Annotated in this window: 61 protein-coding genes (1 of these 61 running past the window's edge); 28 read left to right on the forward strand and 33 right to left on the reverse strand. The window is 68.0% G+C overall.

Going from position 1 to position 54378, the window contains the following annotated elements; genetic code table 11:
- The first annotated feature begins 98 nt into the window (after positions 1 to 98).
- Positions 99 to 650 (forward strand): murein hydrolase activator EnvC family protein, encoded by a 552-nt coding sequence (locus tag ACI3KT_RS04080; RefSeq protein WP_404902706.1) that lies wholly within the window; start codon positions 99 to 101, stop codon positions 648 to 650.
- Between the two features lie 92 nt (positions 651 to 742).
- Here the strand turns inward: ACI3KT_RS04080 and ACI3KT_RS04085 are convergent, their stop codons facing one another.
- Positions 743 to 1645, reverse strand: coding sequence for a tyrosine recombinase XerC (locus ACI3KT_RS04085; protein WP_404902707.1), 903 nt, complete (start codon positions 1643 to 1645; stop codon positions 743 to 745).
- Between the two features lie 76 nt (positions 1646 to 1721).
- Positions 1722 to 2483, reverse strand: coding sequence for a DNA-processing protein DprA (locus tag ACI3KT_RS04090; protein ID WP_404902709.1), 762 nt, complete (start codon positions 2481 to 2483; stop codon positions 1722 to 1724).
- Positions 2484 to 2633: 150 nt separating this feature from the next.
- Between ACI3KT_RS04090 and ACI3KT_RS04095 the strand changes: the two genes are divergently transcribed.
- The 3 genes from ACI3KT_RS04095 to ACI3KT_RS04105 all read left to right on the forward strand — a co-directional run bounded on the left by ACI3KT_RS04095 (position 2634) and on the right by ACI3KT_RS04105 (position 6680).
- Positions 2634 to 3752: a tyrosine-type recombinase/integrase gene (locus tag ACI3KT_RS04095; protein ID WP_230113526.1), complete on the forward strand. Its 1119-nt coding sequence runs from the start codon at positions 2634 to 2636 to the stop codon at positions 3750 to 3752.
- Complete coding sequence (locus tag ACI3KT_RS04100) at positions 3749 to 4105, forward strand: helix-turn-helix transcriptional regulator (RefSeq protein ID WP_230113527.1); 357 nt, start codon at positions 3749 to 3751, stop codon at positions 4103 to 4105. Before ACI3KT_RS04095 ends, ACI3KT_RS04100 begins: the two co-directional genes overlap by 4 nt.
- A gap of 277 nt (positions 4106 to 4382) precedes the next feature.
- Positions 4383 to 6680 carry a hypothetical protein gene (locus tag ACI3KT_RS04105; protein WP_404902711.1) on the forward strand — a complete coding sequence of 766 codons (2298 nt, stop codon included), beginning with the start codon at positions 4383 to 4385 and terminating at the stop codon, positions 6678 to 6680.
- Between the two features lie 212 nt (positions 6681 to 6892).
- Here ACI3KT_RS04105 and ACI3KT_RS04110 read toward each other — a convergent pair whose 3' ends face one another.
- Positions 6893 to 7282 carry a heavy metal-responsive transcriptional regulator gene (locus ACI3KT_RS04110; protein ID WP_230113529.1) on the reverse strand — a complete coding sequence of 130 codons (390 nt, stop codon included), beginning with the start codon at positions 7280 to 7282 and terminating at the stop codon, positions 6893 to 6895.
- Between the two features lie 109 nt (positions 7283 to 7391).
- On the opposite strand from ACI3KT_RS04110, the gene merA reads away from it, so the two are divergent.
- Genes merA through ACI3KT_RS04135 form a run of 5 tightly spaced genes read left to right on the forward strand, consistent with a single transcriptional unit; the run spans position 7392 to position 11307 of the window.
- Positions 7392 to 8816 carry a mercury(II) reductase gene (gene merA, locus ACI3KT_RS04115; protein ID WP_230113530.1) on the forward strand — a complete coding sequence of 475 codons (1425 nt, stop codon included), beginning with the start codon at positions 7392 to 7394 and terminating at the stop codon, positions 8814 to 8816.
- A 45-nt stretch (positions 8817 to 8861) separates the two neighbouring features.
- Positions 8862 to 9524, forward strand: a complete 663-nt coding sequence (gene merB, locus ACI3KT_RS04120; protein WP_230113531.1) for an organomercurial lyase MerB — start codon at positions 8862 to 8864, stop codon at positions 9522 to 9524.
- Positions 9525 to 9553: 29 nt separating this feature from the next.
- Complete coding sequence (locus ACI3KT_RS04125) at positions 9554 to 9856, forward strand: hypothetical protein (RefSeq protein ID WP_230113532.1); 303 nt, start codon at positions 9554 to 9556, stop codon at positions 9854 to 9856.
- Positions 9853 to 10380 (forward strand): TlpA family protein disulfide reductase, encoded by a 528-nt coding sequence (locus tag ACI3KT_RS04130; RefSeq protein ID WP_404902712.1) that lies wholly within the window; start codon positions 9853 to 9855, stop codon positions 10378 to 10380. Before ACI3KT_RS04125 ends, ACI3KT_RS04130 begins: the two co-directional genes overlap by 4 nt.
- 3 nt (positions 10381 to 10383) lie before the next feature.
- Complete coding sequence (locus tag ACI3KT_RS04135) at positions 10384 to 11307, forward strand: cytochrome c biogenesis CcdA family protein (protein ID WP_404902714.1); 924 nt, start codon at positions 10384 to 10386, stop codon at positions 11305 to 11307.
- Positions 11308 to 11609: 302 nt separating this feature from the next.
- Here ACI3KT_RS04135 and ACI3KT_RS04140 read toward each other — a convergent pair whose 3' ends face one another.
- The 8 genes from ACI3KT_RS04140 to ACI3KT_RS04175 form a co-directional block, all read right to left on the reverse strand.
- Positions 11610 to 12050 (reverse strand): hypothetical protein, encoded by a 441-nt coding sequence (locus ACI3KT_RS04140; protein WP_404902715.1) that lies wholly within the window; start codon positions 12048 to 12050, stop codon positions 11610 to 11612.
- Entirely contained in the window at positions 12047 to 13576 is a 1530-nt protein-coding gene (locus ACI3KT_RS04145; RefSeq protein WP_404902717.1) for a YifB family Mg chelatase-like AAA ATPase, read from the reverse strand. The genes ACI3KT_RS04140 and ACI3KT_RS04145 overlap by 4 nt, the downstream gene beginning before the upstream one ends.
- Positions 13573 to 13935 carry a YraN family protein gene (locus ACI3KT_RS04150; RefSeq protein ID WP_404902718.1) on the reverse strand — a complete coding sequence of 121 codons (363 nt, stop codon included), beginning with the start codon at positions 13933 to 13935 and terminating at the stop codon, positions 13573 to 13575. The genes ACI3KT_RS04145 and ACI3KT_RS04150 overlap by 4 nt, the downstream gene beginning before the upstream one ends.
- Positions 13936 to 14035: 100 nt before the next feature.
- A complete protein-coding gene (locus ACI3KT_RS04155) occupies positions 14036 to 14362 on the reverse strand; it encodes a DUF2469 family protein (RefSeq protein WP_130496829.1) in 327 nt (108 codons plus the stop codon).
- Between the two features lie 50 nt (positions 14363 to 14412).
- The gene (locus ACI3KT_RS04160; RefSeq protein WP_404902719.1) at positions 14413 to 15072 is read right to left on the reverse strand and encodes a ribonuclease HII; all 660 of its coding nucleotides are present in this window, start codon (positions 15070 to 15072) and stop codon (positions 14413 to 14415) included.
- A complete protein-coding gene (gene lepB, locus ACI3KT_RS04165) occupies positions 15069 to 15803 on the reverse strand; it encodes a signal peptidase I (protein WP_404902721.1) in 735 nt (244 codons plus the stop codon). Before lepB ends, ACI3KT_RS04160 begins: the two co-directional genes overlap by 4 nt.
- Before the next feature lie 116 nt (positions 15804 to 15919).
- Positions 15920 to 16267: a 50S ribosomal protein L19 gene (rplS, locus tag ACI3KT_RS04170; protein WP_045259246.1), complete on the reverse strand. Its 348-nt coding sequence runs from the start codon at positions 16265 to 16267 to the stop codon at positions 15920 to 15922.
- A gap of 167 nt (positions 16268 to 16434) precedes the next feature.
- On the reverse strand, positions 16435 to 16923 hold the full coding sequence (locus ACI3KT_RS04175; protein ID WP_307296600.1) for an MFS transporter permease: 489 nt from the start codon (positions 16921 to 16923) through the stop codon (positions 16435 to 16437).
- A 110-nt stretch (positions 16924 to 17033) separates the two neighbouring features.
- Here ACI3KT_RS04175 and map point away from each other — a divergent pair, with 110 nt between their 5' ends.
- Positions 17034 to 17816, forward strand: coding sequence for a type I methionyl aminopeptidase (gene map, locus ACI3KT_RS04180; protein WP_404902723.1), 783 nt, complete (start codon positions 17034 to 17036; stop codon positions 17814 to 17816).
- Positions 17817 to 17845: 29 nt separating this feature from the next.
- On the opposite strand, the gene ACI3KT_RS04185 is transcribed toward map, so the two are convergent.
- Positions 17846 to 18583: a class I SAM-dependent methyltransferase gene (locus tag ACI3KT_RS04185; protein WP_404902724.1), complete on the reverse strand. Its 738-nt coding sequence runs from the start codon at positions 18581 to 18583 to the stop codon at positions 17846 to 17848.
- 43 nt (positions 18584 to 18626) lie between these two features.
- Between ACI3KT_RS04185 and ACI3KT_RS04190 the strand changes: the two genes are divergently transcribed.
- A complete protein-coding gene (locus ACI3KT_RS04190) occupies positions 18627 to 19220 on the forward strand; it encodes a histidine phosphatase family protein (protein WP_292908961.1) in 594 nt (197 codons plus the stop codon).
- A gap of 9 nt (positions 19221 to 19229) precedes the next feature.
- On the opposite strand, the gene trmD is transcribed toward ACI3KT_RS04190, so the two are convergent.
- From trmD to rpsP, 4 genes are read right to left on the reverse strand one after another with little or no spacing between them, the layout of a single operon-like run.
- Entirely contained in the window at positions 19230 to 19937 is a 708-nt protein-coding gene (gene trmD, locus ACI3KT_RS04195) for a tRNA (guanosine(37)-N1)-methyltransferase TrmD (protein WP_292908963.1), read from the reverse strand.
- A gap of 9 nt (positions 19938 to 19946) precedes the next feature.
- Positions 19947 to 20534: a ribosome maturation factor RimM gene (gene rimM / locus ACI3KT_RS04200; RefSeq protein ID WP_292908965.1), complete on the reverse strand. Its 588-nt coding sequence runs from the start codon at positions 20532 to 20534 to the stop codon at positions 19947 to 19949.
- Position 20535: 1 nt separating this feature from the next.
- Positions 20536 to 20766: an RNA-binding protein gene (locus ACI3KT_RS04205; RefSeq protein WP_217183775.1), complete on the reverse strand. Its 231-nt coding sequence runs from the start codon at positions 20764 to 20766 to the stop codon at positions 20536 to 20538.
- Between the two features lie 6 nt (positions 20767 to 20772).
- Positions 20773 to 21210: a 30S ribosomal protein S16 gene (gene rpsP / locus ACI3KT_RS04210; RefSeq protein ID WP_292908973.1), complete on the reverse strand. Its 438-nt coding sequence runs from the start codon at positions 21208 to 21210 to the stop codon at positions 20773 to 20775.
- Between the two features lie 208 nt (positions 21211 to 21418).
- Here rpsP and ACI3KT_RS04215 point away from each other — a divergent pair, with 208 nt between their 5' ends.
- On the forward strand, positions 21419 to 22570 hold the full coding sequence (locus ACI3KT_RS04215) for a glutamate--cysteine ligase (RefSeq protein WP_404902725.1): 1152 nt from the start codon (positions 21419 to 21421) through the stop codon (positions 22568 to 22570).
- Positions 22571 to 22574: 4 nt separating this feature from the next.
- Here the strand turns inward: ACI3KT_RS04215 and ACI3KT_RS04220 are convergent, their stop codons facing one another.
- The gene (locus ACI3KT_RS04220) at positions 22575 to 23549 is read right to left on the reverse strand and encodes a sugar-binding transcriptional regulator (RefSeq protein ID WP_404902727.1); all 975 of its coding nucleotides are present in this window, start codon (positions 23547 to 23549) and stop codon (positions 22575 to 22577) included.
- Positions 23550 to 23648: 99 nt separating this feature from the next.
- On the opposite strand from ACI3KT_RS04220, the gene ACI3KT_RS04225 reads away from it, so the two are divergent.
- The 3 genes from ACI3KT_RS04225 (at position 23649) to glpK (ending at position 27744) form a co-directional block, all read left to right on the forward strand.
- Positions 23649 to 25358 carry a glycerol-3-phosphate dehydrogenase/oxidase gene (locus ACI3KT_RS04225; RefSeq protein WP_307296585.1) on the forward strand — a complete coding sequence of 570 codons (1710 nt, stop codon included), beginning with the start codon at positions 23649 to 23651 and terminating at the stop codon, positions 25356 to 25358.
- 93 nt (positions 25359 to 25451) lie between these two features.
- Positions 25452 to 26204 (forward strand): MIP/aquaporin family protein, encoded by a 753-nt coding sequence (locus tag ACI3KT_RS04230; protein ID WP_307296583.1) that lies wholly within the window; start codon positions 25452 to 25454, stop codon positions 26202 to 26204.
- A gap of 25 nt (positions 26205 to 26229) precedes the next feature.
- The gene (gene glpK, locus ACI3KT_RS04235; RefSeq protein ID WP_307296580.1) at positions 26230 to 27744 is read left to right on the forward strand and encodes a glycerol kinase GlpK; all 1515 of its coding nucleotides are present in this window, start codon (positions 26230 to 26232) and stop codon (positions 27742 to 27744) included.
- A gap of 50 nt (positions 27745 to 27794) precedes the next feature.
- On the opposite strand, the gene ACI3KT_RS04240 is transcribed toward glpK, so the two are convergent.
- Entirely contained in the window at positions 27795 to 28679 is an 885-nt protein-coding gene (locus ACI3KT_RS04240) for a LysR family transcriptional regulator (protein WP_404902728.1), read from the reverse strand.
- A 78-nt stretch (positions 28680 to 28757) separates the two neighbouring features.
- On the opposite strand from ACI3KT_RS04240, the gene ACI3KT_RS04245 reads away from it, so the two are divergent.
- Complete coding sequence (locus ACI3KT_RS04245) at positions 28758 to 29669, forward strand: EamA family transporter (RefSeq protein ID WP_404902730.1); 912 nt, start codon at positions 28758 to 28760, stop codon at positions 29667 to 29669.
- A 6-nt stretch (positions 29670 to 29675) separates the two neighbouring features.
- Here ACI3KT_RS04245 and ffh read toward each other — a convergent pair whose 3' ends face one another.
- The 4 genes from ffh to ACI3KT_RS04265 all read right to left on the reverse strand — a co-directional run bounded on the left by ffh (position 29676) and on the right by ACI3KT_RS04265 (position 33058).
- Positions 29676 to 31229 carry a signal recognition particle protein gene (gene ffh / locus ACI3KT_RS04250; RefSeq protein WP_404902732.1) on the reverse strand — a complete coding sequence of 518 codons (1554 nt, stop codon included), beginning with the start codon at positions 31227 to 31229 and terminating at the stop codon, positions 29676 to 29678.
- Positions 31230 to 31241: 12 nt separating this feature from the next.
- A complete protein-coding gene (locus ACI3KT_RS04255) occupies positions 31242 to 31742 on the reverse strand; it encodes an RNA polymerase sigma factor (RefSeq protein ID WP_404902734.1) in 501 nt (166 codons plus the stop codon).
- Entirely contained in the window at positions 31739 to 32410 is a 672-nt protein-coding gene (locus tag ACI3KT_RS04260) for a hypothetical protein (protein WP_404902736.1), read from the reverse strand. Before ACI3KT_RS04260 ends, ACI3KT_RS04255 begins: the two co-directional genes overlap by 4 nt.
- A 63-nt stretch (positions 32411 to 32473) precedes the next feature.
- Positions 32474 to 33058, reverse strand: a complete 585-nt coding sequence (locus tag ACI3KT_RS04265; RefSeq protein ID WP_292910053.1) for a TetR/AcrR family transcriptional regulator — start codon at positions 33056 to 33058, stop codon at positions 32474 to 32476.
- Positions 33059 to 33147: 89 nt separating this feature from the next.
- On the opposite strand from ACI3KT_RS04265, the gene lipB reads away from it, so the two are divergent.
- Both lipB and lipA read left to right on the forward strand, forming a co-directional pair.
- Positions 33148 to 33801, forward strand: coding sequence for a lipoyl(octanoyl) transferase LipB (lipB, locus tag ACI3KT_RS04270; RefSeq protein ID WP_292910055.1), 654 nt, complete (start codon positions 33148 to 33150; stop codon positions 33799 to 33801).
- Positions 33798 to 34787 (forward strand): lipoyl synthase, encoded by a 990-nt coding sequence (lipA, locus tag ACI3KT_RS04275; RefSeq protein WP_292910057.1) that lies wholly within the window; start codon positions 33798 to 33800, stop codon positions 34785 to 34787. Before lipB ends, lipA begins: the two co-directional genes overlap by 4 nt.
- Before the next feature lie 42 nt (positions 34788 to 34829).
- On the opposite strand, the gene ACI3KT_RS04280 is transcribed toward lipA, so the two are convergent.
- Positions 34830 to 35330 carry a DUF2004 domain-containing protein gene (locus ACI3KT_RS04280; protein ID WP_292910059.1) on the reverse strand — a complete coding sequence of 167 codons (501 nt, stop codon included), beginning with the start codon at positions 35328 to 35330 and terminating at the stop codon, positions 34830 to 34832.
- Between the two features lie 44 nt (positions 35331 to 35374).
- A complete protein-coding gene (ftsY, locus tag ACI3KT_RS04285; RefSeq protein ID WP_292910061.1) occupies positions 35375 to 36247 on the reverse strand; it encodes a signal recognition particle-docking protein FtsY in 873 nt (290 codons plus the stop codon).
- 28 nt (positions 36248 to 36275) lie between these two features.
- Here ftsY and ACI3KT_RS04290 point away from each other — a divergent pair, with 28 nt between their 5' ends.
- Positions 36276 to 36953 (forward strand): hypothetical protein, encoded by a 678-nt coding sequence (locus ACI3KT_RS04290; protein WP_404902737.1) that lies wholly within the window; start codon positions 36276 to 36278, stop codon positions 36951 to 36953.
- Between the two features lies 1 nt (position 36954).
- Here the strand turns inward: ACI3KT_RS04290 and smc are convergent, their stop codons facing one another.
- Positions 36955 to 40500: a chromosome segregation protein SMC gene (smc, locus tag ACI3KT_RS04295; protein WP_404902739.1), complete on the reverse strand. Its 3546-nt coding sequence runs from the start codon at positions 40498 to 40500 to the stop codon at positions 36955 to 36957.
- A gap of 519 nt (positions 40501 to 41019) precedes the next feature.
- Here smc and ACI3KT_RS04300 point away from each other — a divergent pair.
- The 6 genes from ACI3KT_RS04300 (at position 41020) to ACI3KT_RS04325 (ending at position 46536) form a co-directional block, all read left to right on the forward strand.
- Positions 41020 to 41298, forward strand: coding sequence for a hypothetical protein (locus ACI3KT_RS04300; protein WP_404902741.1), 279 nt, complete (start codon positions 41020 to 41022; stop codon positions 41296 to 41298).
- A gap of 15 nt (positions 41299 to 41313) precedes the next feature.
- A complete protein-coding gene (locus ACI3KT_RS04305; protein ID WP_404902743.1) occupies positions 41314 to 42399 on the forward strand; it encodes a GNAT family N-acetyltransferase in 1086 nt (361 codons plus the stop codon).
- Complete coding sequence (locus tag ACI3KT_RS04310; protein WP_404902744.1) at positions 42396 to 43466, forward strand: GNAT family N-acetyltransferase; 1071 nt, start codon at positions 42396 to 42398, stop codon at positions 43464 to 43466. Before ACI3KT_RS04305 ends, ACI3KT_RS04310 begins: the two co-directional genes overlap by 4 nt.
- Before the next feature lie 76 nt (positions 43467 to 43542).
- Entirely contained in the window at positions 43543 to 44238 is a 696-nt protein-coding gene (locus ACI3KT_RS04315) for an ABC transporter ATP-binding protein (RefSeq protein ID WP_404902745.1), read from the forward strand.
- The gene (locus tag ACI3KT_RS04320; protein WP_404902747.1) at positions 44235 to 45557 is read left to right on the forward strand and encodes a permease; all 1323 of its coding nucleotides are present in this window, start codon (positions 44235 to 44237) and stop codon (positions 45555 to 45557) included. The genes ACI3KT_RS04315 and ACI3KT_RS04320 overlap by 4 nt, the downstream gene beginning before the upstream one ends.
- Before the next feature lie 40 nt (positions 45558 to 45597).
- The gene (locus tag ACI3KT_RS04325) at positions 45598 to 46536 is read left to right on the forward strand and encodes a Dyp-type peroxidase (RefSeq protein WP_404902749.1); all 939 of its coding nucleotides are present in this window, start codon (positions 45598 to 45600) and stop codon (positions 46534 to 46536) included.
- A gap of 120 nt (positions 46537 to 46656) precedes the next feature.
- Here ACI3KT_RS04325 and ACI3KT_RS04330 read toward each other — a convergent pair whose 3' ends face one another.
- On the reverse strand, positions 46657 to 47097 hold the full coding sequence (locus ACI3KT_RS04330; RefSeq protein ID WP_404902751.1) for a cupin domain-containing protein: 441 nt from the start codon (positions 47095 to 47097) through the stop codon (positions 46657 to 46659).
- A gap of 140 nt (positions 47098 to 47237) precedes the next feature.
- On the opposite strand from ACI3KT_RS04330, the gene ACI3KT_RS04335 reads away from it, so the two are divergent.
- The gene (locus ACI3KT_RS04335) at positions 47238 to 47576 is read left to right on the forward strand and encodes a carboxymuconolactone decarboxylase family protein (RefSeq protein WP_404902752.1); all 339 of its coding nucleotides are present in this window, start codon (positions 47238 to 47240) and stop codon (positions 47574 to 47576) included.
- 86 nt (positions 47577 to 47662) lie between these two features.
- Entirely contained in the window at positions 47663 to 48043 is a 381-nt protein-coding gene (locus ACI3KT_RS04340) for a RidA family protein (protein WP_404902753.1), read from the forward strand.
- A 27-nt stretch (positions 48044 to 48070) separates the two neighbouring features.
- Here ACI3KT_RS04340 and mutM read toward each other — a convergent pair whose 3' ends face one another.
- Genes mutM through ACI3KT_RS04370 form a run of 6 tightly spaced genes read right to left on the reverse strand, consistent with a single transcriptional unit; the run spans position 48071 to position 53156 of the window.
- Positions 48071 to 48934: a bifunctional DNA-formamidopyrimidine glycosylase/DNA-(apurinic or apyrimidinic site) lyase gene (mutM, locus tag ACI3KT_RS04345; protein ID WP_404902755.1), complete on the reverse strand. Its 864-nt coding sequence runs from the start codon at positions 48932 to 48934 to the stop codon at positions 48071 to 48073.
- The gene (gene rnc / locus ACI3KT_RS04350; protein WP_292910087.1) at positions 48927 to 49619 is read right to left on the reverse strand and encodes a ribonuclease III; all 693 of its coding nucleotides are present in this window, start codon (positions 49617 to 49619) and stop codon (positions 48927 to 48929) included. Before rnc ends, mutM begins: the two co-directional genes overlap by 8 nt.
- Positions 49620 to 49626: 7 nt before the next feature.
- Positions 49627 to 49836, reverse strand: a complete 210-nt coding sequence (rpmF, locus tag ACI3KT_RS04355) for a 50S ribosomal protein L32 (protein ID WP_029263535.1) — start codon at positions 49834 to 49836, stop codon at positions 49627 to 49629.
- Positions 49837 to 49838: 2 nt separating this feature from the next.
- Positions 49839 to 50387, reverse strand: coding sequence for a DUF177 domain-containing protein (locus ACI3KT_RS04360; RefSeq protein ID WP_292910089.1), 549 nt, complete (start codon positions 50385 to 50387; stop codon positions 49839 to 49841).
- A gap of 51 nt (positions 50388 to 50438) precedes the next feature.
- A complete protein-coding gene (coaD, locus tag ACI3KT_RS04365; protein WP_292910091.1) occupies positions 50439 to 50936 on the reverse strand; it encodes a pantetheine-phosphate adenylyltransferase in 498 nt (165 codons plus the stop codon).
- 51 nt (positions 50937 to 50987) lie between these two features.
- Positions 50988 to 53156 (reverse strand): ATP-dependent DNA helicase RecG, encoded by a 2169-nt coding sequence (locus tag ACI3KT_RS04370; protein ID WP_292910093.1) that lies wholly within the window; start codon positions 53154 to 53156, stop codon positions 50988 to 50990.
- 51 nt (positions 53157 to 53207) lie between these two features.
- On the opposite strand from ACI3KT_RS04370, the gene rsmD reads away from it, so the two are divergent.
- Positions 53208 to 53792: a 16S rRNA (guanine(966)-N(2))-methyltransferase RsmD gene (gene rsmD, locus ACI3KT_RS04375; protein ID WP_404902756.1), complete on the forward strand. Its 585-nt coding sequence runs from the start codon at positions 53208 to 53210 to the stop codon at positions 53790 to 53792.
- Here the strand turns inward: rsmD and thiL are convergent.
- On the reverse strand, positions 53762 to 54378 hold the 3' portion of the coding sequence (gene thiL / locus ACI3KT_RS04380; RefSeq protein ID WP_404902758.1) for a thiamine-phosphate kinase. Its footprint extends 379 nt past the window's final position; only the last 617 of its 996 coding nucleotides appear in the window; its start codon lies beyond the right edge, outside the window; it ends in the stop codon at positions 53762 to 53764. The two genes, rsmD and thiL, sit on opposite strands and share 31 nt — an antisense overlap.

Raw genomic sequence — 54378 nt, forward strand, 5'->3', positions numbered from 1 at the left:
CTGCACAGAGTACGGACTCTGCCGAGTTCTCCCCTGTCTCGGTCGTTCAGGAGCGGGAACGCGCGCGCCGAGTCGGCGGGACGAGAAGGATGACGAGCATGCGACCACCCCCGTGCCTCGGTATCCTCATCGCCCTCGCTCTCTTGCTTCCCCTTGCGGGGTCGTCCTCTGCCGCGGCCTCGACGGCGTCAGCCGCAACGCATGCCGACACCGCGTCGCGCGAAGACGAGACGGGCGACTGGCTATGGCCCGTCGACGGGCCGCACACGGTTGTCGCCGCGTATCGCGCACCGGCGCACGAGTACGGCGCCGGTCACAGAGGCATCGACATAGCGGCCGGTGTCGGTGATCCCGTACGTGCACCCGCAGATGGCGTGGTCGCCTTTCGAGGCACTGTGGTCGATCGTCCGCTGATCACGATCGACCACGAAGGCGGATACGTGACGACCTTCGAGCCGCTGCTCTCGGAGCTGTCGCCGGGCGACGCGGTGACAGCCGGTGACGTGATCGGCACGGTCGACGTCGGCGGGCACTCCGCGCCCGGCACTCTCCACGTGGGCGTGCGTCTCCACGGTGTCTACATCAATCCGCTGCTGCTGTTCGGGGACGTTCCGCGGGCGGTGCTGCTCCCCTGCTGCGGGCCCATCTGAGCAGCAGGGTGCAGACACTGCGGCCGGCTCGCCCTCTCGCCCAAGCGGCTGCGTGCTGCTTGCCCCTGGGCCCGACAGGCTGCGGGGCGTGCTCAGGCTCGTGGATGGGCGAGGCGATAGGTCGCAGTGAGACGCTCGGCCGACACATGCGTGTAGATCTGCGTGGTGCCGAGGCTCGCGTGGCCGAGGATCTCCTGCACGGCGCGCAGATCGGCTCCGCCGTCGAGCAGGTGCGTGGCGGCGGTGTGTCTGAGGGCATGCGGGCCGACCGTGTCCGCGCCGACGAACGGGCCCAGCGCGTCGGCGACCACCGTGTAGACCGTGCGCGGCCCGATGCGTCCGCCCCGCGCCCCGAGGAACACCGCCGCCGGAACGATATCTGCTCTGGCCGCGAACACTGGCCTGCCCCGGGTCAGAAAGGCGCCGACCGCGGTGCGTGCCGGAATCCCGAACGGGACGACACGCTCTTTCGATCCCTTACCGAGCACTCGTGCGGTGCCACGGTCGAGGTCGAGGTCGTCGAGGTCGAGCCCGCATAGCTCCGACACCCGAATGCCTGCGCCGTAGAGAAGCTCGAGGATGGCGTGGTCGCGCAGAGCGACAGGATCGCCTCCGGCCGCCGCATCGCGCCGGGCGTCGAGCAGCGCGGTCATGGCGTCGTGGGACGCGACGGTGGGCAGAGTGCGTCCGCGCTTTGGGGCGATCAGCCGCAGACTCGGATCGTGTGGGATCAAGCCTTCATCCTGTGCCCAGTTGAAGAAGGACCGGGCCGCCGCGGCGCGGCGCGCGAGCGTCGACCGGGCGTCGCCCCGTTGCGTCGCCCGCCACAGCCAGTCGCGCAGCGCCTCGAGATCGACATCCTGCACGTCACGGTGACCGATGCTGTCGCCCAGGTCGCGGAGATCGGCACGGTATGCCCGCACGGTGGCCGGCGACAGGCGCCGCACATGCTGCAGGTGCTCGGCGAACGCCTGAGCCGCGACGAAGAACTCCATCTCCACAGCTTGCCTCGCCGCGTGCCCCCGGATCGGCAGCCTCGCCGCGGCATCGCCGAGCGGTGCGCCGTCGGGCTCACGCAGCGCCCACGCTCCGACGCCACCCGACGCCGGAGCGCGCGACGGCTCCCTCGAGCTCGAGAAGTCCGAGCAGAGCCTCGACTCTCGTCACCGACAGACCGCTGCGGCGCGCGAGTTCCTGAGCCGGAACCGCCGTACGCGTGCTCAAGGCGTCGCGCAGCCGGACCTGCTCGGGGTCGGCGGTGGCATCGCCCTGCGGCATCCCGACGATCGTCTCCCAGAGCTCCCGGATCTCGGCCGTCGTCGTGACGCACCGGGCGTCGTAATCGCGCAGCAGGCGATGGCAGCCGGACGATGTGGCGGACGTCACCGGACCAGGGACAGCGCCGAGCGGGCGACCCAACGAGGCGGCGTGTCCGGCGGTGTTGATCGATCCGCTGCGCCACCCCGCTTCGACGACGACAGTGGCCTGCCCGAGAGCGGCGATCAGCCGGTTGCGGCTGAGGAACCGCCACTTCGTCGGGGCGGTGCCGCACGGCACCTCGCTCACGACGGCACCCTTGACTGCGATCTCGCGGAGCAGGCTCTGATGCCCCTGCGGATATGCGCGGTCCACACCTCCGGCGAGGAGCGCGACGGTGGCTCCGCCGACGCCGAGCGCCGCGCGATGCGCGGCGCCGTCGATGCCGTAAGCGCCACCCGAGATCACGACCGCGCCGCTCCCGGCGAGATCGCCGGCGAACTCTGCGGCGAGCAGATCGCCATAACCGCTCGACGCCCGCGCGCCGACGATCGCGACGTTCCCGCGGTATTGCATCTGATGCAGGATCCGCGTCGTCGTCTGTGTCGGAAACACTATCGTCCCGTTCAATCCACCGCGCAACATTCCGCAGGACGACTTGCGTCCACCCGACGACTTCGCGTTTAATGCATGATTAGAGCGTTATACGGATGGATTGGGTCGTCGATGGGTCGGATTCCGCACGGTGCGTCGTCGCTCTATCTCGCGAGCGGGGTGTCGTTCCTCAACGCCCAAGAAGCTGTCTTCGATGCGATGCTCGAGGGCTGGCGGATGCAGCAGATCGGGGGCCGCCACCTCAAAGAGGACTCGGTTGCTCGCGCGCAAGGCGTGGTGCGGAGATTCGAGGCCTACGCCGGGAAGAAGCCGTGGGAATGGTCGGCGGGCGATTTCGACGAGTGGATGACGCTGCTGGTGTCGCAGAGGCAGGTGGAGGCGTCGACGATTCGGTCGTATCAGGGTGCGGTCCGCACGTTCTGCGACTACATCTGCTCACCGCACTACGGCTGGGTTGCCGAGTGCATGGACCGCTTCGGGACGCATCCGGTTCAGGTCTGTCATGAATGGAACACGCTCGCTCATCTGCAGGACTACGAGGGCAAGCCCGGCCGACGCCCGCTGACCAGGTCTGAGTTGCAGCGTCTCTTGGACCATGCGGATGCGGAGGTGTCGCGGTTGCTGGATGAGCACCGCAAGGGTGCTTTGCCGGCGTTCCGCGATGCGACGCTCTTCAAGGTTGTCTACGCCTGGGGCATGCGTGCGAGCGAGGCGGTCGGGCTGGACATCACCGATTTCTACAGGAACCCGAAAGCCCCGCAGTTCGGGGAGTTCGGGGTGATGCAGATCCGTCATGGGAAGTCCTCGCGCGGCGGGCCACCGAAGCGGCGCGCTGTCGTGACGTTGTTCGATTGGGCGGTCGACGCGCTCCAGGAGTATGTCGAACAGGTGCGCCCGCTGATGGTCCGGGATGGCTCGACGGCGCTCTGGCTCTCGGAACGCGGCACGAGGCTCCGCGCTCGAGAGCTCTCGTCGCGGTTCGCCGCCTACCGGACGGTGCTGGGTTTGGACGAGGTGCTGACGCCGCACGCGTTGCGTCATTCCTACGTGACGCATCTGATCGAATCGGGCGTCGATCCCACGTTCGTGCAACGTCAGGTCGGGCATCTGCACCAGTCGACGACGGCGCTTTACACGGGGGTGAGCGCGGACTACATGAACACGATGATGGGCCAGGCGATTGAACGGACACGGTTGCGGCCGAGTGATGAGGAAGGAGCAGGGCGATGAGACTGATCGGGTTTGAGTGGCGGCTGCGGGAGGTGATGGCGGCGGCGGGGATGTTCTCCACGACGAAGCTGGTTCCTCTGCTGGAAGAGCGCGGCGTCTACTTGTCGACGAGCCAGGTCTACCGGCTCGCGGCGGAGAAGCCGGAGCGGATGAACATGCAGGCTCTGGTCGCGCTGCTGGACATCTTTGACTGCACGTTCGAAGAGCTCGCGCCCCGTGTCGTTCTCGGCGGCGCGGTCGCGGCAACGGGCACCGCCGATGTTGCGCCGGAGCAGGGCGACTCGGCGACGAACCGTCTCCGGGAGTCCGGTTTGAAGCCGCGCAGGGCCCGGATTCTTCCGCCGGATGCTTGACCCGGTCTTCGCCGCGCTGACCGCACAGATCGCAGCCGTCGAACGCACGATCCCCTACGAGCGGATCTTGGAGGTCGTCGTCGGGTCGTTCCGGCAGTTACCTGTCGCTCGCCGGACTCTTGACCTCGTGACTGCGTCACCGGGGCTGCTCACGGCCGCGGACCCGCGGACTCCGCCGGCGCTCGCGAGCCTGCTGTTTCGACTTCACGAGGCGGGAGCGCACACCATTCAGCCGCCGGGGTGCGCCCAGTGCGGAGAGCAGCGGAAGCTCCTGCAGGTGACATCCACGGGGAGGATCTGCGCGCGCTGCGTTCGCCGGCTCGCTGCCAGGACCGGACGTTGCGATCGTTGCGGTCAGACGCGCAGCCTGCAGGCCGGGCACGGCGAGACTGAGTACTGCAAGCGGTGCTGGGTCGACATGAAGGCTGACGCGGCCGACCGGATCATTGAAGAGGTGCGCCTGCATCGCCGCGTCGCGACCGCGATCATCCGGCACGCGCTCGAGCAGATGGCGTCGGCTGGCCGAGACCGCCGCGTCCGACTCATGATCGAGTTGCGGGCTCATGGCCTGGACTGGTTCGCGGATCCCGCGGTCGGATCGGTTCTGTTCGGCACCTTCTACGATCTGCTGCACCAGCAGGGCGCACGGCTCCCGGAGCGCCGCTGCGGAGGTTGCGGGACCACGCGCACACTCACCGAACGCGTCGACGGGCGGGTGAGCTGCCGGCGCTGTTACCGGATTGCACACCACAGCCGCTGCGACAGCTGCGGTGACGTCACCAACTTGGAGCGGCTGCTCTCGGATGGTCGCCGGATCTGCCAACGTTGCACGAACAAGCTCCCCGACGAGAACGCCGTCTGCGTGCGCTGCGGGAACCATCGCCTGATCGCCTACCGGAGCCCTGACGGCCCGCTCTGTTCGACCTGTCGGGCCTCCTCCCAGCTGGACACCTGCACGGTCTGCGGGGAGATCACAGCCTGCTTGTTCCATGGCAGCGAGAAAGCGATCTGCAAGCCCTGCAGTGACGAGGCGAGCGTCGACATCTGCACGATCTGCGGGAACGAGCGGCAATGCCGCTGGCCCGGCACCGCACGCGCAGCCTGCGAACAGTGCTCCAACCCGCGCGAGCCCTGCGTGAGCTGCGGGGAGGTCCGACTGCGCCACCGACGCGCCGAAGACGGCTCCGGATACCTCTGCTTTGCCTGCGTCGCACCGATCATCGAGACCTGCACGAGCTGCGGCGACGACCGGATCGTGAACGGTCGGATCGGGGGTCGCCCGTTCTGCCCGCTCTGCTATCCCCGCCAACCGGAGTCCTTCCGCCCCTGCACCAGCTGCGGGACTGTCACAAGGTTGATCGCGAAGCTCTGCCCACGCTGCCGCGCCGACCAGATGATCCGCGAGATGATCCCCGACGACCTCGCGGCGTCCGACACTCGCATCGCCCACCTGCGAGAGCGATGGTTCCAGGGCGCGCCGTCGAAGATCATCCACGCCTTCGAGCGCGGCACCGTCGCCTGCACCCTGATCACCCGGGTGCTCACAGACCCGACCCTGCGCACCCACGCCTACCTCGACCAGGCCGGCTCCGAATACCAGACTCGAGCAGTGCGGTCCGTGCTCATCGACCACGAGATGCTTCCGCCCCGAGACGAACTGCTCGCCCGGTTCGAGCTTTGGCTCCCCAATGCGCTGGCGGAGATCCCCGACCCAGGCGAGCGACGCACCGTCACCCAATACGCGCGCTGGCGGCACCTTCGCGCGCTACGACGGAACACGATGCCCTCCCGCTCCGGGCAGTTGTCATGGCGGCGGATCGAGATCATGGGGATCATCGAACTCCTGGGCTGGATCCACTCCCGAGGAGGCTCTCTCGCATCCCTGACCCAGGCGGACGTCGACGAATGGCTCACCGGCGGCACCCGTCCGTTCCTTCACCACTTCCTGAAATGGGCCGGACGAGACGGCACGTCCCGACGACTCGTCGCCCCCAGGCCGCCGTCAGGAAGACTGAATCCGCAGGCGATGAGCGACGACGAACGCTGGCGGCTGTTCGCCGACGTCACCTCCGACGCCTCCATCGATCCGCACACGAAGTTCGCCGCGGGGCTGATGCTGATGTTCGGCATCCGGGCAGCGAAGATCGTCCAGCTGCGCGCCGAGGACGTCACCGTGACCGAGGAGACCGTGCTTGTCCGTCTCGGGGCGGAACCTCTCGTGCTTCCCGCTGAGCTCGCGCCGGCTGCGGTCGGAGCAGCCAGTAACCGCACCGCGCCCCGGATGTTCGTGGAGAGTATCGAGCAGGAGTGGGTCTATCCAGGAGCCCGCGCCGGCCACCACATGGCCCCGGACACGCTCAATGCGCGGCTCCGCGCCGTCGGCATCCCGCCGCGGCTGGCGCGCACCAGCGCGTTGATCGCTCTTGCGCAGGAACTCCCACCCGTCGTGCTCAGCCGGCTGACCGGACTGGACATCACCTCGGCGATCGCGTGGTCCAACGCGATCGGCGCGAACAGCAACGCCTACGCCGCCGCGGTCCTCGAACGGATCGGCATGCCCATCCCGATCCTCTGACGGTGAAGCGAACACCCCTACTGGCCGGCTACGCGGATCCGAGGACGGCGGCGACCTAACCCAACGCCTCCGACATGAGCCGGTCTGGCTCTGCCCAACACACGGACCCATCGATTGCCCCGAAGACCCTCTCGCGGACCCCCAATAGCGCCACAGCGAATAGTGCGGGTACTAATCGCCCGGCGATGGCCTTTCGCCTGCGGGGAGAAAAACTACAGGTATCGGCAGACCTGGTCCGGGCTGCATGTGTCGGGGTCCGGGTGCGCGGCGTCGTGCCTGAGGTCGGCGATGGTGTCGTGCAAGGCGGTGAGTTGGGCGATCTGCTGCTCGATCTCGCTCAGGCGCGCGTCGAGGAGGTCGCGCACGTGCGCGCAGGGCGCGTGTCCGCTGTCGCGGATGTCGAGGATCTGGCGGATCTGAGCGAGGGTGAGGCCTGCGGCCTGGCCACGGTGAACGAAGTCGATCCGGGCGACGGCGTCGGGCGCGTAGTCGCGGTACCCGGACGGCGTCCGGTCGGCCGTGGGCAGCAGGCCCTGCTCCTCGTAGAACCGGAGGGTCTTCGCGGTGGTGCCCGCGCGTTCGGCGAGTTCTCCGATGCGCATCGCGACCTCCGATCATTCGGCAGGGGCCACGCTTGACCTTCCCCTGCACTGGAAGGTCCAGTATGGCTGAAACGGAACAGAAGTCCAAGCATTGACAGGAGCAGCAGCGATGCCCACGAAGTACGACCTCGCCATCATCGGATCCGGCGGCGGAGCGTTCGCCGCCGCGATTCGCGCGACCATGCTCGGGAAGTCGGTGGTGATGATCGAGCGCGGAACGCTCGGGGGCACCTGCGTGAACACCGGCTGCGTGCCGTCGAAGGCCCTCATCGCCGCCGCCGATGCACGGCACGTCGCCTCCGACGCCGCCGAACGGTTCCCGGGGATCGCGACGTCGGCGGGGCCGGTGGACATGACCGCGCTGATCGCCGGGAAGCAGGCGCTGGTCGAGACGATGCGGAGCGAGAAGTACGCCGACGTCGCCGATTCATACGGGTGGCACGTCCGGCGGGGAGACGCCGGGTTCGCGGGCACCCCGGACGCGCCGGTGTTGGAGGTCACCGCCGCAGACGGAGCGGTCGAGACGATCGAGGCCGAGCACTACTTGGTCGCCACCGGTGCGCGGCCGTGGGCCCCGCCGATCGACGGCCTGGACGAGGCCGGGTACCTGACCTCGACCACGGCGATGGACCTGACCGAGGTCCCCGAGTCGATGCTGGTGCTCGGCGGCGGCTACGTCGCTCTGGAGCAGGCGCAGCTGTTCGCCCGCCTCGGCTCCCAGGTCACCGTGCTGGTGCGGTCCCGGCTCGCGTCGAAGGAGGAGCCGGAGGTGTCCCGGACACTGCAGGAGGTGTTCGCCGACGAGGGCATCCGCGTGGTCCGCCGCGCGGTGCCGACCCGGGTGTCCCGGGACGCGGCGACCGGGCAGGTCGTGGTGACCGCGGACGTGTCCGGCGGCGCGCAGGCGTTCCGCGCCGACCAGGTGCTCGTCGCCCTCGGACGCCGTCCCGTCACCGACGGTTTGAACCTCGATGCGGTCGGGGTGAAGACCGGGGACTCCGGCCAGGTGGTCGTCTCCGACCGGCTGCAGTCGTCCAATCCACGGGTCTGGGCCGCGGGCGACGTGACCGGGCACCCGGAGTTCGTCTACGTCGCCGCCCACCACGGCACCCTCGTCGCCGAGAACGCGTTCGCCGACGCCGACCGGTCCGTCGACTACGCCCGTCTGCCGCGGGTGACGTTCACCGGACCGGCGATCGGCGCGGTCGGGATGACCGAGAAGGAGGTCATCGCCGCGGGGATCCGCTGCGACTGCCGCGTGCTGCCCCTGCAGTATGTGCCCCGCGCCGTGGTGAACCGCGACACCCGCGGGTTCATCAAGATCGTCGTGAACGCCGACACGACTCAGATCCTCGGCCTCACCGCCGTCGCCAAGGACGCCGGGGAACTCGCCGCCGCAGGCGTCCACGTGCTCGGCAAGACCATTGCCGAAGTCGCTGACGCGTGGGCCCCCTATCTGACCATGGCCGAGGGCATCCGGATTACCGCGAAGTCCTTCACCACCGACCCGTCACTGCTGTCGTGCTGCGCATGAACGGCAACGCACATCGTCCCGCAAACAGAACCGGAGAAACCCGCAATGTCTGACCTCAGCGCGCAACTGCCCGAGCGACTCGGCCGGACCGAGGAAACCGGGCTCGACCCCAATCTGCTGATCCCGCTGCTTCGCCTGCTCGTTGACGGCGACCCCGTTACGGTCGGGCAGCTCGCCGCGGCCGCCGGCCGCACCCCCGATGAGGTGCGGCACGGGCTGGCCGCGGTGCCGGACACCGAGTACGACGACCAGGGCCGGCTCGTCGGCCAGGGCCTCACGCTGCGCCCCACACCGCACCGGTTCACCGTCGACGGCGAAGAGCTCTACACCTGGTGCGCCCTGGACACCCTCATCTTCCCGACCCTCCTCGACCGCACGGCCCGCGTGGAGTCCATCTCCCCGGCCAGCGGCGAGACGATCCACGTCACCATCGACCCGGCCACCGGGGTCACCGCCGTCACGCCTTCGACCGCCGTGGTGTCGCTGGTGAACCCGGATCAGATCACCTCGATCCGCTCGAACTTCTGCAATCAGGTGCACTACTTCACCTCCATCAACGACGCCACCGGGTGGCTTACTGAGCATCCCGGTGCCGAGGTGGTCCCGGTGGCCGAGGCCCACCGGATCGGGCAGGAGCTCACAACGAGCATGCTCGACCGGGTGCGGGTCAATGCCCCGGTGGCCGATGACTGCCACCGCTGCTGCTGAGGCACGACACGGATGAAATCGAGAACGCCATGACCTCCAACCACGACGACCGGTCGCGGGGTGGCGGCGGCCTGCTTCTGGGTGCCGGTGCGGTACTCCTCGTGGTCCTCTGCTGCGCGCTGCCCGTCCTCATCGCCGGCGGAGTGCTCGCCAGCATCGGCGGGCTCCTTATCGGCAACCCCTGGGTGATCGGCGTGGGCATCGCGCTCGTCCTGCTCGTGGCTCTCACCGTCGCCCGCCGTCGAACCCGCCGCGGCTTCACCGATTCCGATTGCTGCCCTCCGACCGATTCCACCCACCACGCCGACACGGAAGACGAACAGAAACGATGACGACCTCCCGCACCCACCGCGCGACCCTCTCCTTCGCGAGCCTCCTGCTCGCAAGCTCGCTGACCTTGACCGCCTGTGGAAGCAGCGACGAGGGTCCCGTCTCTGCAGACGCTGGCACTGTCGTAACAGTGGCCAGCATCGACGGTCAGCAGATCAGCCTGCCGGCCGCAGGGAAACCCGCAGCCGTGTTCTTCTTCTCCGTCGGCTGCGGCGAATGCGTCGGCGGAGTCGGATCCCTCGGCCAGGCAGCCATCGATGCAGAGGAGGCCGGCATCGATGCCCAGTTCCTCGCCGTCGACATGGATCCGCGCGAGCCCAGGGAGACCATCGAGAGCTTCATGGAATACGTCGACGCCGAGCATGTCCCCGCCGCCATCGACGAGGGCGCAGCACTGTCTCAGCGGTTCGAGGTCGTCGCGCTGTCCACGCTGATCGTGGTCGACGCGGATGGCAAGGTGACCTTCCGCGCCACCGACCCCGACGCCGACACGATCGTCGCCGAACTCGACAAAGCCGGAGCCTGAGCGATGGGAGGACTCCTCGCCCTCGCCTTCGCGGCCGGTATGATCGCCCCCGTCAATCCCTGCGGCTTCGCGCTGCTCCCGGCATGGATCACCCACACGCTCGGCGACGCCGCCTCCGCCCCGGTCCCGGTGCGCCTCCTGCACGCCCTGCGAGCTGGCCTCGCTCTGACGATCGGGTTCGCGGGCACGCTCGCCCTCGCCGGCGTCGTGGTCAGCGCCGGCGCACGGGGCCTGATCCAGGCCGCCCCAGCGCTCGGCCTCGCCGTCGGGATCGTGCTGGTACTGCTCGGAGGGGCGATGCTGGCGGGACGATCGATCTCCCTCCGACTGCCCGGCATCCCCGGCCGGGTGACCGAACGGCTGCCCGGCACGGCGCGCATGGTCGTATTCGGTGTCGGCTACGCCGCGGCGTCGCTCTCGTGCACCTTCGGCGTGCTCCTTGCGGTCATCGCTCAGGCCCAGGCGACTGCTAGCTTCGCCAGCCTGCTCCTCGTGTTCGGCGTATACGCCGCGGGCTCCGCCACCGTGCTGCTGCTCGTCGCCGTGGTCGCCGCGGCAGCCGGGTCCGCGCTCTCGCGGCGCGTCACGGCAATGGCCCGACTCGGCCCCAAGGTCACCGCTGCCGTCCTCGTCCTCACTGGTGTCTACCTGGCGTGGTACTGGTACCCCGCCGCCACCGGCGATACCCCCGCATCCGGTCGCGCCGACGTCCTCACCGCCGTCGCCGCGACGATATCGGGCTGGCTCCAAGATCGCACCGATGTCATCGCCGGGCTGTCCATCACCGTGGTGCTCGTCGTGGTGCTGATCGGAATCCTTCATCGAAACCGTCAGAGCTCCGCACGGAAGACCCAGGACAACTGCTGCGGCCCGCCGCCGACGCACTCTCTCGGCGACCAGCCGAGCGCGCCGACCAAACAGCATTGAACTGCTCAACACATCAATGCAAGACGGCGTCAACGACCGGAATCACGAAACCGGGACACCGAACCCGCTCCGCCTGATCATCAGACACGGACGACACTGTCGAACCTCACCAGCGATCGCGACAATTCGCGGCGCAGGGGTCGACGGGATCCTCGGTAACCCTGGGTGATCGGCCACCGGCACCGCGCGTGGCACTCTCTGTGCTGGTCGCAGCCCAGCTGAGGCACCCACGCCGGACCGCATGGATAGACAGTGCTGCCCGGCCCATGGACCCCCAATAGCGCCACAGCGAATAACGCGTGCTACCAATACCTGGGTTCAGCGCTGAGCAGCCCGGCATCTCCCCTGACCCACAGCATGGTCGGGGCATGAACGTCGAGGTCGTCCATCGCCGCCGGCCACAGGGCATCGCCAGGCAGCACGAGCCGCGCCCGTACGGCCTCCGCACCGTGGAGCGCGTCGAGAACGGCATGCGGCGATGCGCGGGGCCGCCAGCGCTCGATCGCCTCCTGCAGCGCTCGTGGAGGCGTCACCGGCGGCACGAGCACGGCATCGGCATCTGTCGCCACGCGCAGCGCTTCGACCGGTCCGAGTTCAGCGATCAGCGCACCGGCGACACCATCTCCGGGCTCGGCGAGCACGTTCCACGCGACTCTGGCCAGCACCTCGTCGACGTCGCGTTCCGGGCACGTCGCCCGCGCCGCATCCTTCGCTTCGGAATCCTGCAGCAGTCGCGCGATCATGCGCTGCGTCCCTTCTTCAGATACAGGGCTCGCCCCACCTGGTCCCGCCCCGGATGGTCGACGCCGGCGAGATCGGCCATGGTCCAGGCCAGTCGAAGGACCCTGTCGTACCCGCGCAGCGTGAGAGCCCCGCGCTCCAGTGCCCGGTCGAGGGGGCTCCTCGCCTCTGCGCTCACGCGGCGCGCGCCCTGCCTCAGCCAGGTCCCCGGCACGTCTCCGTTCAACCGCCACGGAGTGCCGCGCAGCCGATGAGCCGCTCGCTCTCTCGCTGCGAGCACCCGTTCCCGCGCCTGAGCAGTGGACGTCTCGGATCGCTCGGCCGATGTCGCGCGCGCCGCCGCGACGCGCGCGACTTGCAACTCGATGTCTATGCGGTCTCGCAGCGGCCCGGAGAGCCTGTCGGCGTATCGGCGAATCGCCAGGGAGGGGCAGACGCACTCCGCGCCGCGTACTCCGTAGTTGCCGCACGGACAGGGGTTCGTCGCCAGGATGAGCTGGAAGCGCGCGGGGAACCGCGCGATGAAGCCTGACCTGTGCACCTCGATCGCCCCCGACTCGAGCGGCTGCCGGAGCGCGTCCAGAGCGACGCGCGAGAACTCCGCCGCCTCGTCGAGGAAAAGCACTCCCCTGTGCGCGCGCACGATGGCGCCGGGACGCACGACCCGCGATCCGCCGCCCACCAGCGCTGCGACCGAAGCGCTGTGATGAGGAGCCTCGAGCGGAGAGATCCGGTCGAGGCTGTCGACCGGATCGCCGACGAGAGAGCGGATCGAGGCGACTTCGAGCGCCTCGTCGTCTGTGAGCGGAGGGAGTATCCCCGGAAGGCGACGGGCGAGCATCGTCTTGCCGGCCCCCGGTGGTCCGCTGAGCAGCAGGTGATGCCCGCCCGCTGCAGCCACGACGAGCGCGTCGATGGCGTCCTCCTGGCCGACGACGTCCGCGAGATCGAGAACCGACGGCGGCTCCGCGACGTGGGCGGCGCCCGCGACCGGTTCCACCTGCGGGACCGCGACCTCGGCACCGTGCCACGCCGCGACTTCGGCGAGCGACACGGCCGCTCGCACCTCGATGCCAGGCACGAGCCGCGCTTCAGCCGCGTTCGCGAACGGCACGACCACCCGCTCGAAGCCGGCGCGCGCGGCCGCGAACACGGCGGGCAGCACACCTGTCACCGGACGCACACGGCCGTCCAGACCGAGCTCTCCGATGTGCACGGTGCGGGAGATCGACTCGCGGCGCAGAGAACCACCCGCCGCGAGCGTCGACACCGCGATGCTCAGATCGAAACCGGAACCCTGCTTCGGCAGACTGGCCGGCGACAGGTTCACCGTCAGCCGGCGTCGGGGCAGATCCAGGCCCGCGTTCTTACAGGCGTTGTGCACCCGCTGAACGGCCTCTCCCAGCGCCTTGTCGGGCAAGCCGATGATCTTGAACTCGGGCGTCTGATTCGACAGATCGGCCTCGACCTCCACGAGATGGCCGTCGACCCCTGTGAGAGCGACTGCCCAGGTCCGCGCGGTCTTCACGAAAGGTCCTGCAGATGCTCGAGCGTGCCGGCATCCGGGTCCGCTCCGATGATGCCGATCGCGTCGAGCCTGACTCTGCGTCCGTACGCCCGTTCAGGGTGAGCCTCGATCCAGGCGTGAGCGAGCTGCCACAGGCGTCTGCGCTTGCGGACGTCGACCGCCTCGAAGGGGTGGCCGAAAGCGGCCGATCGTCGCGTCTTGACCTCGACCACGCACAAGGCGCCATCGACCGCGGCGATGATGTCGAGCTCGCCTTGCGCGCACCGCCAATTGCGGTCGAGGATCTCGTATCCGCTCTCGATCAGATGGCGGACCGCCCGGTCTTCACCGGCTCTGCCGAGGATGTCTTTCGCTGCCATGACGACATGGTCGCGAAGATCTCGTTACGCTCGACGCGGTCTGCTCGCGGAACGACGCGGGAATGTGGATATCCCGTCGAACGAGAACGGTGGTGCAGAGTTATTCGCCGTCGAGCGACAGCTCCTGAGGAAGCTCGAACTCGCGGCGCTGCAGCTCCTCGACGTTCACGTCTTTGAAGGTCAGGACCCGCACAGCCTTCACGAAGCGGTCGGCGCGATAGATGTCCCACACCCAGACGTCGGTCATCGAGATCTCGAAATAGAAGTCGTGCTCGGTGTCACGCCGCACGACGTTGACCTCGTTCGCCAGATAGAACCGACGCTCGGTCTCGACGACGTAGGCGAACTGGCCGACCACGTCCCGGTACTCGCGGAACAGCGCCAGCTCGAGTTCGCGGTCGTAGTCGTCGAATGCTTCCTCATCCATGATGAGTCCATCCTAGAGTCGCACGCGGCGGCGGGCCGCACCTCGCCCGCTCAGAACAGGGTGGGAGCGTCGGTGATCGCCCATGATGCACGGTGGTACGGCGAGAGACCGAGCGTGCGGATCGCGTCGCGATGCTCCGTGCTGGCATAGCCCTTGTTGCGGCTCCACTGATAGTTGGGGTAGGTGTCGTGCAGTTCCGTCATGTACGTGTCGCGCGCGACCTTGGCGATGACGGATGCCGCTGATACCGACGCGCAGTCGCGATCCGCCTTCACCTGGGAGCGCACTCGCAGCGGGACCGGATGCACGCGCGACACGTAGTCGTGGTTGCCGTCGAGCAGCACGAGCGCACTCTCGACCGCGAAGCCCTGTTCGACCACGCTCTGCACCGCGCGGGAGGCAGCAAGACCGAGCGCGCGCATGATGCCGACCTCATCGATCTCGGCGGCACTCGCCCAGCCGACACCGGATGCCGACACCCACGCGGCCGCGCGGGTCGCGACGTCGGGACGGCGCTTCTCCGTGACGAGCTTCGAATCACGAAGACCCTCCGGCACCCGTCTGCGGGCTCCCGCGGCGTCCATCACCGCTGCACCGACCGCGACCGGTCCTGCCAGAGCTCCCCTGCCGACCTCGTCGAGAGCGATGATCAGCTCGCACTCGGAGAGCAGCTTGCGCTCGAGTGTGAGCTTCGGGGCGATCACCGTCATTCGGGATCCGGAACGCCGTTGAACGAGTCGTGGTGCGCGTCGATCGTGCCGAACCGGCTCAACGGCCAGGTCGTCAGGAAGGCCTTGCCGACGACGTTCGCCATCGGCACGAAGCCTCCGCTCGGGAGCTCCTGGTGCTCTCGCGAGTCCCGAGAACGGTCGCGGTTGTCGCCGAGCAGCCAGAGGGAGCCGCTGGGAACCGTCACGTCGAACGGCTCGTTCGATGCCGCCGTGTCGCCCTGAGGAAGGTTGAGATACGAGAGTTCGTCCACCGGCGTGCCGTTGATCGTGATCTGCCCCAGAGCGTTGCAGCACACGACGTGGTCGCCGGGGAGACCGATGATCCGCTTCACCAGATGGTCCTGGGAGTCGGTCGCGGAGATTCCCACGAGCGTCAGCACCCAGTCGATCGCCTGCACGAGAGGCGGCTGCGGCGGCGTCGTGGGCTGCGCGTCGAGCCAGCCGCCCGGGTCCTTGAACACGACGACGTCGCCGCGTTCGTAGCCCGCCCAGCGCGGGGTGAGCTCGTCGACGAGGATCCTGTCGTTGACCATGAGCGTCTGCTCCATGGATGCGGACGGGATGTAGAACGAGCGGACGACGAAGGTCTTCACGACGAACGACACGAGAGCTGCGATCACGACGATCACCAGCACGTCGCGGAGGAAGACGACGAGTCCGCGCCTCTTCTTCACCGGTGGCGTGGGTGCGGACGCGGATTCAGTCGTCATCGGTTTCCTTCACAGACTCGGCCGTTCGAGCACGGCCCTACCAAGGTTCGCACAGGTGGGGGAAAACACAGCACCCCGGGACATCGTGTCCCGGGGTGCTGTGGAGATGCTGCGACTCAGCGGTCGCGCTTCTCCTTGATCTTCGCCTTCTTGCCGCGGAGGTTGCGGAGGTAGTAGAGCTTCGCGCGACGCACGTCACCGCGGGTGACGACCTCGATGTGGTCGATCACCGGGGAGTGCACCGGGAAGGTGCGCTCGACGCCGACCTGGAAGCTGATCTTGCGAACGGTGAACGTCTCGCGAACGCCGTCGCCCTGGCGGCCGATGACGACGCCCTTGAAGACCTGGATACGAGAGCGGGTGCCCTCGGTGATGTTCACGTGGACGTTGACGGTGTCACCGGCGTTGAAGTCGGGGATGTCCGAACGGAGGGAAGCCGCATCGACGGCGTCGAGGATCTGCATGATCGTCTCTCTCTGCACTCGCCTCAGGTCGGTTGCATGTTTTCATAGGAACAAGAACAGGTGTGCGTCGTACGGAGCAGATGCTTCCGCGGGTTCCCCTGAGGCAGAACCGGTCACGGCACAAACATCCATTCTGCCACGGAACGCCGCGGTGACCAAAACGGGGCTCAGTCGCGCGGATCGCTCTCACGCACGACGATGACCTCTGGTTCGCGCTCGGTCGTGGCGGACGACGGCTGGCCGGGGACGGTCGACCAGGAGATCGTCTCGCGGATGCGGATGCCGGCGCCCTTGGCCTCGTTCCACAACTGCCACAGCTGCAGCCAGATCAGGCCGATGCCGACGACGATCGCGCCGGCGAGCAGCCATCCGAAGGCCCCGTCGATGAAGCATCCGACAGCGATGGTCAGACCGTGCCACAGCGTGAATCCCGCGACGTCCCACCACGACACCGCGCGTTCGGCACGTACGGACGCACGTGACCGCGTCAGCAGCGTGAGCAGCAACTGGCCCAGGAACACCGAGGGCACAGCGATGAACAGCACCCACAGCATGCCCCAGCCGGCGTGGAACACGATCCCGCCGAGCACCAGCCAGAGCGGCAGCACGAAGGCCGCCGGCAGCAGCCACCGGAAGAACGCCTCACGCAACCTCATGCCAAGAATCGTACGTCGCCCTGACGTCGCGAGCCGGCGTGTTCGCTGTGAGCGCGCGAACGCCGGGCATCGCCGCATCAGGGAGAATGGACGGGACGAGAGGACTGACGATGATCGAACTGCGCACCCCTGCTGAGATCGACGAGATGCGCGCCGCCGGCCGCTTCGTCGCCGAGACCCTGGCGACGCTGCGAGACGAGACGAAGGTCGGCATGAACCTGCTCGCCATCGACCGCCGGGCGCATGACATGATCCGCAAGGCGGGCGCGGAGTCCTGCTACATCGACTATCACCCGTCGTTCGGCGCGAGCCCGTTCGGCAAGGTCATCTGCACCTCCGTGAACGACGCCGTCCTGCACGGTCTCCCCCACGACTACGCGCTGCGAGACGGCGATCTCGTCTCACTCGACTTCGCCGTCTCGGTCGATGGCTGGGTCGCCGACTCCGCGGTGTCCTTCGTCGTCGGCACCCCGCGCGACGAGGACCTCCGGCTGATCGAGACCACCGAGCGAGCGCTCGACGCCGCGATCACCGCGGCTGTCGTCGGCAATCGCATCGGCGACATCTCCGCTGCGATCGCGGCGGTCTCTCATGGCGAGGGCTACTCGATCAACACCGATTTCGGCGGCCACGGCGTCGGACGCATCATGCACGGCGACCCGCACGTGCCCAACGACGGCCGTGCCGGTCGCGGTTTCCCGCTGCGCGCCGGTCTCGTGTTCGCACTCGAGCCTTGGCTCCTCGCCACGACCGATGAGCTCGTCACCGACCCGGATGGCTGGACGCTGCGCAGCGTCGACGGCTCGCGAGGAGCGCACTCCGAGCATACCGTCGCAGTCACCGACGAGGGTCCGATCGTCCTGACCGACCGCTCGTTCCTCGGAGTCGACTGACGCCACGCCCGCCGTGGCAGCAGAAGCTCTCAGCTTCGTCGATACAGGAACAGATCGGTGACGAGCGGCAGATCGAACGCTGCACGCTCGGCCGTCTGCGGGTCACGGTCGAGGATGCGCTCGATCGCCTGGGTCATCTCCGTTCGCGTGACGTCGTCCGCGACGAGGAACGTGCTCACCGTCGACCACCGGCCGAGATAGTCGGCGCGAGTGATGCGCTCGCTCCAGCGCAGCTCGGCGCGCTCCACGAACGCGAACCCGGGAAGGTCCTCGGCGGCGCTGGCGGACGTGCCGTCGACGTCGGCAACGGCTGGATGCGCGATCTGATGCGCGGCGCGATCCCACGCGCATGCGGGGTCCGCATGATTCCAGAGGAGGCCGAGCATTCCGCCCGGGATGAGGATCCTGGCGATCTCAGCGCACGCCGGTTCACGATCGAACCAGTGGAACGCCTGTGCGACCGACACCGCATCGACCGAGGAATCAGGAACTGGGATGCTCTCGGCAGTCCCCTCGAACGCCTCGACGTCGGGGAACTTCGAACGAAGAACGTCGAGCATCGGAGCTGCGGGTTCGACGGCGATGACCCGATCCGCGCGCCCGAGCAGCTGTTCGGTGAACTTGCCGGTCCCCGCGCCGAGGTCGAGTGCGACGCCGACCGGTTCCGGGATCAGCATCCGAGCCGCGGCTGCGGGGAACCCCGGTCGGAAACGGTCGTAGTCCGCTCCCGTGCGCTCGAACGACTTCGCCAGCGTCTCATCGACCATGCCTCGACGCTACCAGCGCGCATCCGTGTGCCATATTGAGTGCATGATCCCGCAGGACCGTCACGTGCCGGAGCGCCTCTTCCTGGCGCGGCACGGACAGACCAGCTGGAATCTCGAGCATCGGCTGCAGGGGCAGCTGGACTCACCTCTCACGCCCGAGGGCCTCCGTCAGGCGAAGGTCATCGCCGAGCACCTCGCGGGCTCCGACATCACGGTGGTCTGCACGAGCCCGCTCGGGCGGGCGCTGCGCACAGCGGCGATCATCTCCGAGCGTCTCGATGTCGAACTGATCGAGGTCGAGGACCTCGCCGAGGTGCACCACGGCGAGATGGCCGGCCTGACCTGGGAGGAGATCGACGTCAGATACCCGGAAGCACGGGCCGACCGAGCGGCGAACCGCTACGGATGGGGGTTCCCCGGCGGCGAGAGCTACGCCCAGGCTCGTGCACGCGCGCGCCGAGCCCTGTCCGTCTGCGGCTGGGCCGCGAGCGGGGTGCCGCTTCTCGTCAGCCACGAGATGATCGGACGGATGCTGCGCGCGGAGCTGCGCGGACTCGACGCCAGCAGCGCGCTGGCGCTCCGGCATCCGCACGACGTCGTCTTCGAGATCGAGAACGGGATCGAGCGGATCCGTTGAATTCGGAGCTCAGACGGGGTTCGGCTCGCTGTCGTCCGGAAGCAGGTCGGGGCGCCGCGTCCTCGTGCGATGGATCTGCTGCTCTCGGCGCCAGGTCGCAATGGCTCCGTGGTTGCCGCTGAGCAGCACATCGGGTACAGCACGCTCACGCCAGACGGAGGGCTTCGTGTACGAGGGGTACTCGAGGAGGCCGTCTTCGTGAGACTCCTCGACGAGGCTCTCCGGGTTTCCGACGACGCCGGGGATCAGTCGGCCGATCGCCTCGATCATCGCCATCGTGGCGACCTCTCCCCCGTTCAGCACGTAGTCGCCGAGGCTCATCAGGCGCACTTCGCCGATCGTCGAGGCGTACTCGAACACGCGCTCGTCGATGCCCTCGTACCGTCCGCAGCCGAAGATGAGGTGCTCGCGGGTAGCGAGGTCGCGGGCCTTCGCCTGTGTGAACACCTCGCCGGCGGGCGACGGGAAGATGATGGTCGGGCGCTCGGACCCTGCGCCCAGCTCATCGAGGGCCAGTCCCCAGGGCTCGGGCTTCATCACCATGCCGGCGCCACCGCCGTACGGCGTGTCGTCGACCGTGCGGTGCCTATCGTGCGTCCAGTCGCGGAGATCACGAACGGTCAGATCGAGGATGCCTGAGTCGCGGGCCTTCCCGAGAAGGGAGAGTGTCAGACCGTCGAAGTACGACGGGAAGATCGAGAGGACGTCGATGCGCACGGCGCGACCTCACTCATCCGTTTCGGCGACGGCATCCTCTTCGACAGCATCCGGAAGCTCTTCGAAGAGACCGGCGGGCGGAGTGACGATGACTCGGCCTCCGGCCACGTCCACCGTCGGCACGATCGCCTCGACGAACGGAACCATGATCTCGCGCTCTCCGGCCTTGACGATCAGAAGGTCCTGGGCGGGGAAGTGCTCGACACGCGAGACACGTCCGACGACGACATCATCGCGTACGACGTCGAGTCCGACCAGCTGCTGGTCGAACCACGCGTTCTCCTCGACCTCGGACGTGTCCTGGTCGATCCAGAGGATCGCCCGTACCAGACCCTCGGCGTCGCTGCGGTCATCGACGTCATCGAAGAAGACGACCGGATTCCCGTTCATGACGCGGTACTCGCGCACGGTGACGGTCTTGCCGTGCCACGGAGATGCCTCCGGCACCTGCAACGTGAACTCGGCACCCGGCGTGAAGCGCCGCTCGGGATTGTCGGTGTACAGCTCGAGCTTCAGCGCGCCTTTGAGGCCATGGGCCTTGACGAGGCGCCCGACGCGCAGCTGGTTCTTGCCCTGGTTCCTGTCCTTCTGCACCACGTCAGTCGTCCGCGACGTCGACGCGCACGCGACGACCATCTGCCAGGGCGGCGATGAGCGTGCGCAATGCCTTGGCGGTGCGGCCGCCGCGCCCGATCACGCGTCCACGGTCGTCGGGGTGCACGCGCACCTCGAGCAGGTCGCCTCGCGGCGACGTGGACGCATTGATGCGCACATCCTCCGGGTGATCGACGATCCCCTTGACGATGTGTTCGAGCGCGGCGGCGAGCACGACGGATTACTCCGCGTCTGCGGCGGGAGCCTCAGCGGCCTCCGCGTCGGCCTCGACAGCGGCGGGAGCCTCCGCAGCGGGAGCCTCCTTCTTCTCCGCCTTCGGCTTCACGACGGACTTCTTGGCCGCGTCGATCTCGAAGGGGGCCTTGGGCTCGGCGACCTTGAGGGTGGACTTCGCGTCCTTGTCGCCCTTGAACTTGCCCCAGTCGCCCGTGATCTTGAGCAGAGCGGCGACCTGCTCGGTCGGCTGAGCGCCGACCGACAGCCAGTACTGCGCCCGCTCGGAGTCGACCTCGATGAACGAAGGCTCCTCGGTGGGGTGGTACTTGCCGATCTCCTCGATCACACGACCATCGCGCTTGGTGCGCGAGTCGGCGACGACGATGCGGTAGTAAGGCGCGCGGATCTTGCCCAGGCGCTTGAGACGAATCTTGACAGCCACGATTCTCCTGAATTGTGTGGAAGGAAACGAACCGATCGCCTGGAGAGTGGGGTGCACACCCGGCGGAAGCTCTGAAAGGGAGGATGAGTGCTGGATAGAGGGTCGAGCACGTCGTCCAAACCTCTATTCTGCCAGATGCGGGGCCTGCGCGCGAAACGTGGCGACACGGTGGGGTCGTGTCGCACTGGCTGCGTGCCAGACTGTGCTCGTGAAGCTCGAATTCGCTCCGTCCGCCCGCTCCACCGTCGGGCTGGAATGGGAGATCATGCTCGCCGACCCTGCGAGCGGAGACCTGGTGGGACGCGCTCCTGAGCTGCTCACCGCGCTCGAGGCCGAAAGCGCAGACGAACGTCACACCGTGACCGGCGAGCTTCTCACGAACACGATCGAGGTGACCAGCGGAATCGGCTCCTCCGTCGCGCACGCGATCGACGACATCGCCAAGGCCATCTCCGCCGTGCGCGCTGCGACGGACCCTGCGGGCATCGAGCTGCTCTCCGCAGGAAGTCATCCTTTCGCTCAGTGGTACGAGCAGCAGGTCACCGACAAGACGCGTTACCACAAGCTCATCGAGCGCACCCAGTGGTGGGGACGCAACATGATGATCTGGGGCATCCACGTGCACGTCGGCGTGGAGGACCACCGCAAGGTCTTCCCCATCATCAACGCGCTCGCAGGCTTCCTGCCGCATCTGCAGTCCCTCGCTGCGTCGAGCCCGTTCTGGGCCGGCGAGCGGACAGGCTACGCGTCGAACCGCGCTCTGGTCTTCCAGCAGCTGCCCACGGCGGGACTCCCCTGGCCTCTGCACGACTGGTCGCAGTTCGAGTCCTTTCTCGATGACATGGTCCGCACCGGTGTGATGGCCGACGCCTCCGAGGTTCGATGGGACATCCGTCCCGCACCGCGTTGGGGCACGATCGAGGTGCGAGCCTGCGACGGCATGTCGACTCTGCCGGAGCTGGCCGCCGTGGCGTCGTTGATCCAGGTGCTCGTGGAGCACTTCTCCCGACAGCTCGACGAGGGGCGCCCTCTACCCGAGCTTCAGGCGTGGTACCACCGCGAGAACAAGTGGCGCGCGGCCAGATACGGTCTCGACGCGCGCGTGATCGTCGACTCGCTCGGCGGTCAGCGCAGCGTGCGCGATCACCTCTCCGACACTCTGGAGGAGCTCGCGCCGATTGCGCTCGATCTCGGCTGCGACCGGGAGTTCGCCAGCGTGTCGCGGATCCTCGACGACGGTGCGAGCTATGCGCGCCAGCTGTCGGTGGCGGATGCCGCAGCCGGCGATCTGTCCGCGGTGGTTCAGCATCTGATCCGGGAGTTCCGCTCGGGCCCTGAGGCCTCGACGCACGAGACGTGACGCGTCAGTCGTCGACCAGACGCCTCGCGAGGCCTTCGTCGAGCACGACGTCGGTGACCAGGTCGGCGGCGATGGCCGACCGCAGGCTGATCAGCTTCGGGATCCCGGACACCACGCACACGCGCCGCGGAACGCGCCGCAGCCGGTCGAGTCCTGGGCCCGTGGCCCGGGCGTTCACGCGGATGTCCCTCCACGACCCGTCCGCCCGGAAGAACACGGTCGCGACATCGCCGATCGCGTTGTCCTCGCGAAGGCTCCGGTAGTCATCGCGGCTGAGATAGCCGCCGACGTACACCCGGCTGGGAACTTCCGCGGCCGGAGATCCGAGACTGAACACGGCGATGTCCATCTTCGCCTGAAGATCGAGCACGCGCCGAGTGCTGCGTTCACGCCACATCGCCTCCCGCGTATGCGGATCGTCGAAGAACGCCGGTACGGGGAACTGCTGCACCTGCGCGCCGAAGGCGCTGCCGAAGCGCTGCAGGATGTCGCTCGAATACTCGACGCCGCTGGTCTGCGTGTTGCCGGCGCCGTTGAGCTGCACGAATGTGGTGTTGTGGGTCTCCTTCTGCGTGAGCCCGCGGCTCACCGCACTGATCGTCGATCCCCACGCGACGCCGACGATCATGTTGGAGTCCACGAACTGCGAGAGCAGGCGACCCGCGGTGAGGGCGACGCGCTCCAGACGCTCCACCTCGCTGACGATCTCGGGCATCGGGACGACGTGCGCCGCGACGTGATGACGATCGCGGATGCGCTGCTCCAGCATTCCGAGCCGCTCCAGCGGTGAGTTGATCCGGATGTCGACCAGTCCGCTCTCCCTGGCGAAGCTGAGCAGCCGCGACACGGACGATCGCGACGTCCCGAGCTCCTGCGCGATCACCTCCATCGTCTTGTCCTGCATGTAGTAGAGCTGCGCCGCGGTGAGCGCCGCGACCAGCTTCGAGTCGCGGGATTGCGCCTCCGTCTTCGCCATCATGACCTCCTGGAGTTCGATCCTTGCACATATGTGCAGTGGGCTTGCGCGCTGTGCCCGGCTGGGTAAATGCTGGGGGCAAGAAGAGAAGAAGGGTCGAGGATGATCGAGTCGACACACTCATCAGCGGAGCGCGACGAGGTTCGCGCAGTCCGCGAAGCCGGACGCACGAGCGTCCTTGTCATCGGGGCCGGGATCAACGGCATCTCGACGTTCCGCGACCTGGCGCTCCAGGGCGTCGACGTCGTGCTCGTGGAACGCGGCGACTTCGCCTCCGGCGCGTCGTCGGCGTCGAGCCACATGATCCACGGCGGCATCCGCTACCTCGAGAACGGCGAGTTCCGGCTCGTTCGCGAATCGGTCGAGGAACGCAACGGCCTTCTGAAGATCGCTCCGCACTACGTCAAGCCGCTGCAGACCACGATCCCGATCTACTCGACGTTCTCGGGCATCCTGTCCGCTCCCCTGCGCTTCCTGACGCACAAGAGCGGCAAGCCCCAGGAGCGCGGCGCATTCCTCATCAAGGTCGGCCTGACGATCTACGACACGTTCTCGCGCGACGGCGGTATGGTTCCGCGTCATCGGTTCCTCGGACGAAAGAAGTCCCTCGCCGAGCTGCCGGCGCTCGACCCGAACATCAAGTACACGGCGACTTACTACGACGCCTCGATGCACGACCCCGAGCGCCTCGCGCTGGACGTGCTGCAAGACGGTCGCGCTGCGCACCCGGGTGCCATCGCGCTCAACTACGTCGAGGCCATCGGCCGCGACGGCGACAAGGTTCTGCTGCGCGACCGCGAGAGCGGCACCGAGTTCGCCGTCGCCTCCGACGTGGTCGTGAACGCCTCCGGCCCGTGGACGGACCTCACCAACGACGCACTCGGCGAGATCACACGCTTCATGGGAGGCACCAAGGGCTCGCACATCGTGCTCGACCACCCGGAACTCCTCGAAGCCACCCGCGGCCGCGAGATCTTCTTCGAGCACTCCGACGGCCGCATCGTGCTGATCTACCCCCTCAAGGGCCGGGTGCTCGTCGGCACGACCGACATCGACGCCGACCCGCGCGAGGTCCCCGTCTGCACGGACGAGGAGGTCGACTACTTCTTCGAACTCATCCACCACGTGTTCCCGCAGATCGCTGTGTCGCGCGATCAGATCGTCTACAACTTCTCGGGCATCCGTCCGCTTCCGCGCCACGAGGACACAGCTCCCGGCTTCGTCTCCCGTGACTACCGCATCGAGGTCGACGACAAGGGCGCCGTGCCGCTCGTCAGCCTCGTCGGCGGCAAATGGACGACGTTCCGCGCACTGGGCGAATCGCTCTCCGATGTGGTCCTCGGCCTCATCCGGCGCACCCGCACGGTCTCCACGGCCGGTCGCGCGATCGGCGGCGGCCGTGACTTCCCCCGCACCGAGAAGGCCCGCCGCATCTGGATCCAGGAGAACCTGGCCGGCGCGGGCGATCGCGCAGACTCCCTGCTCTCCCGTTACGGCACGCGTGCCGCGCAGGTCTGGGAGTACATCGAACAGGGTGCCGATACGCCGCTGGCAGGCGGCGACCTCTCGACGCGCGAGCTCGAGTGGATGGTGCAGAACGAACTCGTGGCCCGACTGGAGGATGTGATCCTGCGTCGCACGAGCATCGCCTTCACAGGCAACGCGAGCGCCGAGGTGCTCGACGAGATCGGCGACGCTCTCGCTCCGCTGCTCGGCTGGGACCGCGATCGCCACGACGCCGAGATCGAGCAAACGCGGAACCTGTTGAACGAACGACACGGCCTGAACATCTCGTCCCGCGCTCGCGGCTGACGACTCCGAACGTCGCCCTCCTCTGCGACGTGAACTCCCTCGAAACGCGGCAGGGCTGAGGGGTCCTGCCGCTCAAGAAAGGTCAATGAAGACATGACTGATGTGAATCTCGGTCTCTACTTCCTGTCTGAGCTCGTCGGAACGGCGATGCTCATCATCCTGGGATGTGGAGTCGTCGCCAACGTCGCGCTCACGAAGAACAAGGGCTTCGGCGGAGGCTTCCTGATGGTGAACTGGGGATGGGGCCTCGCGGTGTTCGCGGGTGTTCTCGTCTCGGCTTACTCGGGCGCCATCCTGAACCCCGCCGTCGGCATCGGCCTCCTGATCGCCGGCAAGATCGACTTCGCCATGTTCGCCACCGCCGCAGGCGCCGAACTGCTCGGTGCGATCCTCGGTGCGATCATCGTGTGGCTCGGCTACAAGCAGCACTTCGATGAGGAGCCCGAGGCGGCGAACAAGCTCGGCGTGTTCTCGACCGGTCCTGCTATCCGGTCCTACGGCTGGAACCTCGTGACCGAGGTCATCGGCACCTTCGTGCTGGTCTTCGGCATCTTCGCCTTCGCCGACTACGGTGACATCGAGGTGGGAACGCCTGGAGGCCTCGGCCCGCTCACGGCACTCCCGGTCGCCCTCCTCGTGGTCGGCATCGGCGCTTCGCTCGGTGGCCCCACCGGCTACGCGATCAACCCCGCCCGCGACCTCGGTCCGCGCATCGCCCACGCCATCCTCCCGATCAAGGGCAAGGGATCCAGCGACTGGTCGTACGCGTGGGTTCCGGTCGTCGGTCCCCTCATCGGTGGAGCGATCGCCGCTCTCGCGGCCCCCGTCCTGCTCCACCTCGCCTGACCCCTGAATTCAAAGGAGAACAACCATGGCTGACTACATCATCGCCATCGACCAGGGAACCACCTCCAGCCGCGCGATCATCTTCGACAAGAAGGGCAGCATCGTCGCAACGGGCCAGAAGGAGCACGAGCAGATCCTGCCGCAGGCCGGCTGGGTCGAGCACGACGCGGCCGAGATCTGGCGCAACGTCCAGGAGGTCATCGGACTCGCGCTGAGCCGCGCCGACCTCACCCGTCACGACATCGCCGCGGTCGGAATCACGAACCAGCGCGAGACCGCCGTCGTGTGGGACAAGACCACTGGTGAACCCGTCTACAACGCGATCGTGTGGCAGGACACCCGCACGCAGGGCATCGTCGACCGCCTTGCCGCCGACGGCGGTGTCGAGCGGTTCAAGCAGGTCGTCGGGCTTCCCCTCGCCACCTACTTCTCCGGCACGAAGATCGCGTGGATCCTCGAGAACGTCGACGGCGCACGCGAGAAGGCCGAGGCCGGGAACCTGCTGTTCGGCACCACCGACTGCTGGGTCCTCTGGAACCTCACCGGCGGTGTCGACGGAGGCGTGCACGCGACCGATGTGACCAATGCATCGCGGACCATGTTCATGGACCTCGAGACGCTCGAGTGGCGCGACGACATCCTCGAGGCGTTCGGGGTGCCGCGCTCGATGATGCCTGAGATCCGCTCCTCGTCCGAGGTCTACGGCGCAGCGGAGGACTCCTCGCTGCTGCGCGAGACGCCGATCGCCGGCATCCTCGGCGACCAGCAGGCGGCGACGTTCGGCCAGGCGGCGTTCAACACCGGCGAGAGCAAGAACACCTACGGCACGGGCTGCTTCCTCATCTTCAACACAGGCGAGGAGATCGTCCACTCGAAGAACGGGCTGCTTACGACCGTCGGCTACAAGCTCGGCGACGGACCGACCCACTACGCGCTCGAAGGTTCGATCGCGGTGACGGGTTCGCTCATCCAGTGGCTGCGCGACCAGCTCGGCATCATCAGCTCCGCCCCCGAGGTCGAGGAGCTGGCGAAGCAGGTCGAGGACAACGGCGGCGTCTACATCGTCCCGGCGTTCTCGGGTCTGTTCGCTCCGTACTGGCGCCCCGACGCACGTGGTGCGATCGTCGGCCTCACCCGCTACGCGAACAAGAACCACATCGCTCGTGCCGCGCTCGAGGCCGTCGCCTTCCAGACCCGCGACGTCCTCGACGCGGTGAATGCGGATGCCGGTGTGGACCTCACCGAGCTCAAGGTCGACGGCGGCATGGTCGCGAACGACGCCCTGATGCAGTTTCAGGCCGACGTCCTCGGCGTTCCTGTGGTCCGACCGGTGGTCGCCGAGACGACTGCTCTGGGAGCCGCCTACGCCGCGGGCCTCGCGGTCGGTTTCTGGAACGGCCTCGACGACCTGTCCGCGAACTGGCAGGAGGACAAGCGCTGGGAGCCGTCGATGGAGGCCGCCGAGCGCGATCGTCAGCTGCGTCTGTGGCGCAAGGCCGTCTCCAAGTCGATGGACTGGGTCGACGACGACGTGAAGTGATCGCAGATCGCTGAGAGGGCGGGTCCGGAGAGTTCTCCGGACCCGCCCTCTCACGTTCCCGCCAGCACTCCGTCGAGTTCGTTCAGGAATGCCTTGGCCACGTTGCGCGGCGACCGCTCGTGCCATGCCGCGTACTCCACACGGTACGGTCCGTCGACGACCGCGATCGACACCACATCCGCCTGCGACCGGGCCACGACCCCCGGCGCCAGCAGAGTCACGGCGAGCCCTGCGCCGACGAGACCCAGGATCAGCTCTGCCGACTCGGCCTCGAAGGCGACGTCGCGCCCGACACCCGCATGGCCGAACGCGATGTCGCTCTGAGCCCGGCCAGACGTCCCCGCCGGGAAGTCTGCGAACACCTCACCCGCGAGATCGGACAGCTCGAGACGGCGGCGCTCCGCCAGACGGTGCGCACGAGGGACCGCGGCGACCAGTTGCTCCCGCGCCAGCATCCGCTGCGAGACCCCGGTCGCGCTGCTGTCCTCTCGCAGCCCCAGAAGAGCGACGTCGAGTTCACCGTTGCGCACCGAAGCCGTTAACGCGTCGCTGTTGCCGACGGTGAGTTCCACGCGCACGGACGGATGCTGCGCTCTGAAGCGCGCGATGAGTGATGGAACGTCGATGGCCGCGACGGTCGGGATCACCCCGAGGCGCAGCGTGCCGATCACCTGACCACCGGCTGCCGCAGCATCTTCTCTCGCCGCCTCCGCCGCCGCCAGGGCGATGAGCGCCTGCGCGACGAACGCCTCGCCTGCTTCGGTGAGGCGCACGCTTCTGCTGGTACGTGCGAACAGCCGCTCGCCGATCTCCCGCTCGAGAGCAGCGATCTGGTGGCTCAGCGCCGACTGGGTCACGAAGCAGCGCTCGGCCGCGCGGGTGAAGCTCGATGTCTCGGCGACCTCGACCACATATCGCATCTGCTGAAGATCCATCTGTTCATGATTTCACTTCATGGATCCCGTGACAACTATGCCTTGGACTCATGGTGCGGAAACGAGCACGCTGGAACCATGAATCGACTGGCCACTGTGTTCCTCACCGCCATCGCCCCGATGGCATGGGGCACCACCTATCTCGTCACCACTGAGCTGCTTCCCGCGGGGCACCCGCTGCTTGCCGGACTGCTCCGCGCGCTGCCTGCAGGGCTCATCGCGATCGCCATCGGCCGGTCGCTCCCCCGCGGCTCCTGGTGGATCAAAGCACTCGTGCTCGGCATCCTGAACATCGGCGCGTTCTTCCCCCTGCTCTTCCTCGCCGCTGAGCGCCTTCCCGGTGGCGTCGCCGCTGCCGTCGCCGGCGTGCAGCCGCTCATCATCCTGATGCTGGGCACGCTCGTGCTGCACGAACGGATTCGCCCCCTGACCGCGACGGCCGCCGTGGTCGGCGCCGGGGGCGTGGCCCTCGTCGTGCTGGGGCCGGCCGCGCAGCTCGACGTCCTCGGCATCCTCGCCGCGCTGGGCGGCGTGACGGCTACGGCATTCGGCATGATCCTCACGAAGCGATGGGGCCGCCCCGTCGGCGTCGGCCCTGTGGCCTACGCAGGTTGGCAGCTCACGGCCGGCGGATTGTTCCTGCTCCCGCTCACCCTCCTGTTGGAAGGAGCACCGCCCGAGATCGACGGCGCGGCGGCCGCGGGCTACCTGTGGCTGGGCACGGTGGGCGGACTCCTCGCCTACACGCTGTGGTTCCGCGGCATCCAGCAGCTCCCCGTGATCGCCCCCGGGCTGCTCGCGCTGCTCTCCCCTGTCGTCGCGACGATTCTCGGCGCGGCTGTTGCCGGCGAGACGTTCGCTCCCGTCCAGGTGGTCGGCTTGCTGCTGGTGCTCGGCGCCCTCGTCGCGGGTCAGCTCGTCACTCGCCCGAAGGGGGTCGTCCCGCCCGTGACGGGCCCCGCCGAGGCCGCCGCGACGATCCGTCGCTGAGCGGTCTCAGCTCTTTCCGAAGAGCTTCTGGATCTCGGCGAGATCGGCTTCGGACGGCGCCTTCTGGCCGCCGAGGCCGAAGCCGGAGCCCGTGGGTGTCGACGGAGCAGCGAGGCCGGCGTTCTCGGCTGCCCGCTTCGCCGGGTTGCCCGACCGCGAGACGCTCTTCGACTTGCCCTTCTTACCTCGCTTCGACGAGGCGCCGGGGCGTCCCATCCCGGGCACGGGGCCCATTCCAGGAAGATTCGGCGTGCCGCCGCGCGCCACCGTCTTCATCATCTTCGCGGCCTGCTCGAAGCGCTGCACGAGCTGGTTCACGTCGGTGACGGTCATGCCGGAACCACGGGCGATCCGCAGCCGACGAGAGCCGTTGAGAACCTTCGGGTTGCGCCGCTCGCCTGGGGTCATGGAGCGGATGATCGCCTCGGTGCGATCGATCTCCTTCTCGTCGAAGTCCTCGAGCTGCTGCTTCATCTGTCCCATGCCCGGGAGCATGCCGAGCATCTTCTTCATCGAGCCCATCTTCTTCATCTGCTGAAGCTGGTCGAGGAAGTCTTCGAGGGTGAAGGCCTCGGTTGCGAGCTTCTCGGCCATCTTCATGGCCTCCTCCTCGTCGAAGGCCTGCTGGGCCTGCTCGATGAGGGTGAGGATGTCGCCGAGGTCGAGGATGCGGCTCGCCATGCGATCCGGGTGGAACGGCTCGAGGTCCTCGAGACGCTCGCCCGTTGAAGCGAAGATGATCGGGCGTCCGGTGATCGACGCGACCGACAGCGCGGCGCCACCGCGCGCATCGCCATCGAGCTTCGACAGGACGACACCGGTGAAGTCGACGCCCTCCTGGAAGGCCTTCGCCGTGTTCACGGCATCTTGACCGATCATGGCGTCGATGACGAACAGGACCTCGTCTGGCTCGACGGCCTTGCGGATGTCGGCGGCCTGCTTCATGAGCTCGGCGTCGACACCGAGGCGACCCGCGGTGTCGATGATGACCACGTCGTGCTGGTGACGGCGCGCGTGCTCGACGCCGTCGCGCGAGACCTTCACCGGGTCGCCGATGCCGTTGCCCGGCTCGGGCGCGTACACGGTGGCGCCGGCCTGCTCGGCGACGACCTGCAGCTGGTTCACGGCGTTGGGGCGCTGCAGGTCGGCGGCGACGAGCAGCGGCGTGTGCCCTTCTCCCTCGAGCTGCTTGGCCAGCTTGCCGGCGAAGGTCGTCTTGCCGGAGCCCTGGAGACCCGCGAGCATGATCACGGTCGGCGCAGTCTTCGCGAACTGCAGACGGCGCTGCTCGCCGCCGAGGATCGCGACCAGTTCCTCATTGACGATCTGCACGACCTGCTGCGCCGGGTTCAACGCCTTGTTGACCTCATCGCCGAGCGCGCGCTCGCGCACCTTCGCCGTGAAGTCCTTGACGACGACCAGCGCGACGTCGGCGTCGAGCAGTGCGCGACGGATCTCGCGCACGGTGCCGTCGACGTCGGCGGCGGTGAGCTTTCCCTTCGTGCGCAGGTTGCGGAAGGTCTCAGTGAGCCGATCGGAGAGCGTGCCAAACGTAGCCATGGTGCTTCGATTCTACGCGAGCGGAACCTCGATGCTCAGCGCGGCGCGGAGCTCGTCTTTCGCCCGCTGGTGACGGCCCCGAGCGGTGGATGCGGGGATGCCGAGCAGCTCGGCCGCTTCTGCGAGGGTGAAGCCGTCCCAGTGCACGAGTCGCACCAGCTCCGCCTGCTCGGAATCCAGACGGGCGATCGCGTCACGGACCTCGGCGCCGGCATCCGCGGACGGTCCCGATCGGTCAGCCGTCGGTTCGAGGCGGATGCGGTCGGCCAGAGCCCAGCGCCGACGCTGGCCGCGAGCGTGGTTGAGCAAGGTTCCTCTCGCGATGCCGAACAGCCACATGCGCGCGTGCTCCGCCTCCGGCGGAAGATCGCTCACCCTGCGCCAGGCGACGACCATCGTCTCTCCGAGGAGGTCTGGCGCATCGTCCGGTCCGACACGGCGCAGGAGATAGGTGAGGAGGTCGGATGCGTTCGCCTCGACCACCGCCGTGAGACGGGCATCGTCCGAGGTCACTCGGTTTCGCATTTGACGCCGCCGTCCGTGCCGAACGTCCAGGTGTTCTCGGGGAATCCTGAACTCGCGAGGTGTTCGACCATCGCTGCGCGCACAGCCCGGTCCACAGCGAAGGCGCGGACGTCGTCGGCATCCGGGCGTCCTGGCGCGAGCGCGGCGTCCGCCAGCCACCCGTCGGCGCCGATCAGCACGGTCATCCCGTATGACTCGCGCTGTTCTGCGAGGATCCGAACGGCTTCCGCGTCGGCGGTCTCGAGGTCGAGGTCGCGGTCGAGCGCTCCTTCGCGCAACCAATCCGTCACGGAGTCCTGCACGCCGCGAGTCGTGGCATCATCAGGACTCGGTTCGCTCGGCGATGTCCGATCCTCGACGATGAGCCGTACCTCACATGCCCTGCCGCTCGGAAGCGTGAAAGCGTATGAGCCGTCCGGGTCTTCGAAGCCGCTCGGCCAGGATACGAGACCCGATGCGACCGCGACGCCGCCTCCGCCGATGATCAGCGCGAGGGCGGCAGCCGCCCCGACGCCGACCGTGACGCGGCGGCGTGGCCGCGCCGGTCGGGCTTCAGCACGAGCATCCGCCAACATCGCGCGGATGTCGATCTGGTCGATGTTCCGGATAGCCGGCGCCGAGGCCTGGAGCAGGCCGTCGAGCTGTTCAGTGTCCATGAGCAGTTCCCTTCTGGGTGGGTTCACTCATGACCTGTCCGGCACAGCGCCGGATGTCCGCCGCTATGCCCAGCGCAGATCGTCGATTCCGCGCAACGCGCCGTCGAGCGTGGTCTCGGGTGCGCCGAACCCCGCACCGTGCTCGGCCCAGACGCGCAGCGACGAGAACAGCGCGGCGGCGTACGCCGCGCCGATGATGTCGGAGTGGATCACGCCCATGCCTGCGGCCCTCGCCGCGTCCGAGATGGCTGAGGCGAGCCGCGCCTGACGCACCCCGGTGTCTCGCACCAGTTCCTCGTCCAGCCCCATCGCCGAACGATTCCGCAAGGCGAGGGCGAGCGGGTCGGGCGCGAAGTCGTGGACGATCTCGCGCAGTGTCGCGCGCACCGATCCCCCGTCGCCGCTGCCCTCCATGGCGGACAAGGCATCGGCGGCGCGGGCGATCCGCGCGTCGAGTCCCGACCAGAGCACATCGCTCTTCGACGAGAAGTAGTTGAAGAAGCTCGATCGGCTGACGCCCGCCCGCTGGGTGATGTCAGCCACCGATGTGGCGTCGTAGCCCCGCTCGAGGAACAGCTCGCACGCCGCCTCGGCGAGCGTCTCACGCGATGACGCTCTGGGTCGTCCGGCCCTGCTCCCGCTGCTCATCTCCTCACGCTACCGCGCGTCGGGCGCCCCCGTTCGAGGGAGGAGTATTGTTGGACGCAATCCAACTAGCTTCGAGAGGGCGGACACGCATGCTCGACATCCTCACCCCGGGACTCGCACCGGAATACGTTCCGTACCTCGACGGCTGGGAGCTCCAGCGCCGTGTCCATGCTGACGTGGTCACGGGCACACGACCCGATACGCTGATCCTCCTCGAGCACGAGGCCGTGTACACCGCCGGAAAGCGCACGGAGGACCATGAGCGCCCGCAGGACGGGACTCCCGTGGTCGACGTCGACCGCGGCGGCAAGATCACCTGGCACGGACCCGGACAGCTGGTCGGCTATCCGATCGTGCGCCTCCCCGAGCCGATGGACGTGGTCGCGCATGTCCGCCGCCTCGAGCGTCTGCTGATCGACGTGCTCCGCCCGCTGGGGGTCGACGGCTATCAGGTCGAGGGACGCAGCGGCGTGTGGGTGCGCCGTCCTCTGTCCGAGGACAAGGTGGCCGCGATCGGCGTCCGGGTGCAGCAGGGCGTCACGATGCACGGCTTCGCCATCAACTGCGACAACACGCTGGCGGGCTTCCGCGGCATCATCCCCTGCGGGATCACGGACGCCGGCGTCACCACGGTGAGCGAGGTGATCGGCGCCGCCGTCTCCCCCGGCGACATCGTCGCCGGGGTGATCAACGCCTTCACAGACGAATACGCATCCGCCGAGTACACAGGAGTCCCCGCATGACCGCCGTCCCCGAGGGCCGCAAGCTTCTCCGTCTGGAGATCCGCAACGCCGAGACGCCCATCGAGCGCAAGCCCGAGTGGATCAAGACCAAGGCCAAGATGGGGCCCGAATACACTGCACTGCACTCGCTCGTGAAGAGCGAGGATCTGCACACCGTGTGCCAGGAAGCGGGTTGCCCCAACATCTTCGAGTGCTGGGAGGATCGCGAAGCCACGTTCCTCATCGGCGGCTCACAGTGCACACGGCGCTGCGACTTCTGCCAGATCGACACCGGCAAGCCTGCAGACTACGACACGGATGAGCCCCGTCGCGTCGCAGAGAGCGTGGTGCGCATGAACCTGCGATACGCCACGGTGACCTGTGTCGCCCGTGACGACCTACCCGACGGCGGAGCCTGGCTGAATGCCGAGACGATCCGGCAGATCCACGCGATGAATCCGAACACCGGCGTCGAATTGCTCGCGACAGACTTCAACGGCGACCCGGCACTGCTGAGCGAGGTCTTCGATGCTCGCCCCGAAGTGTTCGCGCACAACGTCGAGACGGTTCCGCGCATCTTCAAGCGCATCCGTCCGGCCTTCCGCTACGAGCGCTCCCTCGACGTGATCACGCAGGCCAGGGATGCCGGTCTCATCACGAAGTCCAACCTGATCCTCGGCATGGGCGAGGAGCCGGAAGAGGTCGTGCAGGCTCTGCACGACCTGCACGACGCCGGGTGCGACATCATCACGATCACGCAGTATCTGCGGCCCTCGCCCCGACACCTGCCCGTGGCCCGCTGGGTCAAGCCAGACGAGTTCGTCGAGTTCAAGGAAGAGGCCGAGCGGATCGGCTTCCTCGGCGTGCTCGCAGGACCGCTGGTGCGCTCGTCCTACCGCGCGGGGCGGCTGTGGGCTCAGTCGATGGCGTCGAAGGGCCGGGAGATCCCTCCGCACCTCGCCCACATCGCCGAGAGCGCGGATCTGGGCTTCGCACAGGCCGTGTGACGAGGGCTTCTCGTCTCTCGGAGAGACGGGAAGCCTGCGAACTCAGTCGCCGCTCATGACCGACTGCACGCCGCCGTCGGAGCCGAGGTTCACGAGCAGGACGTCGTCGGTGGAGCTGTCGTCGAGCGCGTACTCGAGCACGGCGAACGGCTCGGATCCTCCGTGCTCGTCCGCGAGGATCGTCATGCTCATCAGACGCAGCGAGCGGATGATGTCGACGGCCGCGTCGCCGCTCACGTCGACCAGGACCTCCTCGAGGTCTTCACCGAACGTCTCCTGCTGCTGGAGGATGTACTCGGTCACCTCGCTGGTGCGATCGTCGACCTCGGCGAGCATGCTTCGGCGGGCTGTCGCGTCGACGCTCTCGAGCCCGGCGATCAGCGAGGCGGCGATGTCGAGCGCGTCGGCGGAAACGTCGTCCTGGTCGGGAGCCGTGAGGTCGACGGTCACGCTCTGGTCGCCGAGCTCGATCGTCTCCGACCAGAAGATCGAGCCGTCGGGGCCCGAGGACAGAAGTCCGAAGTAGTCGTGTTCGATCGCCATAACGCTATGAAACCAGCCTCTCGTCCGCGACGGTAGTCCTGTCCTCAGCCAACCAGCGACTGGACGAAGACATGGGGGGTGAAACCGGTCAGATCGTCGATCCCCTCACCCTGACCGAGGAGCTTGACGGGGATGCCGGTGCGCTCCTGTACGGCAAGCACGAAGCCGCCCTTGGCGGAGCCGTCGAGCTTCGTGAGCACGAGCCCGGTGACCCCGGCGTGCTCGAGGAAGGACTCGGCCTGCATGACACCGTTCTGGCCGGTGGTCGCGTCGAGGACGAGCAGGACTTCGCTGATGGGAGCCTGCTTCTCGATCACACGACGGATCTTCGAGAGTTCATCCATCAGTCCGCCCTTGGTGTGAAGGCGACCAGCGGTGTCGATGATCGCGATCTCGATCCCCTGGTTCTTCGCGAACTCGACGGTCTGGAAGGCGACGGATGCCGGATCCTGCCCTTCCTGCTGCGGGCGCACGATCGCGGCTCCGCCGCGCTGCGCCCAGGTGGCGAGCTGATCGACGGCGGCCGCGCGGAAGGTGTCGGCCGCGCCGACGACGACGCTGCGCTGATAGCCCCGGAGGAACTTCGTGAACTTCCCGATCGTGGTCGTCTTGCCGACGCCGTTCACGCCCACGACAAGCACGACAGCAGGGCGCTCGGTGAGCTTGAGAGTCGTGTCGAATTTGGCGAAGTGCTCTTCGAGCGTCTCGCGCAGCATCCGCTGGAGGTCTCTGGGGTCGGTTGTCCGGTAACGGTCGACCTTCTCGCGGAGCTCCTCGACGACCCGCTCGCTGATGTCGGGGCCGAAGTCGGCGGTGATCAGTGCGGTCTCGAGGTCTTCCCACGTTGTCTCGTCGATGGTGGGCTTGACGAACATGCCGCGCAATGCGCGACCGAGGGACCAGGACTTCTCCGCCATGACTCCAGCCTACGGGTAGCATCCTGGGATGATCCGCGAAAAGGCGCTCCGTCGTCTCCATATCCACGGCGGCGGGCGCCGTGGTGCGGAGGCCTGGCCCCACGTCGCAGACCCCGACGCGATCTTCGTCTCATTCCCCGCCGACGCCTCGATTGCGGATCAGGCGGAAGAACTGGCCAGCGAGCACCGAGGTGAGCGGTTGCTGGTGTTCGCCCACTCGATCGGCGCCGTGCCCGCTGTGCTCGCCGCTCATCGACTCGAGGTCGCGGGCCTCGTGCTCCTCGAGCCCGCCCTCTACGACATCGCGCGCGGCCATGCTGCCGTCGAGCGCCACATTGGAATCGTGACAGAGGCCAGGGCGCGCGTCTCAGTCGGCGACCTCCGCGGATTCTGGGCCATCATGCGCCCGCTCATGTTCGGCGGGCCGTTCGAGGCCGCGCGCTGGGAGGACGAGCAGTCGCTCGCCGCCCGCTGGGCGGCGACGAACCTGCCGTGGGGGCACGGAGTACGGGAGCGGATGCTCGACGGCATCCCCACTCTGGTCGTCACCGGAGGCTGGAACGAGGAGTATGAGGTGATCGGCGAGATCATCGCGACACGTGGCGCCGTGCACCGCATCCTCCCCGGTGCCCAGCACCGGCCGCAGGATCTCCCCGGCTTCGCCGATGTCGTGGCCGAGTTCGAGACGTCTCTCGCCGGCGCGTGACTCAGCTCGCAGCGGCCGCGCGGTCCCCGACGCGCTGACCGACCACGGCGGAGACGCCGTCTTGACGCATCGACACGCCGTACAACGCGTCGGCGATCTCCATCGTGCGCTTCTGATGCGTGATCACCAGCAGTTGCGAGCTCTCGCGAAGCTGCTCGAACACCGTCAGAAGGCGGCCGAGGTTCGCATCGTCGAGCGCGGCTTCGACCTCGTCGAGGATGTAGAACGGGCTCGGACGCGCTTTGAAGATGGCCACGAGAAGAGCGACGGCCGCGAGAGACCGTTCGCCACCCGACAGCAGCGACAGCCGCTCGATCTTCTTGCCGACGGGGCGCACGGACACCTCGATGCCCGTCGTCAGCATGTTGTCCGGATCGGTGAGGGTGATGCTTCCCGACCCCCCGGGGAACAGCAGCGGGAAGACCTCGCCGAATGCCTCCTTCGTGTCGGCGAAGGCGCTCGCGAAGATGGTCTGCATGCGCTCGTCGAGGTCGGCGATGATCGTCAGCAGATCCTGCCTGGTCTGCGTCAGGTCGGCGAGCTGCTCGGTGAGGAACGCGTGCCGCTGCTCGAGCGCGGCGAACTCCTCCAGAGCAAGCGGGTTGACTCGTCCGAGCTGCGCGAGCTTGCGCTCCGCCTCGGCGAGACGACGCTGCTGCACCCGACGGTCGAACGGCACCGTGCCGCCCTCGATGTGCTCTCCTTCGGCGACGGGCGTGAGCGGGTCATGGGGAACGAGCTGGTCGGGTCCATATTCCGCAACAAGAATATCTTCGTCGAGCGCCAGCTCGGACGCCACACGTTCGAGCAGACTCGTGAGATGGAGCTTCTTCTCGTGGATCTGCAGCTCGAGCCCGTGCACGCTCTCGGTGAGGCCGGCGAGGCGATCCCGCAGGGTGGATTCCTGTGCGCGGAGAGCGGTGAGTTCTTCGTTCTGCGCTGACCGCGCAGACTCCGCCTCCGCCAGCGCCACTCGCGCCTCGGTGACCGAACGGTCCAGCGAATCGAGGATGCGGGGCAACTCCTCGGCGACGCCGGATGCCGCTTCCCGCTGCGCCCTGCGGATCACTGCCCGACGCGCAGCCTCGGCTGCCGCATCCCGCTCCTGCTCGCGCTGACGCTCGAGTGACGCGACCCGCGCCTGAGCGGCTCGCACCCGCTCGCGCAGCGTCTCCACTTCCAGCCGGGCGCGCACCTCGCCCTCACGAGCGAGCTCGAGGGACTCGAGAAGTCCGTCGCGGGCTGAAGCGTCGAGGACAGGCCGCGGCGCCTCGACGGCCCGGTCGAGGTCGGCGCGAGCGGCCTGGGCCGTCGCCTCGGCATCCGCGACGGCGGCCTGCGCCTGTACGAGGCCCGATTCGAGCCGCTCGCACTCCGCGACAGCCGACTCATGCCGGACGGTGATGCGGTTGACCTGTTCGGCATGGGTCGCGAGGGCCGCATCGTGCTCGCGCAGCGCACGCAGGGCGTCCTTCGCGAGCCGACGGGTCGTCTCCACCTGCTCGCTTGCGTCCTCGCGTGCCTCGCGCAGCGAATCGACGACGATCTGCACCTCGGCGAGCCGCTCCTTCGCAGCGTCGCGCTCCGCGGCGAGCTCGAGGCGTGATCGCTCGCCGCCCGCGCCCGTGCGCAGCGTCTGCGCCGTGACCACGTCGCCTCCCACCGTCACGATCGTCGTGCTGGTGTCTCCCACGAGATCGAGGGCCGCCCGCGCCGAGCGGGCGCTGTCGAGAGACTCGGCGATCAACACGTGAGACAGGATCGCGAGCACGCCGTCCGGGGCTGTCACCGTGTCGATCGCCGGAGTCACTCCATCGACCGCAGGCGGATCGACGGCCGCGCGCGTCGCCGAGGCGATGACCACGTCGACCACTCCCCTGCGGTTGTCTGCAGCTTCGACGGCGACGGCGAAGGCATCCGAGGGCGCGTCGACCAGAACACCCTCGGCGAGCGGGCCCAGCACCGCGGCGACCGCCGCTTCGAACCCTGCACGCACCTGCACCGCGTCGCCGACGAGCCCGCGGATGCCGGGTCCTCCTGCTTTGACGATCTCGGCCGCTCCTCCCGACACCGCCAGCGCGCTGTCGAGCGCTGCGGCCTTGGCGGTGAGGGCGTCGACCTCGCGCTCTGCTGCGTGCAGCCGCTCCCGCAGGGCCTCGCGCTCGGTCTCGGCCGCCGTCGCCGCCCGCTGGGCTGCCTCGTAAGCGGCAGCGTGCTCTGCAGCCGTTCCCTCCGGCGCCTCCGCGTCGGCGATCGATTCGAGCGCCTCGGCGGCTTCGCGGCGACGGATGTCCGCCGCCTCCAGCGCATTCTCCTGACGCAGCACGGCACCGCGCACGGCGGCGAGAGCGGATGCTGCGGCCTCGGCCGTTCCGCGCAGGGTCGTCAGGCGCATGTCGTACTCCGAGACCAGAGCGCTCTGCTCGGCGATGTCCACGTCGAGGGTGTCGAGCTCCGCGCGGGCGTGCACGACTTCACGACTCGCGGCCGTCGCGGCGTCCTGCGCATCGCCGAGGCCCGCGGAGATCTCGTCGATCTCGTCCTTGGCGTCGTCGATGACCGCCTGGGTCACCGTGACCGCGGTGACCGCGGCGTCGTCCTCGTCCGAGCCGAGCAGAGCGAGGCGCTGATTGGCGAGCGTGTAGAGCCCACGCATCCGCTCCTGCACCTGCTCGAGACCGAAGGTCACGCTACGGGCCTGATCGACCGCCGCCGAGTTCTGCTCTCGCTCGAGGCGGGCGATGCCGGCACGCACCGCCTCGGCCTGATCTGTGAGCACCAGGCGCTCGGTGTGCCGCTCCTGTTCGGTGCGGGTGTGGTCGGCGAGGGCCGCGCGCAGCGCCACGACGTCGTCCGCGAAGATCCGGGCCTTCGCGTCGCGTACGACCGCAGCGATGGTCTGCGCCTCGCGCGCGATCTCCGCCTGGCGCCCGAGTGGCTTGAGCTGCCTGCGTATCTCTCCTGCCAGGTCGCTGAGACGTGTGAGGTTGGTCTCCATCGCGTCGAGCTTGCGGAGCGTCTTCTCCTTGCGCCGACGGTGCTTGAGGATTCCGGCGGCCTCCTCGATGAACCCTCGGCGGTCCTCGGGCGAGGCCTGCAGCACGGTGTCCAGTCGCCCTTGACCGACGATGACGTGCATCTCGCGGCCGAGACCGGAGTCGCTCAGCAGCTCCTGCACATCGAGCAGGCGACAGCTCTCCCCGTTGATCGCGTACTCGCTGGATCCGTTGCGGAACAGCGTGCGGCTGATCGTGACCTCCGCGTAGTCGATCGGAAGCGCGCCGTCGGCGTTGTCGATCGTCAGCTGCACCTCGGCGCGGCCGAGAGGACCTCGGGTCGACGTCCCCGCGAAGATGACGTCCTCCATCTTGCCGCCGCGGAGCGTCTTCGCACCCTGCTCGCCCATGACCCAGGCGAGAGCGTCGACGACATTCGACTTGCCTGATCCGTTCGGACCGACGATGCAGGTGACCCCGGGTTCGAACACGAAGCTGGTCGGCTGCGCGAACGACTTGAACCCCTTGAGCGTCAGGCTCTTCAGATGCATGCGGGGGCCACTCGTCCTCGGGAATTCACGCCATCACGCTACCGGAATCGTGCTCGTCGACGAGCATCCCGCGCGGGGATCCCGCGAACGCGACACGCCGGGCGACACGCCCGGTGCTTGACTCTGCCTGAGAGCCTTCGCTACGGTACCAACGGATCGACCCGTGAAAGGAGGTTACCGATGATGATTCAGTTCAACGCACAGGCCACAGGCCTCGCCGCGCGTGTTCACTCCGCGCCCCGCTATGCGTTCTCGGTGACCGCCTCGGGTCTTCGGCGCTGCACGCTCTCGTAGCACCGCAGTCGGAGAATTCGCCCGCCACAGTTGGGTCTTCTCGTCGACGCGAACCCGCGCTCCGCACCTGATCTCTCCGCAGATCACGGTCTCCCGCCGTTCCGGCATCCGCTGATCCCCCACGAGGGAGATCACACCTTCCCGCGCCGCACCCGATCGCAGATCGGTCCGTATCGTCGGCGCCTTCCGCCACTCATCACCACCATTCACCTCGAAGGACACACAGTGAACACCACGCTGCACCACAGCACCACCCACCCGCCGGATACCCAGGACCAGACGGTCCTGCACATCCCCGCCCCCGATGATCTGCGCGAGCTCGCTCTCGCAGACCGCCTGACGCTCAAGATCGGCCTCTGGCTGCTCGAGAGGGCTCAGCGGCCGAAGTCCGTGAAGGAACGCGTCATCACCCCCGCCGAACCGCTGTTCCTCAGCGATCGGCACCTCACGACCGGTGAGAGCCGGATCCTGCTCGAATACCACATGCAGCGCCAGCTGCGCTGACCGGAGACCAGCACGATGATCGCCCTCACCGAAGCCGCGACGCTGCATCCGCTCGTGCTCCCCGCACGGGCGGATGCGGCGGACGCCGGCGACCTGCTCGACTACGCCCGGGTCCGCAACGCCTCGCTGCTTGAGACGACCGGACGGGACGACGAGCACCTCGAGCCTGACGCCCTGCTTGCGCTGCTGCGATCGGACACCGACTTGGAGCGTCGGCAGTGGTCCGTCGTGGAGGACGGCGAGACGATCGGCGTCGCGGTGCTCAATGTCGTCGCCGACGGCGGCGGACGGACCGCGTACGTCACCATCAACCTTCTGCAGCGCACGTGGGGCCGCGGACTCGGCACAGTCGTTCTCGCACAGATCGAGAAGACCGCGAAGGAGGCCGGGGTCCGCAAGCTGCTGCTGTGGACCGAGCACACCGATCGCGGCGAGGTCCGCCTCGACTCCCCCACGGGCTTCGGGTCGGTTCCGCGCGACCACCATGCCCGGTTCCTGCTTCGGCACGGGTTCGCGCTCGAGCAGGTGGAGCGCGTGAGCGTCCTCGAGCTGTCGGAGGAGAGCACGCGCCGCGTCACGGCGCTGCGCGACGCCGCCGCGAGGATGGCCGACGGCTACCGCGTCGTGCAGTGGACGCTGCCGACGCCGCCTGCCCACGTCGACGGCTACGCACGCATGAAGCAGCGTATGTCGACCGACGTCCCCGACGCCGAGCTCGACATGCCGGAGGAGAACTGGGACGCCGAGCGCGTCGCGCGTCACGATGCGCGTCACCTCGACCGCGGCAACACCGTGCTCGTGACCGCCGCGCAGCATGTCGCAACCGGCGAGCTGTGCGCCTTCAACGAGCTGGCGATCGGCCGTCGCGCGGATGAGACTACGCATCAGGAGGACACCCTCGTGCTTTCCTCGCATCGGGGCCACCGTCTCGGTCTGCTCGTCAAGACAGCCGGTCTGCTCTCGTGGCGGACTCAGCATCCGCTGAGCCCTCAGGTCATCACGTTCAACGCCGAGGAGAACCGGCCGATGCTGAACATCAACGAAGCCATCGGCTTCGTCCCCGTCGCCTACGAAGGAGCGTGGAGGAAGGATCTGCCGTGAGCATCTCGATCACTGCGCTGCGTGTGCCGTCGTCTCTCGACGCCGACGACGCCGCAGACTTCCGGCTTCTGGGAGATCTGGGCAGGCAGGTCTGCGACGAGCAGGTCGGCCTCCCCGACCTGTCGCCGTCGGCTGCTGAGATGCTCTCGGAGTGGCAGGACCCCACCGACAGCCTGCATCTCGGCTACGTCGCTCGCATCGACGACGCCGTCGTCGGCATGGTGACGCTGGCCTTCGCCCAGGAGGAGGGCGCGCAGACCGCGGAGTTCGACATCCTCGTGCCGGACGCGAACGCGGGCCGCGGCGTCGAGCAGGCGCTTCTCGCTCGCGCAGAGGAGGACGCGGTGGCGAGAGGCCGCAGCATCCTGCAGACCTGGACGTTGCATCGACCGGACGAGCGCGACCGGATGCTGGCTCCGGCCACAGGTTGGGGGCGGATCCCGGCCACGCCGCTCGCCGACGTCATCGCGGATGCCGGATACACGCTGGAACAGGTCGAGCGCAACAGCGAGTACGACCTGCGGTCGGACGGCACGGAGGTGCGGCGGATGCTGGCAGAGGCATCGGCGTTCGCCGGTCCGGACTACCGTGTGCGGGAGTGGACCATGCCCACTCCGCCCGAACTGCGCGACGGATACGCGGCCGTCCTCGCACGCCTGTCGACCGATGCCCCCAGCGGTGACATGGACTTCGTCGCCGAGCAGTACGACGCCGACCGCGTGGTTCGCCGGGAGGCGACGCTCACCGCGGCAGGTCAACTCGTCTCAGTGACCGCCGTCGAGCACGTGCCGACGGGCGAACTCGTGGCCTACAACGAGCTGCTGGTCGCCGCGGACCGCACGGGAGTCACGCATCAGTTCGGAACGCTGGTCGCCGCGCATCACCGAGGGCATCGGCTGGGCACGATCGTCAAGTGCGCGAACCTGCTGCGGTGGCGCGAACTGGTGCCGACGTCTCCCATCGTGTCGACGTTCAACGCCGAGGAGAACCGGCCGATGCTCGACATCAACGAGGCGATCGGGTTCGTACCGGTGTCCTACGCCGGGGCGTGGCAGAAGCGGCTCTGACACATCATCCCTCCGATGTAGCCGGATCACTCCACGGGCCGACGATCCGAGGAGCGTGTGCGGCGAGGCTGGAAGCATGAACAGTCCCGTCCTCGTCGCACACGCTCTGACGAAGTCCTACGGCGCCACTCGCGCGCTCGCCGGTGTCGACCTCTCGATCTCGCGAGGCGAATCCGTCGCGATCATGGGCGCCTCCGGATCCGGCAAGACCACACTGCTGCACGTTCTGGCAGGCATCATCACGCCGGACACCGGGTCGGTGACCTTCCATCCCGCGGCCGGCGGGGCGATCGAGCTGACCGGCATGAGCGAGTCGGCAAGATCCCGTCTGCGACGCGAGCGACTCGGCTTCGTCTTCCAGCAGGGGCTTCTCATCCCTGAACTGACAGCGGTCGAGAACGTCGCGCTGGCTTCGATGATCAACGGCGTGAAGAGGGCGGATGCCGTTCAGCATGCCGCTTCCTGGCTCGGCGCCCTCGGTCTCGCCGGCATGGAGGATCGCCGCATCGGCGAGCTCTCGGGCGGCCAGGCGCAGCGGGTCGCGATCGCTCGCGCCCAAGCCACGGGCGCCGAGCTCGTGTTCGCCGACGAACCGACCGGCGCCCTCGACTCGCAGACCTCGCGGGAGGTGATGGACGCACTGCTGTGGTCGACCACCGGTCAAGGCCGGACGCTCGTGGTCGTCACGCATGACCCGGACGTGGCTGCGCGCTGCACGCGGACCATCGCGGTGCGCGACGGACTCGTCGTCTCCACGGCGGTGGACGCATGAACGCCCGCGTCCTCGCGATGCTGCTGCGCCCCTCGCCCGGGCAAGGCGGCCTCATAGCGCTGCCCCTCATCGCCTTCGGCGTCGTGACGACGCTCGTGCTCACTGTGATCGGTGGCGCACAGAGCTTCTGGGGCTGGCACGACGACTACGCTCCGATCTACCAGGCTCTGGCCGCGATCGCGCTCGCCCTGCTCCTCGTCCCGCTCATGAGCCTGGGGGGCGCAGCCGCACGGCTCGCCGCGCGCCGTCGCGACGAGCGACTCTCGACGCTGCGGCTGCTCGGAGTGACGCCGCTCGGCGTCGCCGTCGCCACCGTCGCCGAGTCGGTGCTGCTCGCTGCGGCCGGCGCGACAGCCGGCGTCGCCGGGTACCTGCTGGTGAGCCCGCTCATCGGGCTCATCCCGTTCCGCGGTGAGGCTCTCGGTTGGCAGGCTGTGGTCCTGTCTCCCGTCCACATCGTCGCCGTCGTCGGCGGTGTCGTCGTCCTCGCTGCGCTCAGCGCCGCCGTCGGCCTGCGCCGGGTCGTCATCTCCCCTCTCGGGGTGCGCATGCGCACCACCGCCACCGGTGCTCATTGGATTCGCTTCGTCGTCGGAACAGGCCTCGTCGCCATCGCAGTCGTCCTCGCCAAGATCGTGCCGCAGATCGCGGGAATGATCACGACGATCGTCGTGATCGCCCTACTCTTCGCCGCGGGGCTCGCGGTGCTCAACCTCGTGGGTCCCTGGGCGCTGAAGGTGAGCGCCCGCGGGTGGCTGAGACGTGCTCGGGTTCCTGAGCGGCTGCTCGCTGCGCGCATGGTCCTCGACGACCCCAAGGCTGCATGGAGGCAGGTGGGCGGCATCTCGATGGCGAGCTTCATGGCGGTCTTCGCAGGAACCGGTGTCTCGCTCATCGGCGTGATGAGCTCGGAAGGTGCAGAAGCGACAGATCTCGCCCTCGCTCGCGACATGCGCACAGGGCTGATCATCACGCTCGTGGCCTCGTTCCTGATGGTCGCCGCTTCCGTCGGCGTCAATCAGGCCTCGGCGATCCTCGACGCCCGCGAACTGCACCGGAGTCTGCACCACCTCGGAGTTCCGCAGCAGACGGTCGACAAAGCCCGCACCCGTGCCATCATGGCGCCGCTGCTGCTCACATCGATCGGCTCGGCGCTGTGCGCCGGCATCCTGGTCTTCCCGCTTCTGGGCATCGCCCTGATCGTCGCACCCCTGTCGCTGCTCACGATCGTGCTCGTCGTCGCCGTCGGGATCGCGGTCGTCTGGGTGAGCACGCGCGCGACCAGACCTGTGCTGTCCCGCTCGTTCCGCGTGGCGTGAACCGACCCTGTTAGTCTGCTCGCGACGACGAGGAGGCCAGATGTCAGAACGCCGGGTGCCGATAGCGCCGCAGCAGGTGGACGCACCATTGACACGCAGTGCGATCTTCTTGGTCCTCACCGTGGACGAGACGCGATTCGACGACGTCCGCGCCACCGTCGCCGGTATCGAGGACATCGTCAAGTCCGTCGGTTTCCGCGATCTGGATGCGCGACTGTCGTGCGCCGTGGGCGTCGGCAGCCGCATCTGGACGGGTCTGACCGGTCACCCGCTGCCGGCGGAGCTGCATCCGTTCCCCGAAGTCAGCGGTGGCGCGCATACTGCGGTCTCCACGCCGGGTGATCTGCTTTTCCACATCCGTGCGGAACGCCCCGACCTCTGTTTCGAGCTCGAGAGGCTGATCCTCGAGCAGCTCGGCACAGCGGTGACGGTGGATGACGAGGTCTCCGGCTTCCGGTACTTCGATGCCCGGGACCTTCTCGGATTCGTCGACGGATCCGCGAATCCGGTGGGGCCCGACCTCCCCGAGGCGACTCTGGTCGGGGCCGAGGACTCGGCGTTTGCCGGCGGCAGCTACGTCGTCGTCCAGAAGTACCTGCACGATCTGGACGCATGGCAGTCGCTCACCACTGAGCAACAGGAGGCGGTGATCGGCCGGCGCAAGGCCGACAACATCGAGCTCGATGATGCCGCTGTCGGCACGCAACAGGCGCACAAGACGCTCGCCACCATCACCGACGAGTCGGGCGAACACGACATCCTGCGCGACAACATGCCCTTCGGGCGCCCGGGAGCCGGAGAATTCGGCACCTACTTCATCGGATACTCCCGCAGACTGTGGGTGATCGAACGGATGCTGCAGCGCATGTTCATCGGTGATCCGCCCGGGCTGCACGACCGGATCCTGGACTTCTCCGTCGCACACACGGGCACCACGTTCTTCGCGCCGTCGGCGACGTTCCTCTCGTCGCTCGCCTGAGAGGATGTCCGCGAGGAGCTGTCCGCATTCACGTTCGCACGGCAGAGGTCGAAGCCCGCGGGAGTGATCCGCGGACCGTACTTCGCCATCAAGGGCGAGCACTGACCGCACCGGCTCCTCTCAGTCGTCGGCGCGCGTCGTTGGCAGCGAGCCGTACGCCTCATCCTTGACGGGCTCGAGCCACTCGTTGCGGACCTCGTCACCCGGGGTGATGAAGGCGATGTGCGAGAACCAGGTGTCCGCCTTCGCGCCGTGCCAGTGCTTGGTACCGGCCGGCACGCGGATCACCGTTCCGGGTTCCATGCTGACCGGCTCCTCGCCCTCGGCCTGAAACCACCCCGACCCTGCCGTGCACATCAGGATCTGGTCTCCCCCACCGTGTGCACCGTGGTGGATGTGCCAGTTGTTCCGGCAGCCCGGCTCGAAGGTGACGTTGCTCACCGGCACGCTCCCCGACGCGAGCGGCGCCAGGTAGCTCTGGCCCGTGAAGTACTGCGCGAAGGCGTCGTTCGGCTCACCGAGCGGAAAGATCTGCGTGAAGTCATCGCTGGTCGTGGTCATTCTTCGACGCTACGCCTCGACCCCCTGGCTCGTGCCAGTCCCTGTCAGTACGCCCCTGGAGAGAGCCTCCCACGATGTGCACGAGCGGAGTTGGATGGAAGACGGTCGCATGCCGCACATGCGCCGGACGGGGAGCAGACATGAGCAATGACGAGCAGAGCACCGGTTGGTCTGGCGGGAAGAACGCCTTCGGCGACTTCGCGTCAGGGATGGTCCACTACACCGACCGGGTGCTCTTCGACGAGGTCTGGGAACGTGAAGGACTATCCAAGCGCGATCGCAGCCTGATCACGGTGGCGGTCCTCACCGCTATGGGCAAGATGGACCAGCTGCAGTTCCATCTCGGCTACGCGCGTCAGAACGGCGTCACCGACGACGAGCTCAAGGAGGCGCTCCTGCATCTGTCGTTCTATGCGGGCTGGCCCAACGGCATGGGAGCGACGAGCGTGCTGAAGAGCATCGTCGAGCAGGAGCGCTGACGGCTCGGAGCACACGCTCTTCCGCAGCCGGTCGTCTTCTGTCACGATGATGGCCATCAGGGGGACTGCTCGGCGAGGAGTTCAGCATGCCCAGAGAGATCATCGCCACACCGGATGCTCCGAGTTCACCTCTCTACAGCCAGGCGGTGCGAGCGGGGAACCACGTGTACATCTCGGGAACCGTCGGCATCGACGTGAAGACGGGCGCCTTGGCCGGCGGCACGATTCAGGTGCAGACGCGCCAGGCGCTCGCGAACTGCGAGGCGATCCTGAAGGCCGGCGGATCGGGGATGGACGACCTCGTGGAATTCGGGATTCTGCTCGCGCGGCCGGAGGATTTCGTGGGATTCAACGAGGAGTACGCCCGATGGTTCCCGTCGGATCCCCCGGCGCGATACGTCGCGAAGCTCGGAGTCGACCTGCCCGGCATCCTGATCTCGATCCGCGCGATCGCTGTCACAGCGTGATGAGCTGGATCCGACCGCGCGTCGGGCTCAGCCTCGTCTCTGGCACCGAGGGCAGTAATGCGATGAGCGGTTCATGAACGCGGCGCGGACGATGGGTCGTCCGCATCGGCTGCACGGCTCCCCCTCACGCCCGTAGGCATTCAGCGAGTGCGCGAAATAGCCGGCCTGTCCGTTGACGTTGACGTACTGGGCGTCGAAGCTGGTGCCGCCCTCAGCGAGCGCCTTGGCGAGGACGGCGCGGATCTCGGCGAGCAGCCGGCGCACGGCCTGCGTCGACAGGGCCGACGCAGGAGTCTCGGGGTGGATGCGCGCCGCCCACAGCGACTCGTCGGCATAGATGTTGCCGACGCCGCTGATCACGCCCTGATCGAGCAGCACACGCTTGATGGCGCTCCCCCGCTTCGCCAGGTCAGCGCGGAAAGCGGCGTCGTCGAAGGCGGGATCGATCGGGTCGCGGGCGATGTGGACCACCTGAGACGGGACCTGCGACGGTCCGTCGGCCACGAGGTGGTCGACGGCGAGGGATCCGAAGGTGCGCTGGTCGGAGAACACCACAGCGAGTTCGCCGTGAGCGGGATGCTCGAGATGGATGCGGATCCGCTCGTGACGTTCTGCCGCGGCATCCGGTGCACGCAGCAGCATCTGTCCGCTCATCCCGAGGTGAGCGATGAGCGCATCCGACTCGCCTTCGAGAGGAAGCCAGAGGAACTTCCCCCGGCGCGCGGCGCCGACGATGGTGCGATTCTCGAGGCGCGAGACGAAGTCCGCGGCCCCGAGCGGATGCCGGGTCAGAGCGCGTTCGTCGAACACGCTCACTGCGGTGATCAGCGACCCGACGGCGGCGGGGGCGAGCCCGGCTCGGACGACTTCGACCTCAGGAAGCTCAGGCACGCGCGTTGAGCACGCGCCAGGCGTTCAGCGCAGCCGCCATCTCGGCGGTCTTCTTGCTGGTGCCGTTGCCCGTCATCGTGACGTCGCCCACGGTCACGGTCGCGATGAACCGGCGATCGTGATCGGGACCGCTCGCCTCGACCGCATACTGCGGAGGCGTCGCACCGGCGCGGGCTGCGAGCTCCTGCAGGCTGGTCTTCGGGTCCATCGCCGCGCCGTATCGCTCAGGGTCGGCGAGCAGAGGCTTGGTCAGCCGCAGCACCAGGTCGGTCGCCGCCTCGGGGCCGGCCGACATGTAGGTCGCGCCGATGACGGCTTCCATCGTGTCGGCGAGGATCGAGTCCTTGTCTCGACCGCCCGTCTGCTCCTCACCACGCCCCAGCAGGAGATGGCTGCCGAGGCCGATGCCCCTCGCGACCTCCGCCAGCGCCACCGTCGACACGACGCTCGCGCGTCTCTTCGCCAGCGACCCCTCATCGAGTTCGGGGTGCGTCGTGAACAGCATGACCGTCACCGCCTGCCCCAGCACCGAATCGCCGAGGAACTCGAGGCGCTCGTTGTGCGGGATGCCACCGTGCTCGTACGCGTACGAGCGATGGGTGAGTGCCAACTCCAGAAGCTCCGCGTCGATATCGACACGGAGCTTCTGCGAGAGATCCTCTTCGCCGGTTGTGACGTCAGTCACGAGCGATTCAGACGTCGGCGACCTTGCGGCCCTTGTACTCGAGGAAGAGCTCGGTGCCCTGCGAGTCGGTGACGACCTTCGCCTGGTGAGGACGGCTGTAGACGACCTGGCCGTTCTCGACGGTCTTCACCAGAGCGACGGGGGCCGCCTTCCACTGCGCGCGACGCGAACGGGTGTTGGAACGGGAAACCTTGCGCTTCGGGGGGTTACCAGCCATGACTAGCTCTCTTCTTTCTCGGCGGCACGGCTCTCTGCCGTACCGTCTTGGTCTGTGATCTGCTGGAGCGCGCTCCATCGAGGATCGATGGGAGCCGCCTGCTCCGTTCCGGTGCTCGCGGTCAGCTTCTCGCCGGTTCTCGGGTCGAGCCCCAGGCAATCCGGCTGACACACCGGTTGAAAAGGAAGCGACAATACGGCCGCATCCCTGACCAGAGTTTCAAGATCCACGTGGTCGTCTTGAACCTCGAAGTCAGTTTCTTCCTCACTAGGATACGCGAAAAGCTCCTGGAACTCGACTTCGACAGGCCGCGTGATGGGAGTCAGGCACCGACCGCACTCTCCCGAGTACTCGCCGTCGGCCGTTCCGGAGACCAGAATGCCCTCGTGAACCGACTCGAGACGCACGTCGAGATCGAGCGCCGACCCCTTGGGCAGAGACACGATTCCCTCACCCCACTGCTCGGCTAGGGCGACGGTGAACTCGTGTTCACGCATCTCGCCCGGACGTCGGACGATGTCACGGACGGGCAGGACGAAAGGACCACTCATACGGGAACGCACCCCGCAATGCTACCGGCTCCCGGCTGAACGGGACCCGAGTCAGATGCCGCGGGCGCCGGTGTCGAGGAATGCGGCCACCGCGGGGGGCACGAACGGCGACACATCTCCCCCGAGACCGGCCACCTGGCGGACCAGCGAACTGGACACCATGGCGTGCGAAGGATCGGGCAGCAGGAAGACGGTCTCGATGTCGGCGAGGTGCCGGTTGACGATCGCCATCGGCGACTCGTAGGCGACGTCGATCTGCGAGCGGATGCCCTTCACGAGCACGCCCGCGTTCACGTCGCGTGCGTAGTCGACCAGCAGTCCCATGCTCCACGATCCGATGACGATGTTGCCGCTCATCCCGTCTTCGGCGATCGACTTCTCCAGCAGAGCCAGACGCTGCGAGATGGGCAGCATCGCCTCTTTGCCGGGGTTGTGGACGACCAGCACGTGCAGTTCGTCGTACAGTTTGGCGGCCCGGCGGATGACGTCGAGATGACCAAGAGTCGGCGGGTCGAAGGAACCCGGGACGACGGCGATCCGGCTGCTCACGTGGTCTCCTTCGATCGCTCAGTACGGCGCATGGATCCAGCCTAGGGCACGTCAGTTCTTCGCCAGGGCGGCGCGGTCCTCATCGCTCACCCGCCGCTCGATCGCCGCGCGCAGCCCGGAATGCTCGGCGAGACTCGGGTCGGCTGCGAGGATGACCTCGGCCAGTTCCCGCGCCCGCACGATCAGCCGGGAGTCCTTCACGACGCGGAGCAGCCGCAGGGACGAGCGCGCACCGGCCTGCACGGATCCGAGCACGTCGCCTTCGCCTCGCAGCTCGAGATCGACTTCGGCGAGCTGGAAGCCGTCGAGCGTCGCGGCGACGGCATCCACCCGTTCCCTGGCGACCGAGCCCTCTTCCGCCTCGGTGACGAGCAGGCACAAGCCGGGCACTCCCCCTCGACCGACGCGTCCTCGGAGCTGATGCAATTGCGAGACGCCGAAGCGATCGGCATCCAGCACGATCATCGTCGACGCGTTCGGCACGTCGACACCGACTTCGATCACGGTCGTCGCCAGCAGCAGATCGATCTCTCCGCGCGCGAAGGCCTGCATGACCGCGTCCTTCTCGTCGGAAGGCATCTTGCCGTGCAGCACAGCACGGCGAAGACCGCCGAGCGTCGGATGAGTGGACAGCGCCTCGTCGAGCTGCACGACACCCCACCGAGGGCCGTTCGCCCCCTCCTGCGCAGGAAGCGCGCCGGCCTCGCCAGTCTTCTTCGTGGTGTCGATCGCCGCGCACACCGCGAACACCTGGCGCCCCTGAGCGATCTCCTCGGATGCCCGCTCCCACACCCGTTGCCACCAGCCCGGGTGCTCGGCGAGAGGCGCGACGAACGACTGGATGCCGGCGCGCCCCGCGGGCATGGTGCGGATGACGGAGGTGTCGAGATCGCCGAACACCGTCATGGCGACGGTGCGCGGAATCGGCGTGGCGGTGAGCACGAGGGCGTGCGGGCTGGATCCCTTGGCGCGCAGAGCTTCACGCTGCTCGACCCCGAAGCGATGCTGCTCGTCGACCACGACGAGACCGAGGTCGGCGAACGTGGTCTTCTCGCCCAGCAGGGCATGGGTCCCGACGACGATGAGCGCCTGGCCGGACGCCACCCTGAGCGCGGCCTTGCGCCGATCCGCTGCCGGCATCTGACCGGTGAGGAGCGTGGGCATCACGAGCGGGGCGAGTTCGGGACCGAGCAGCTTGGCGATCGAGCGCAGATGCTGGCCGGCGAGCACCTCTGTCGGGGCGATCAGGGCGGCCTGGCCGCCGGACTCCGCGACCTGCAGCATCGCACGGAGCGCCACGAGAGTCTTGCCCGATCCGACCTCGCCCTGCACGAGCCGGTTCATGGGCCAGGCGCCGACGAGGTCTTTCGCGATCTGCTCTCCCACGGTCTGCTGGTCGTCGGTGAGCGTGTACGGGAGGGTGGAGTCGAAGCGTTCGAGCAGCCCTCCGGGGGCTGCCGGTCGTGCCGTGGCCGACAGCGCCCGCACCGCGTCGCGCTGCTGCAACAGCGCGGTCTGCAGCGTGAGCGCCTCGTGCATGCGCAGTGTGCGCACGGCCGGATCGATGTCTGTCCGGGTCTTCGGACGATGGATCTGCTCGAGAGCTTCACGCGCGGTGAGCAGCTCCTCCCTGAGCCTGACCGCGTCGGGAAGAGGCTCGGCGATCGGCCCGAGGTCGTCGAGCACGCGGGCGATGAGCTTCGCGATCTGCATCGAGGCCAGGCTGGCCGTCGCGGGGTAGATCGGGATCAGCACGGCTGCACGGGCATCGGCGCGTCGACGGGCCTCATCCTCGTCGTCGAACAGCTCGTACTCGGGGTGCGAGAACTGGGTGACGCCGTTGAACTCGCCGACCTTGCCCGAGAAGATGCCTCGACGGCCGACGGCGAGCTGACCTGCCCGCCATTTGGCCTGATCGAGGCTCTTGGCGAAGAAGGTCAGCGACATCTTCCCGATGCCGTCGCCGATGATCACCTCGACCATCGCGCCGCGGCGGTTGCGCATCGCCCGAGCGCTCGACGACAGCACCTCGGCGACGATGGTCACGTTCTCACCGACGGGGAGCTCGCGGATGGGCGTGAGCTCGGCTGGATCGGCATAACGACGCGGATAGTGCGAGAGCAGGTCTCCCACGGTCTCCATGCCGAAGGCCCGAGTCAGCGACTTCGCGACGTTCGCACCGAGCGCCTCGGCGAGGGTCGAGTCGAGCGAGAGCGGCATGATCCGAGTCTAGAGACAGGCGCCGACGTCGCCTGCCGATATCGTGAACGGGTGACCAGGATCATCGCAGGCAGAGCACGGGGCGCGCGTCTCGAAGTGCCGAGCGCCGGTACCCGCCCCACCAGCGATCGCGTGCGCGAGTCGCTCTTCGGGGCTCTCGAATCGGCGGACGGCATCGAGGGAGCCCGCGTGCTCGACCTGTACGCGGGGTCGGGTGCCCTCGGACTCGAATCCCTCAGTCGGGGAGCGGCGAGCGTGGACCTGGTCGAGAAGGGACGGCAGGCCGCCGCAATCGTGCGCCGCAACGCGGCGACGGTGGCGAAGGCCGGCGGGATCGCGACCGGCCGCGTGCACGAGAGCGCCGTGCATCCGTTCCTCGTCCGCGCTTCGGGCACCTTCGATCTGGTGTTCTCGGATCCTCCCTATGACATCGCCGACGAGGCCATGAACGCGGATCTCGTCGCCCTGGCTCCGCTGCTGTCTCCCGACGCGCTCGTCGTGGTCGAGCGCGCGAAGCGCTCCTCTCCCCCGGACTTCGCCGCAGCCGGCCTGCGGCTGCTGCGCGACAAGGCGTACGGCGACACCACGCTGTGGTGGGCAGAACCTCAGCCCGCGGCGGAATCCCAGTCGCGATAGGGGTCCCACCCGGAGACGTCGACGGGCGCATCATCGCAGAGCAGCGGTTGCTCGCCCGGTGGACGTACCTCGCCGATCACCCGGAACCCGGCGGGCACGACGCCCGGTGGGAACGCCGCCAGCAGAGCGTGGTCCTCTCCGCCGGCCAGCGCGCGGACGGAGTCGTCGCCCAGGGCGGAGCCGTCGAGCGCGATCGTGACGCCGGATGCCGCCGCCATCCGCCGCGCGTCGAGAGCGAGCCCGTCGGAGACGTCCATCATGGCGTTCGCGCCGGCGACCGCCGCGAACGGTCCGAGCCCGATCGGCGGAGAGGGACGCAACTGAGCGGCCACGGCTTGACGCTCGCCCTCGGCGAGAAGCGCCGGGTCCACCGGTATCGGCGTCTCGCCGTCGCGGAAACGACCGAACAGCACGGCGAGGCCATGAGCAGCCAGACCGAGTTCGCCGGCCACCGCGACGGAATCGCCGGGGCGGGCTCCCGACCTCGTGACCGCAGCCCGTCCTTCGAGGTCGCCGAGGGCCGTCACCGCGACCGTCAGAACATCGGACACCGTCAGGTCGCCGCCCACGACCGCACAGCCGGGAG

It is taken from the genome of Microbacterium sp. ZW T6_19, assembly GCF_044987465.1.
Taxonomy (GTDB): Bacteria; Actinomycetota; Actinomycetes; order Actinomycetales; family Microbacteriaceae; genus Microbacterium; species Microbacterium natoriense_A.

Bases quoted from the DNA above. Each gene is read 5' to 3' on its own strand.
- lepB (WP_404902721.1), bottom strand. From the start codon at position 15,803: ATGACGACTGAATCCGCGTCCGCACCCACGCCACCGGTGAAGAAGAGG.
- ACI3KT_RS04260 (WP_404902736.1), bottom strand. From the start codon at position 32,410: ATGGACACTGAACAGCTCGACGGCCTGCTCCAGGCCTCGGCGCCGGCT.
- ACI3KT_RS04095 (WP_230113526.1), top strand. From the start codon at position 2,634: ATGGGTCGGATTCCGCACGGTGCGTCGTCGCTCTATCTCGCGAGCGGG.
- ACI3KT_RS04335 (WP_404902752.1), top strand. From the start codon at position 47,238: ATGAGCAATGACGAGCAGAGCACCGGTTGGTCTGGCGGGAAGAACGCC.
- ACI3KT_RS04280 (WP_292910059.1), bottom strand. From the start codon at position 35,330: ATGGCGATCGAACACGACTACTTCGGACTTCTGTCCTCGGGCCCCGAC.
- merB (WP_230113531.1), top strand. From the start codon at position 8,862: ATGTCTGACCTCAGCGCGCAACTGCCCGAGCGACTCGGCCGGACCGAG.
- merA (WP_230113530.1), top strand. From the start codon at position 7,392: ATGCCCACGAAGTACGACCTCGCCATCATCGGATCCGGCGGCGGAGCG.
- ACI3KT_RS04155 (WP_130496829.1), bottom strand. From the start codon at position 14,362: ATGGATGAGGAAGCATTCGACGACTACGACCGCGAACTCGAGCTGGCG.
- ACI3KT_RS04340 (WP_404902753.1), top strand. From the start codon at position 47,663: ATGCCCAGAGAGATCATCGCCACACCGGATGCTCCGAGTTCACCTCTC.
- ACI3KT_RS04360 (WP_292910089.1), bottom strand. From the start codon at position 50,387: ATGAGTGGTCCTTTCGTCCTGCCCGTCCGTGACATCGTCCGACGTCCG.
- ACI3KT_RS04080 (WP_404902706.1), top strand. From the start codon at position 99: ATGCGACCACCCCCGTGCCTCGGTATCCTCATCGCCCTCGCTCTCTTG.
- ACI3KT_RS04110 (WP_230113529.1), bottom strand. From the start codon at position 7,282: ATGCGCATCGGAGAACTCGCCGAACGCGCGGGCACCACCGCGAAGACC.
- ACI3KT_RS04230 (WP_307296583.1), top strand. From the start codon at position 25,452: ATGACTGATGTGAATCTCGGTCTCTACTTCCTGTCTGAGCTCGTCGGA.
- ACI3KT_RS04240 (WP_404902728.1), bottom strand. From the start codon at position 28,679: ATGGATCTTCAGCAGATGCGATATGTGGTCGAGGTCGCCGAGACATCG.
- lipB (WP_292910055.1), top strand. From the start codon at position 33,148: ATGCTCGACATCCTCACCCCGGGACTCGCACCGGAATACGTTCCGTAC.
- ACI3KT_RS04370 (WP_292910093.1), bottom strand. From the start codon at position 53,156: ATGCCGCTCTCGCTCGACTCGACCCTCGCCGAGGCGCTCGGTGCGAAC.
- ACI3KT_RS04085 (WP_404902707.1), bottom strand. From the start codon at position 1,645: ATGGAGTTCTTCGTCGCGGCTCAGGCGTTCGCCGAGCACCTGCAGCAT.
- ACI3KT_RS04290 (WP_404902737.1), top strand. From the start codon at position 36,276: ATGATCCGCGAAAAGGCGCTCCGTCGTCTCCATATCCACGGCGGCGGG.
- ACI3KT_RS04150 (WP_404902718.1), bottom strand. From the start codon at position 13,935: ATGGCAGCGAAAGACATCCTCGGCAGAGCCGGTGAAGACCGGGCGGTC.
- ACI3KT_RS04225 (WP_307296585.1), top strand. From the start codon at position 23,649: ATGATCGAGTCGACACACTCATCAGCGGAGCGCGACGAGGTTCGCGCA.
- rplS (WP_045259246.1), bottom strand. From the start codon at position 16,267: ATGCAGATCCTCGACGCCGTCGATGCGGCTTCCCTCCGTTCGGACATC.
- ACI3KT_RS04315 (WP_404902745.1), top strand. From the start codon at position 43,543: ATGAACAGTCCCGTCCTCGTCGCACACGCTCTGACGAAGTCCTACGGC.
- ACI3KT_RS04330 (WP_404902751.1), bottom strand. From the start codon at position 47,097: ATGACCACGACCAGCGATGACTTCACGCAGATCTTTCCGCTCGGTGAG.
- rpmF (WP_029263535.1), bottom strand. From the start codon at position 49,836: ATGGCTGGTAACCCCCCGAAGCGCAAGGTTTCCCGTTCCAACACCCGT.
- map (WP_404902723.1), top strand. From the start codon at position 17,034: ATGATCGAACTGCGCACCCCTGCTGAGATCGACGAGATGCGCGCCGCC.
- ACI3KT_RS04265 (WP_292910053.1), bottom strand. From the start codon at position 33,058: ATGAGCAGCGGGAGCAGGGCCGGACGACCCAGAGCGTCATCGCGTGAG.
- ACI3KT_RS04305 (WP_404902743.1), top strand. From the start codon at position 41,314: ATGATCGCCCTCACCGAAGCCGCGACGCTGCATCCGCTCGTGCTCCCC.
- ACI3KT_RS04175 (WP_307296600.1), bottom strand. From the start codon at position 16,923: ATGAGGTTGCGTGAGGCGTTCTTCCGGTGGCTGCTGCCGGCGGCCTTC.
- ACI3KT_RS04220 (WP_404902727.1), bottom strand. From the start codon at position 23,549: ATGATGGCGAAGACGGAGGCGCAATCCCGCGACTCGAAGCTGGTCGCG.
- ACI3KT_RS04320 (WP_404902747.1), top strand. From the start codon at position 44,235: ATGAACGCCCGCGTCCTCGCGATGCTGCTGCGCCCCTCGCCCGGGCAA.
- glpK (WP_307296580.1), top strand. From the start codon at position 26,230: ATGGCTGACTACATCATCGCCATCGACCAGGGAACCACCTCCAGCCGC.
- lipA (WP_292910057.1), top strand. From the start codon at position 33,798: ATGACCGCCGTCCCCGAGGGCCGCAAGCTTCTCCGTCTGGAGATCCGC.
- ACI3KT_RS04135 (WP_404902714.1), top strand. From the start codon at position 10,384: ATGGGAGGACTCCTCGCCCTCGCCTTCGCGGCCGGTATGATCGCCCCC.
- ACI3KT_RS04140 (WP_404902715.1), bottom strand. From the start codon at position 12,050: ATGATCGCGCGACTGCTGCAGGATTCCGAAGCGAAGGATGCGGCGCGG.
- ACI3KT_RS04245 (WP_404902730.1), top strand. From the start codon at position 28,758: ATGAATCGACTGGCCACTGTGTTCCTCACCGCCATCGCCCCGATGGCA.
- ACI3KT_RS04090 (WP_404902709.1), bottom strand. From the start codon at position 2,483: ATGCAATACCGCGGGAACGTCGCGATCGTCGGCGCGCGGGCGTCGAGC.
- ACI3KT_RS04190 (WP_292908961.1), top strand. From the start codon at position 18,627: ATGATCCCGCAGGACCGTCACGTGCCGGAGCGCCTCTTCCTGGCGCGG.
- ffh (WP_404902732.1), bottom strand. From the start codon at position 31,229: ATGGCTACGTTTGGCACGCTCTCCGATCGGCTCACTGAGACCTTCCGC.
- ftsY (WP_292910061.1), bottom strand. From the start codon at position 36,247: ATGGCGGAGAAGTCCTGGTCCCTCGGTCGCGCATTGCGCGGCATGTTC.
- ACI3KT_RS04185 (WP_404902724.1), bottom strand. From the start codon at position 18,583: ATGGTCGATGAGACGCTGGCGAAGTCGTTCGAGCGCACGGGAGCGGAC.
- ACI3KT_RS04325 (WP_404902749.1), top strand. From the start codon at position 45,598: ATGTCAGAACGCCGGGTGCCGATAGCGCCGCAGCAGGTGGACGCACCA.
- ACI3KT_RS04160 (WP_404902719.1), bottom strand. From the start codon at position 15,072: ATGACGGTGATCGCCCCGAAGCTCACACTCGAGCGCAAGCTGCTCTCC.
- ACI3KT_RS04125 (WP_230113532.1), top strand. From the start codon at position 9,554: ATGACCTCCAACCACGACGACCGGTCGCGGGGTGGCGGCGGCCTGCTT.
- smc (WP_404902739.1), bottom strand. From the start codon at position 40,500: ATGCATCTGAAGAGCCTGACGCTCAAGGGGTTCAAGTCGTTCGCGCAG.
- ACI3KT_RS04130 (WP_404902712.1), top strand. From the start codon at position 9,853: ATGACGACCTCCCGCACCCACCGCGCGACCCTCTCCTTCGCGAGCCTC.
- ACI3KT_RS04100 (WP_230113527.1), top strand. From the start codon at position 3,749: ATGAGACTGATCGGGTTTGAGTGGCGGCTGCGGGAGGTGATGGCGGCG.